The organism is Streptomyces sp. NPDC004647, assembly GCF_040609575.1.
Taxonomy (GTDB): Bacteria; Actinomycetota; Actinomycetes; order Streptomycetales; family Streptomycetaceae; genus Streptomyces.
This window is the reverse complement of the sequence record NZ_JBEXKU010000036.1, coordinates 1-57,671: the sequence shown is the minus strand read 5'-3', so window position 1 is coordinate 57,671 and position 57,671 is coordinate 1. Positions and strand designations below refer to the sequence as shown.

40 protein-coding genes and 6 pseudogenes (1 of these 46 running past the window's edge) are annotated in these 57,671 nt (G+C 69.9%); 27 read left to right on the top strand and 19 right to left on the bottom strand.

The window, feature by feature from the left end:
* The 12 genes from ABZW18_RS17940 to ABZW18_RS17885 form a co-directional block, all read left to right on the top strand.
* A protein-coding gene (locus ABZW18_RS17940) for a DUF3068 domain-containing protein (protein WP_356188391.1) crosses the window boundary here: on the top strand, positions 1 to 75 show its final stretch. It extends 870 nt beyond the left edge of the window; the window shows 75 of its 945 coding nt (coding positions 871-945); its start codon lies off the left edge, out of view; the stop codon is at positions 73 to 75.
* Between the two features lie 373 nt (positions 76 to 448).
* Positions 449 to 1,807 (top strand): glycosyltransferase family 4 protein, encoded by a 1,359-nt coding sequence (locus ABZW18_RS17935; RefSeq protein ID WP_356188346.1) that lies wholly within the window; start codon positions 449 to 451, stop codon positions 1,805 to 1,807.
* Positions 1,808 to 1,813: 6 nt separating this feature from the next.
* Entirely contained in the window at positions 1,814 to 2,554 is a 741-nt protein-coding gene (locus ABZW18_RS17930; RefSeq protein ID WP_356188344.1) for a class I SAM-dependent methyltransferase, read from the top strand.
* A 136-nt stretch (positions 2,555 to 2,690) separates the two neighbouring features.
* Entirely contained in the window at positions 2,691 to 7,184 is a 4,494-nt protein-coding gene (locus ABZW18_RS17925) for an alpha-(1->3)-arabinofuranosyltransferase family protein (protein WP_356188342.1), read from the top strand.
* Positions 7,181 to 8,698: a condensation protein gene (locus ABZW18_RS17920; protein ID WP_356188340.1), complete on the top strand. Its 1,518-nt coding sequence runs from the start codon at positions 7,181 to 7,183 to the stop codon at positions 8,696 to 8,698. The genes ABZW18_RS17925 and ABZW18_RS17920 overlap by 4 nt, the downstream gene beginning before the upstream one ends.
* A gap of 245 nt (positions 8,699 to 8,943) precedes the next feature.
* Positions 8,944 to 9,654, top strand: coding sequence for a class I SAM-dependent methyltransferase (locus ABZW18_RS17915; RefSeq protein WP_356188389.1), 711 nt, complete (start codon positions 8,944 to 8,946; stop codon positions 9,652 to 9,654).
* A 4-nt stretch (positions 9,655 to 9,658) separates the two neighbouring features.
* A complete protein-coding gene (locus ABZW18_RS17910; RefSeq protein WP_356188338.1) occupies positions 9,659 to 10,717 on the top strand; it encodes a hypothetical protein in 1,059 nt (352 codons plus the stop codon).
* Complete coding sequence (locus ABZW18_RS17905) at positions 10,714 to 10,959, top strand: Trm112 family protein (RefSeq protein WP_356188336.1); 246 nt, start codon at positions 10,714 to 10,716, stop codon at positions 10,957 to 10,959. Before ABZW18_RS17910 ends, ABZW18_RS17905 begins: the two co-directional genes overlap by 4 nt.
* Complete coding sequence (locus tag ABZW18_RS17900; protein WP_356188334.1) at positions 10,956 to 11,753, top strand: FkbM family methyltransferase; 798 nt, start codon at positions 10,956 to 10,958, stop codon at positions 11,751 to 11,753. Before ABZW18_RS17905 ends, ABZW18_RS17900 begins: the two co-directional genes overlap by 4 nt.
* A 279-nt stretch (positions 11,754 to 12,032) precedes the next feature.
* Positions 12,033 to 12,632: a hypothetical protein gene (locus tag ABZW18_RS17895; protein WP_356188387.1), complete on the top strand. Its 600-nt coding sequence runs from the start codon at positions 12,033 to 12,035 to the stop codon at positions 12,630 to 12,632.
* A 331-nt stretch (positions 12,633 to 12,963) separates the two neighbouring features.
* Positions 12,964 to 13,884: an ATP-binding cassette domain-containing protein gene (locus ABZW18_RS17890; RefSeq protein ID WP_356188385.1), complete on the top strand. Its 921-nt coding sequence runs from the start codon at positions 12,964 to 12,966 to the stop codon at positions 13,882 to 13,884.
* 193 nt (positions 13,885 to 14,077) lie between these two features.
* The gene (locus ABZW18_RS17885; protein WP_356188332.1) at positions 14,078 to 14,893 is read left to right on the top strand and encodes a hypothetical protein; all 816 of its coding nucleotides are present in this window, start codon (positions 14,078 to 14,080) and stop codon (positions 14,891 to 14,893) included.
* Positions 14,894 to 14,929: 36 nt separating this feature from the next.
* Here ABZW18_RS17885 and ABZW18_RS17880 read toward each other — a convergent pair whose 3' ends face one another.
* Both ABZW18_RS17880 and ABZW18_RS17875 read right to left on the bottom strand, forming a co-directional pair.
* Positions 14,930 to 15,586 (bottom strand): response regulator transcription factor, encoded by a 657-nt coding sequence (locus ABZW18_RS17880; protein ID WP_356188330.1) that lies wholly within the window; start codon positions 15,584 to 15,586, stop codon positions 14,930 to 14,932.
* Positions 15,583 to 16,911: a histidine kinase gene (locus ABZW18_RS17875; RefSeq protein ID WP_356188328.1), complete on the bottom strand. Its 1,329-nt coding sequence runs from the start codon at positions 16,909 to 16,911 to the stop codon at positions 15,583 to 15,585. The genes ABZW18_RS17880 and ABZW18_RS17875 overlap by 4 nt, the downstream gene beginning before the upstream one ends.
* 541 nt (positions 16,912 to 17,452) lie before the next feature.
* Between ABZW18_RS17875 and ABZW18_RS17870 the strand changes: the two genes are divergently transcribed.
* Entirely contained in the window at positions 17,453 to 18,994 is a 1,542-nt protein-coding gene (locus ABZW18_RS17870; protein WP_356188326.1) for a substrate-binding domain-containing protein, read from the top strand.
* A gap of 174 nt (positions 18,995 to 19,168) precedes the next feature.
* Here the strand turns inward: ABZW18_RS17870 and ABZW18_RS17865 are convergent, their stop codons facing one another.
* Together ABZW18_RS17865 and ABZW18_RS17860 are read right to left on the bottom strand one after the other, a co-directional pair.
* Positions 19,169 to 20,977 (bottom strand): fatty acyl-AMP ligase, encoded by a 1,809-nt coding sequence (locus ABZW18_RS17865; protein ID WP_356188324.1) that lies wholly within the window; start codon positions 20,975 to 20,977, stop codon positions 19,169 to 19,171.
* A gap of 74 nt (positions 20,978 to 21,051) precedes the next feature.
* Complete coding sequence (locus ABZW18_RS17860; protein WP_356188322.1) at positions 21,052 to 22,848, bottom strand: fatty acyl-AMP ligase; 1,797 nt, start codon at positions 22,846 to 22,848, stop codon at positions 21,052 to 21,054.
* A gap of 373 nt (positions 22,849 to 23,221) precedes the next feature.
* On the opposite strand from ABZW18_RS17860, the gene ABZW18_RS17855 reads away from it, so the two are divergent.
* Positions 23,222 to 24,517 carry a beta-ketoacyl-[acyl-carrier-protein] synthase family protein gene (locus tag ABZW18_RS17855; protein ID WP_356188320.1) on the top strand — a complete coding sequence of 432 codons (1,296 nt, stop codon included), beginning with the start codon at positions 23,222 to 23,224 and terminating at the stop codon, positions 24,515 to 24,517.
* Here ABZW18_RS17855 and ABZW18_RS17850 read toward each other — a convergent pair.
* A complete protein-coding gene (locus tag ABZW18_RS17850; RefSeq protein WP_356188318.1) occupies positions 24,481 to 25,248 on the bottom strand; it encodes a response regulator transcription factor in 768 nt (255 codons plus the stop codon). The two genes, ABZW18_RS17855 and ABZW18_RS17850, sit on opposite strands and share 37 nt — an antisense overlap.
* A 405-nt stretch (positions 25,249 to 25,653) precedes the next feature.
* Between ABZW18_RS17850 and ABZW18_RS17845 the strand changes: the two genes are divergently transcribed.
* The 4 genes from ABZW18_RS17845 to ABZW18_RS17830 all read left to right on the top strand — a co-directional run bounded on the left by ABZW18_RS17845 (position 25,654) and on the right by ABZW18_RS17830 (position 29,666).
* Entirely contained in the window at positions 25,654 to 26,691 is a 1,038-nt protein-coding gene (locus tag ABZW18_RS17845; RefSeq protein ID WP_356188316.1) for an AraC family transcriptional regulator, read from the top strand.
* Between the two features lie 168 nt (positions 26,692 to 26,859).
* Positions 26,860 to 27,945, top strand: coding sequence for a BTAD domain-containing putative transcriptional regulator (locus tag ABZW18_RS17840; protein WP_356188314.1), 1,086 nt, complete (start codon positions 26,860 to 26,862; stop codon positions 27,943 to 27,945).
* Positions 27,932 to 28,537: a hypothetical protein gene (locus ABZW18_RS17835; protein ID WP_356188312.1), complete on the top strand. Its 606-nt coding sequence runs from the start codon at positions 27,932 to 27,934 to the stop codon at positions 28,535 to 28,537. The genes ABZW18_RS17840 and ABZW18_RS17835 overlap by 14 nt, the downstream gene beginning before the upstream one ends.
* Before the next feature lie 283 nt (positions 28,538 to 28,820).
* Complete coding sequence (locus ABZW18_RS17830; RefSeq protein ID WP_356188310.1) at positions 28,821 to 29,666, top strand: DUF4394 domain-containing protein; 846 nt, start codon at positions 28,821 to 28,823, stop codon at positions 29,664 to 29,666.
* Between the two features lie 481 nt (positions 29,667 to 30,147).
* On the opposite strand, the pseudogene ABZW18_RS17825 reads toward ABZW18_RS17830, so the two are convergent.
* The 6 genes and pseudogenes from ABZW18_RS17825 to ABZW18_RS17800 form a co-directional block, all read right to left on the bottom strand.
* Positions 30,148 to 30,234 (bottom strand): annotated as a pseudogene (locus ABZW18_RS17825) (VapC toxin family PIN domain ribonuclease); the annotation flags it as partial.
* A gap of 560 nt (positions 30,235 to 30,794) precedes the next feature.
* Entirely contained in the window at positions 30,795 to 32,243 is a 1,449-nt protein-coding gene (locus ABZW18_RS17820; RefSeq protein WP_356188309.1) for an alkaline phosphatase PhoX, read from the bottom strand.
* 169 nt (positions 32,244 to 32,412) lie between these two features.
* Positions 32,413 to 33,096 carry a response regulator transcription factor gene (locus ABZW18_RS17815; protein WP_356188308.1) on the bottom strand — a complete coding sequence of 228 codons (684 nt, stop codon included), beginning with the start codon at positions 33,094 to 33,096 and terminating at the stop codon, positions 32,413 to 32,415.
* A complete protein-coding gene (locus ABZW18_RS17810) occupies positions 32,994 to 34,583 on the bottom strand; it encodes a HAMP domain-containing sensor histidine kinase (protein WP_356188306.1) in 1,590 nt (529 codons plus the stop codon). The genes ABZW18_RS17815 and ABZW18_RS17810 overlap by 103 nt, the downstream gene beginning before the upstream one ends.
* Complete coding sequence (locus ABZW18_RS17805; protein WP_356188304.1) at positions 34,558 to 35,034, bottom strand: hypothetical protein; 477 nt, start codon at positions 35,032 to 35,034, stop codon at positions 34,558 to 34,560. The genes ABZW18_RS17810 and ABZW18_RS17805 overlap by 26 nt, the downstream gene beginning before the upstream one ends.
* Positions 35,031 to 37,361: a bifunctional SulP family inorganic anion transporter/carbonic anhydrase gene (locus tag ABZW18_RS17800; RefSeq protein WP_356188302.1), complete on the bottom strand. Its 2,331-nt coding sequence runs from the start codon at positions 37,359 to 37,361 to the stop codon at positions 35,031 to 35,033. The genes ABZW18_RS17805 and ABZW18_RS17800 overlap by 4 nt, the downstream gene beginning before the upstream one ends.
* Positions 37,362 to 38,293: 932 nt before the next feature.
* On the opposite strand from ABZW18_RS17800, the gene ABZW18_RS17795 reads away from it, so the two are divergent.
* Entirely contained in the window at positions 38,294 to 39,064 is a 771-nt protein-coding gene (locus tag ABZW18_RS17795; RefSeq protein WP_356188300.1) for a hypothetical protein, read from the top strand.
* Between the two features lie 558 nt (positions 39,065 to 39,622).
* Here the strand turns inward: ABZW18_RS17795 and ABZW18_RS17790 are convergent.
* From ABZW18_RS17790 to ABZW18_RS17780, 3 genes are all read right to left on the bottom strand, one after another.
* Positions 39,623 to 40,696, bottom strand: a complete 1,074-nt coding sequence (locus tag ABZW18_RS17790; protein ID WP_356188298.1) for a M14 family metallopeptidase — start codon at positions 40,694 to 40,696, stop codon at positions 39,623 to 39,625.
* 2 nt (positions 40,697 to 40,698) lie between these two features.
* Positions 40,699 to 41,031: a hypothetical protein gene (locus ABZW18_RS17785; protein ID WP_356188296.1), complete on the bottom strand. Its 333-nt coding sequence runs from the start codon at positions 41,029 to 41,031 to the stop codon at positions 40,699 to 40,701.
* Positions 41,032 to 41,224: 193 nt separating this feature from the next.
* Positions 41,225 to 42,763 carry a S8 family serine peptidase gene (locus tag ABZW18_RS17780; RefSeq protein WP_356188294.1) on the bottom strand — a complete coding sequence of 513 codons (1,539 nt, stop codon included), beginning with the start codon at positions 42,761 to 42,763 and terminating at the stop codon, positions 41,225 to 41,227.
* Positions 42,764 to 43,129: 366 nt separating this feature from the next.
* Between ABZW18_RS17780 and ABZW18_RS17775 the strand changes: the two genes are divergently transcribed.
* From ABZW18_RS17775 to ABZW18_RS17745, 7 genes and pseudogenes are all read left to right on the top strand, one after another.
* The gene (locus ABZW18_RS17775) at positions 43,130 to 43,402 is read left to right on the top strand and encodes a hypothetical protein (RefSeq protein ID WP_356188292.1); all 273 of its coding nucleotides are present in this window, start codon (positions 43,130 to 43,132) and stop codon (positions 43,400 to 43,402) included.
* A gap of 141 nt (positions 43,403 to 43,543) precedes the next feature.
* Positions 43,544 to 43,936, top strand: a complete 393-nt coding sequence (locus ABZW18_RS17770) for a hypothetical protein (RefSeq protein ID WP_356188290.1) — start codon at positions 43,544 to 43,546, stop codon at positions 43,934 to 43,936.
* A gap of 101 nt (positions 43,937 to 44,037) precedes the next feature.
* A pseudogene (locus ABZW18_RS17765) lies at positions 44,038 to 44,379 on the top strand (GMC family oxidoreductase N-terminal domain-containing protein); the annotation flags it as partial.
* A 463-nt stretch (positions 44,380 to 44,842) separates the two neighbouring features.
* A complete protein-coding gene (locus tag ABZW18_RS17760; RefSeq protein WP_356188383.1) occupies positions 44,843 to 45,154 on the top strand; it encodes a GMC oxidoreductase in 312 nt (103 codons plus the stop codon).
* A 59-nt stretch (positions 45,155 to 45,213) separates the two neighbouring features.
* Positions 45,214 to 47,067 carry a peroxidase family protein gene (locus ABZW18_RS17755; protein WP_356188381.1) on the top strand — a complete coding sequence of 618 codons (1,854 nt, stop codon included), beginning with the start codon at positions 45,214 to 45,216 and terminating at the stop codon, positions 47,065 to 47,067.
* 1 nt (position 47,068) lies between these two features.
* Positions 47,069 to 49,132 carry a serine protease gene (locus tag ABZW18_RS17750; RefSeq protein WP_356188288.1) on the top strand — a complete coding sequence of 688 codons (2,064 nt, stop codon included), beginning with the start codon at positions 47,069 to 47,071 and terminating at the stop codon, positions 49,130 to 49,132.
* Positions 49,133 to 49,151: 19 nt separating this feature from the next.
* Positions 49,152 to 49,535: pseudogene (locus tag ABZW18_RS17745) on the top strand (hypothetical protein); the annotation flags it as partial.
* 9 nt (positions 49,536 to 49,544) lie between these two features.
* Here ABZW18_RS17745 and ABZW18_RS17740 read toward each other — a convergent pair.
* The 4 genes and pseudogenes from ABZW18_RS17740 to ABZW18_RS17725 form a co-directional block, all read right to left on the bottom strand.
* A pseudogene (locus tag ABZW18_RS17740) lies at positions 49,545 to 49,748 on the bottom strand (transposase); the annotation flags it as partial.
* A gap of 621 nt (positions 49,749 to 50,369) precedes the next feature.
* Positions 50,370 to 51,737, bottom strand: coding sequence for an esterase-like activity of phytase family protein (locus tag ABZW18_RS17735; protein ID WP_356188286.1), 1,368 nt, complete (start codon positions 51,735 to 51,737; stop codon positions 50,370 to 50,372).
* 2,155 nt (positions 51,738 to 53,892) lie between these two features.
* Positions 53,893 to 55,362, bottom strand: a complete 1,470-nt coding sequence (locus tag ABZW18_RS17730; RefSeq protein ID WP_356188284.1) for an FG-GAP repeat protein — start codon at positions 55,360 to 55,362, stop codon at positions 53,893 to 53,895.
* Between the two features lie 547 nt (positions 55,363 to 55,909).
* A pseudogene (locus tag ABZW18_RS17725) lies at positions 55,910 to 56,102 on the bottom strand (SpoIIE family protein phosphatase); the annotation flags it as partial.
* A 339-nt stretch (positions 56,103 to 56,441) separates the two neighbouring features.
* Here ABZW18_RS17725 and ABZW18_RS17720 point away from each other — a divergent pair.
* Positions 56,442 to 56,690, top strand: a complete 249-nt coding sequence (locus ABZW18_RS17720) for a hypothetical protein (protein ID WP_356188282.1) — start codon at positions 56,442 to 56,444, stop codon at positions 56,688 to 56,690.
* Between the two features lie 13 nt (positions 56,691 to 56,703).
* Here ABZW18_RS17720 and ABZW18_RS17715 read toward each other — a convergent pair.
* Positions 56,704 to 57,497: pseudogene (locus ABZW18_RS17715) on the bottom strand (IS256 family transposase); the annotation flags it as partial.
* Positions 57,498 to 57,671: the final 174 nt, after the last annotated feature.

Genomic DNA, 57,671 nt, shown 5'->3' with positions numbered 1-57,671 from the left:
AGCGGAGTCGCGGGGGCGGTCCTCGCGGTCGCCGGCGTGGTGCTGGTGGCGCGCGGGCGGACTCGTACCGCCTGACCTCGCGGGCTCTTCTCCGGGGAACACTCCACAATGTGATGAGGCGTCAGTTACTTGAAAGTCAGAAATTGTCATCCCGGTGAGTAGCCGCATCGAACAGCGGGGCGAAAACTATCCATCCCACGCACTGTCCGACCTCCACGCACGGCCCACCCACGCACCCTCCCCCCCGTGCGACACACCCACGCACCCTCCACCCCCCTCGTGCAACACACCCACGCACCCCACCCCCACCCACACCCCCACCCACAACCCACCCACGCACGACTCACCCACGCGCGATCCGCCGCCCGGGCCCCTCCCCGGAAATATGGCGCACAGGCGGCTCCCCCCCCCACACAGATTCCGCACCCTGAGACGAGTTGGAGCTCAAATGCCCCAGCACGTACCCCCCTTGGCCTTCGGTACGGGGAACCACACGCTCCCCCGGACCGCCCTGGCCACCACCCCCACTGCCGCCCCTGCCGGCACCACCGGCACTACCGGCACTACCGGCACCAGCACCACCGGCACCGTCGTCACCAGCACCACCGGCACCGCCGCCCCGAACGCCATCGCCCCCGGCACCGTGTTCCCGGCCCCGCCGTACTCCCCGGCAAAGTCCCCCGGCTCACCCGGCTCCGCCGCCGACTCCGGCCCGCCCCCGCACCCCCGCCGAATCGTTTTTCTCGCCCGTCGTGACCTCGGCAATCCCGCTGCGGGAGGCTCCGAGCTGCTGATCGACCGGATCGCCGAGGGCCTCACCTCCGACGGTCACCAGGTCACACTGCTGTGCGGCGGCCCCGCCGCGTACCGCGACTACCGCGTGGTGTCCGCCGGCGGCGACGCGGGCCATTTCCTGCGCGCCAAGCGGGCGTTCGCCCGCCAGGTCGGCGACTGCGACCTGCTCGTCGAGGTCTGCAACGGCATGCCCTACCTCGCCCCTCTCTGGCACCGCGGCCCCACCCTGTGCCTGGTCAACCACGTCCATACCGACCTGTGGGGAATGCGTTACCCCGGCCCGGCCGCCCGCCTCGGGCGCAGGCTGGAGCACTGGGCCCTGGCGGGCACCCACCGCGGCAACCTGATGGTCGCGGTGTCCGGCTCCACCGCCTCCGCGTTGACCGGCATCGGTGTCCCCGGCGACCGGATCAGGGTCGTCCACAACGGTGTCGAGGAGCCCGGTCCGCTGCTGCCGAAGTCCCCTGAACCGATGTTCCTGGCCATGGGACGGCTGGTGGAGTACAAGCGGATCGATCTGCTGCTGCGGCTGTGGGAACGGGTCCGCCCGGTCACCGGCGGGCGGCTCGTCATCATCGGTGACGGCCCCGAGCGGCAGCGGCTCGAGACGATGGCCGGCCCGGACGTCGTGTTCACCGGCCGGATCCCTGAGGCGGAGAAACACCGGCTGCTGTGCGAGGCGTGGCTGCTGCTGCACCCGTCCGCCGTGGAGGGCTGGGGCCTGGTGGTCACCGAGGCCGCGGCCCGCGCCACCCCCGCCATCGGCTTCGACATCCCCGGCCTGCGGGACTCCGTCGAGGACGGCGTCACCGGCCTGCTCGCCCGCGGCGAGAGTTCGTTCGCCGCGGCCTGGTGCACTCTCGCGCTCAGCGCGGAGCGGCGCGAGGCGCTGGGGAGGGCGGCCGCTCGACGGGCCGCGCGATTCCGCTGGAGCAGTACGGTCCGCCGGTTCCGGGACGTGGCCGCCGAGGCGTATCTGGCAGGTCGCGGAGCTTCGCAGCCCGGGAGGTGAGCGACCGTGCGGGAGTTCGCCCTCAAGGACCCGTCCCTCCGCAGATCCGTCACGCTCTTCCGGGCCTTCCTGAGAGAGCAGCACGACCCCGAGCACTGCTACTCCCTGCTCGCCCGTGACGCCGCCGAGCAGCTGGAGCAGTACGTACCGCTGAAGGGGAAGGTGGTCGTCGACGTCGGCGGCGGTGGCGGCCACTTCACCGAGGAGTTCCGCCGCCGGGGCGCGTACAGCTATCTCTTCGAGCCCTCCGTGCGCGAACTCGCCGCGCGCGGACGGCTTCCGGAGGGGGCGGTGGTCGCCGACGGCTACCTGCTGCCGCTCGCCGACGGGGTGGCCGATGTCTGTTTCTCCTCCAACGTCCTGGAGCATGTCGCCGACCCGCAGACCTTTCTCAGCGAGCTGGCGCGGGTGACCCGCCCGGGCGGGCTGATCTATGTCTCATTCACCAACTGGCTCTCCCCCTGGGGCGGCCATGAGACCGCGCCGTGGCACTACCTGGGCGCGGACCGGGCCCGGGAGCGCTACCGGCGGCGTACCGGACACAGCGCCAAGCACACCCTCGGCGAGAACCTCTTCACCATCCACATCGGCCCCACCCTCCGGCATGTGCGAAGCCGCCAGGACGTGAGCGTGGTCTCCGCGCGCTCCCGCTACTGGCCGTTCCTCGCGGACGCGGTCACCCGTGTCCCGGGGCTGCGCGAAATCGCCACGTGGAACCTCCTCCTCATCCTCCGGCGGTCCCCATGAGCAGTGCTGTCCCCATGAGCGGTGCTGTCCCGATGAGCGGTGCTGTCCGGATGAGCGGTGCTGTCCGCGCTCCTGCCCCTCCGGAGCCGCATACAGCCGTGACCTGGAACCTCCTCCTCATCCTCCGGCGGTCCCCATGAGCAGTGCTGTCCAGGCCCCTCCGCAGGCACCCGCCCCCGCACCGGCACCCTCCCCCGCGGCCGGCCCGCCGCGGGGGAGGCGCTGGCTGCTGGGGTTCTGGGCGGTGGCCTTCGCGGCCTTCCTCGCGCCCTCGCCCGGGAAGATGACCTTCGAGACCAAGCTGGGCGTGGCCCTCGATCCGCTGAAGTTCCTCGGCGACCTCGGCGAACTGTGGCACGACCGGGCGGGCTTCGGCGGGATCGCCGACCAGTACATCGGATACGCCTTCCCCACGCTCCCGTACTACGCGCTGATGGACCTCGCCCACGTACCGGTCTGGCTGGCCGAACGTCTCTGGCTGTCGATCATCGTCAGCACCGCCTTCTGGGGTGCGCTGCGGCTGGCCGAACGGCTCCGTGTGGGCAGACCCGGCACCCGGCTGCTCGGCGCGGTGGCGTACGCCCTGTGGCCGACGTTCACCATCGTCATCGGCTCCACCTCGGCCGCCGTCATGCCCGGCGCGCTGCTGCCGTGGGTACTCCTGCCGCTGACCGCCGCCACCTCGAGCCCCAGGATCGCCGCCGCCCGCTCCGCGCTGCTGATCCCCTTCATGGGCGGTGTGAACGCGGCCTCGACTCTGGCCTCCCTGCTGCCCGTCGGGCTCTATCTGCTCAGCCGCCCCGCCGGGCCGCGCAAGCGCGCGCTGATCGCCTGGTGGGTTCCCGGGGTGGTGCTCGCCACCGCCTGGTGGGTGGTTCCGCTTCTGCTGCTGGGCACCTACGGCGAGAACTTCATGCCGTACATCGAGCAGGCGGACACCACCACCGGCACCATGTCCGCGACCGAGCTGCTGCGCGGGGCGGGCAACTGGGTGGCGTATCTCAACTTCGGCGAGGCATGGCTGCCCGCGGGCTGGACCGTGGCCACAGCGGTCGTCGTGGTGCTCGGCTCCGCGTTCGCCGCCGCGCTCGGACTCGGCGGGCTGGCCCGGCGCGATCTGCCCGAGCGGCGCTGGCTGTTGCTGACCGTGCTGGCGGTCGCCCTCATCGCACTCGCCGGGTACGGCGGCTCGCTCGGCGCCCCGTTCCACGGCACCGTGCAGGACTGGCTGAACGGCGCGATCAGGCCCTTCCGCAACGTCTACAAGTTCCAGCCCGGGCTCGCCCTCGCGCTCGCCCTGGGCCTGGCCCATCTGACGGCCGTGGCAACCGAGGCACGCGGCACCCGCCCGCTGCCCGGCCGCCGGTTCGCGCCCGCCGTCGCGGCCGTGCTCGTACTCCCGGGCCTGGCCTGGCCGTACGTCAACGGCAGCATCCTCCAGCCCGGTGCCTTCGAAAAACTGCCGAGCCACTGGAGCAAGGCCGCCGACTGGATGGAGCAACACGCCCCCGACAACCGCGCCCTCGTCGTGCCCGCCACCGCCCACGGCATCTACACCTGGGGCTCGCCCATCGACCAGCCGCTGGACGTGCTCGCCGAGTCCCGCTGGGCGCAGCGCGACTATGTGCCGTTCGGCACACCCGGGTCGCGCCGCGCCATGGACGCGGTCGAGCAGGCGCTGATGTCGGGTGGTGAAGTGCCGGGCCTGCGCGACTTCCTGGCGCGCGCCGGGCTCCACGACGTGGTCGTGCGCAATGATCTCGATCCCGACCAGATCGGCTACGTACCGCCGCAGACGGTGAAGCGGACACTGGAGTCCTCGGGATTCCGCAAGGTCACCGGCTTCGGCCCGCTGCTCACCAGCGGCCGGATCCCCGCCGACACCCCGCTCCAGGTCCAGGGGCTCTTCCCGCGCGAGCAGGCGGTGGAGATCTACGAGCCGGTGGACGGAGGTGAGCGGCCGGGGCCGGTCGGGCTGAAGCCGGCCGCCGGTACGGCGGTGGTGAGCGGCGGGCCCGAGTCGCTGCTCCAGCTGTCGGCCGACCCGTCGATGCGGGACCGGCCCGCGGTACTCACCGGTGACAACCACCCCGGTGTGGGCGCCCCTTCGGTGCAGGCCGTCGCGGACGGGCTGCGCCGCGCCGACACCCGCTTCGGCCTGGTCAACTCCAACACCTCGTACACGTACACCGCGACCGAGCGGAACCACTCCGGGAGCCTCCAGAACGCGGGCGAGCGGCCGAAGGAGATCCTTCCCACGCGCGGGACCGGGCACCAGACGACGGCCGTGCTGCGCGGCGCGAAATCCGTGACCGCGTCCAGCAGCGGCAACTGGCTCTTCCATCTGCCGCAGTACGACCCGGTGAACGCCTTCGACGGGAACCCGGACACCGCGTGGGCCGAGGGCAGCCCGGGGCGGCCGGTCGGCCAGTGGCTGCGGATCGACTTCTCCTCGCCCACGACTGTGCCGCCCTCGATCCAGCTGTCGCCGCTGCCGGGCGACGGGATGCGGGCCGCGCCGACGCTCGTCCGCGTCCAGACGGACAAGGGCAGCACCGACAGCCCGCTCCAGCCGAACGGCCTCCCGCAGGCGGTCAAGGCGCCTGCGGGCGAGGCGAGTTGGCTGCGGATCCGGATCCTCGCCTCGCAGGAGGCCAAGCCGGGCCTCTCCGGGGCGGGCTTCGCGGAGGTGTCGGTACCGGGGGTCCAGGTCACCCGGCTGCTGGCGCTGCCGCGGGATGCGGAGCGTACGGACACGGCCGCCGAGGTGTACTCGCTGCACCGCGGCAGCGACCCCGGCGGGCTGTCCCCCGCCTCGGCGGAGCGGGGACTGCACCGGCAGTTCACCACCCGGGTGGCGGGCGGGACCAGGGTGAAGGCGAAGGCGCTGGCCGTCCCCGGCGAGGAGCTGGACCGGCTGCTGGACCGGGTCGCGCCCGGGCAGCGCAAGCGGATCACCGCCTCGGCGGACTCCACCAGCCGTACCGGTCTGTCGCTGAGCCCGCGCAATCTGGTGGACGGCGATCTGACGACGGCGTGGATCGCCGGTGACCGGCCCGTCATCCACTTGCGCTGGCCGGGCAAGAAGAGGATCGGCGAGATCGTCTTCGCCGCGGCGGGCGGGGTGTCCACCCGGCCCGAGGAGGTGCTGATCAGCTCCCCGGACGGGGCGGCGACGGCCGGTGTGGACAAGAACGGCCAGACCCGGTTCGAACCGATCACCACCGACCGGCTCGACATCACCGTCAGCCGCACCGCGCCGCTGACCGTCCACAACCCCATCGCGGACTCGCAGTTGCAGCTGCCGGTGGGGCTGAGCGAGGTGTACGTACCGGCGCTGGACGATCTGCGGGTGAAGCGGCCCGATCCGGACGAGAAGTTCTCGGTGCCGTGCGGGGAGGGACCGCCGCTCGCGGTGGACGGCACGCTGCACGCGACGAAGGCCTCAGGGCACGTACGGGATCTGACGGACCGTCGGCCTGTCGACGTCGAGCTGTGCGCGGGCGAGGCCCGCGGCGGCAGCCTCGAACTGGCCGCGGGACGGCACCGCGTGGAGGCCGGCGACGCGGGTCCGCTGGCGCTCACCGATGTCACGCTGTCACGCGGCGAACCGCGGCCGGCCGGTGCGGCGAGCCGCTCCGTCCAGGCCACGGACTGGCGTGGCGACCGCCGCGCGGTGACGGTCGGCGCGGGCGAGGCGGCCTACCTCCAGACGTACGAGAACGCGGGCGAGGGCTGGACGGCCACGCTGGGCGGCAAGGAGCTGACCCCGCTGCGGATCGACGGCTGGCAGCAGGCCTGGCTGATCCCGGCGGGGCAGGGCGGCACGGTGAAGCTGGAGTACGAGCCGGCCCTGCTGTACGAGGCCGGGCTGATCGGCGGGGCGGTGGGCGTCGCGGCGCTGGTGGCACTGGCGCTGATCCGCCGCCGGTCCGCGTCCGGCGCGTACGCGGAAGCCGGCGCGTACGCGGCAGCCGACGCGTACGCCGAAGCGGCCCCGAACGGGCCTGACGGGCCGAACGGGCCGAACGGGCCCCACGGGCCGAATCGGCAGGGCGGGCAGGGCGGGCAGGTCTCTCCGGTTGGGCACGGCGGGCGGAATGGGTTGGGCCGGCAGGTCGGGGCGGACGGGCCGGACGCGCCACTGCCGCCCGCTCCCGCTCCCGCTTCAGCCCCCGCTCCCGCTCCCGGCTGGGTCCTGGGCACCGTGGCACTGACGGCCGTCGTCGCCGCGATCGCCGGCCCGCTGGCCCTCATCGTCCTCGTCCTGGCCGTGGTCGCCCGGTTCCGGCCGGGCGTGCTGGTCCCGGTTGCCGTAGTGGCGATGGCGGGGGCGGGCATCGCTGCGGCGACGGGCGCGGGCGAGCCGATCGCCGTGGACGAGGGGGCCTTCAGCGCTCCCGCGCAGTTCCTGGCCCTGGTGGCGCTGGTGGCGGCGGTAGTGACGGTGAGGCACCCGGATGCGGACGGCTCTCCCGAGCCGAGGGTCCGGGATCAGCAGCCGCACCCGCACCCGCCGTCGCGCTCACCACTCCCCCGGCGGCGGCCCGGCACCGCTTGGTTCACCAGTCGCAGGTCCGGCGGGGGCCGCCGCGCGGGCAGTTCCGCCGCGCAGGAGGAAGGCCGATGACAGCCCTGCATCCCGCGCGGCGGCGCGAGCAGACCTCCCCGCCGCCCGTGGAGCGGATTCCGTTCCCGACCGTGGACGAGGTCTCGCGGCACTGTCTTCAGGAGGAGGAGCCGGAGACCGTGCACATCGAGGTGCACCTCCCCGGGCGGCCCGAACCCGCCCGGCTGCGGGCCGCGTTCGGGGAGGCGCTGCGCCGGCACCCGCGCATTCTGATGCGGGAGGCGCCCGGCCGCTGGTACCGGCGGCGGTACGAGTGGGAGCTCACCCCCGCCCCGGACGTGGACCCGGTGAGCTTCCCGCCACCCGGCCCGGACGCTCTCGCGCACGCGCGCGTGCGGGCTCTCTCCGCGTGCCCTCCGTTGTCGGCCTCCCCGCCACTACGGCTCGAAGTGATCAATACCGACGGGAAGAAGGAGGAGAAGAGGGGGGACGGGAACGGAAGAGACGGGAACGGAAGAAGGGACAGCCGGGGGAACCCGACCGGGGACGGCGGCGGTTGTGTCCTCCTGCTCACCCTCAACCACACCGCACTCGACGGTCCCGCCTGTCTGAGGGTGCTGGCCACGGCGGCGGAACTCTATGGGGGCGCCGACAACTCCCCCGCGCCCCAGCCCGAACGGCCACCCGGATCCGTACGCGCGGGCAGCGGGCCGCACCTGCCCGCCCCTTCCGGTTCCGGCTGGGCACGGCCCGTGCGGGTGGCCGCGGACGCGCAGGGTACGGCCACGGCCACCGGAAACGGCATGCTGATCGCCGAGCTGGCGGTACCGCGCCGCGTCCCTGGAGGCGCCGGAAGCGCCGGAAGCCCTGGAGGCTCAGGCGGTCCGCCCCCGTACACCGTCAACGATCAACTCCTGGTCGCCACCTCTCTGATGGTGGCCCGCTGGAACCGGCTCCACGACCGCCCCACCGGCCCCGTACGGATCACCATGCCGGTGGACGACCGGCCGCGCGGTATCGACATGCCGATCGGCAACGGCACGCGGCTCGTCGAAGTCGGACTCTCCCCGGAGGACCCCGCCGACGAGCGGCTGCTGACCGCCGAACGGCCCGACCCGGCGGCCGTCGCCCGGCTGCTGCGCCGTACCGCGGAGCGCACCCGGGCGCTCAAGGCCGCGCCGCGGCCGCCGCTCGGCCGGGGCGGCGCGCTGCTCACCGCGCCGGTGCTGCCGGTCGGGGTCCGGGCCGCGGTGGCCCGGGGGTTGCGGCGGGCCGTCGCGCCGTGGACGTCGACGACGCTGCTGAGCAACATCGGGCGCGTCCCGTACCCGCTCGACTTCGGCGACGCGGGGCGCGCCCAGGCCGTCTGGTTCTCGGCCCCGGCCCGGATGCCCAGGGGTCTGACGGTGACGACGGCCGGCACGAACGGGCGTCTCCACCTCGCCCTGCGCTGGTCCCGGGCGCTGCTGGACGACGACGCGGCGGGGACTCTGGCCCACCTCTTCGAGGAGTGCCTCGCCGCCACGGCCGCATGCGGCTCCGCGACCGACACCACCACCGGGAGCCCACCGTGAACGCCATCCGCCCCACCTCGGAGCACGCCGGGTCAGCACCGTTACAGGCGCCGCAGCGGCGCGGGACCGAGACCGACCTCGGTACGGAGCCGGCACCTGCGCCTGCCTCGTCCGAGCCCGCGTCATCTGCGCCCGCGCCGTCTGCGTCTGCACCGTCCGCGCCCGGGCCGTCCGCGCCCGCATCATCCGAACCTCCACCTCCCGGCCCCCCGCCACCCGCACCCGCACCCGGCAGCGCCCCCGGCCTGCGGGACTTCTACGAGGACCCGGCCGTCCCCGTCGCCTCCGGCGAGGAGCGGAGTCTGCGTCAGGCACGGATCCTCGCCCGCGCGCTCGGCCCCGTACGGGCCGCCGGACAGGGCTCGACCGTGCTCGACATCGGCTGCGGGGACGGCTCCGCCGCGGCCACCGCCGCCCGCGTGCTCGCCGGGCACCGGATCGTCGGCGTCGACTGGTCACAGGACGCGCTGCGCCGGGCCGCGCCCCGCATCCCGTACGTTGTGCGCGGTGAACTGACCGACGGCGGGCTGCCGTTCGTCACCGGCGGTGCGGACGCCGTGCTGTTCAGCGAAGTGGTCGAGCACCTCGTCGACCCGGACGCCGCGCTCGACGAACTGCACCGCGTGCTGCGCCCCGGCGGCCATCTCATGCTCTCCACCCCCAACCTCGCCGCCTGGTACAACCGCGGACTGCTCCTCGCCGGGGTCCAGCCGGTGTTCTCGGAGGTGAGCCTGCGCCGGATCCACGGCCGCCCGGGCAGCGCCGTCGTCGGCCATCTGCGGCTGTACACCGCCCGCGCCCTGAAGGGCTTCATCGCAGCCTCCGGCTTCGAAGTCGTCGGCATCGCGGGTGCGCCCTTCCACGGCGTACCGCGCCCGCTGCGCACGCTCGACCGGGCCTTCTGCTCCCTCCCCTCCCTCGCGTCGATCCTCCATGTGCACGCAAGGCGGGTGTAGGCCGGTGTGGTGGGGGGTGGGAGCCGCGCTGCTGGCCAATGTCCTCTACAGCACCGGCTTCGTGCTGGAGAAACGGGCGCTGGCCGGCCTGCCGCCGCTGAGCGCCGGGAAGCCCGCGCGGGTCGTACGGCTGCTGATCGGCAGCCCGCTGTGGATCGGCGGCTCGCTCGCGCTCGCACTGGGGTTCGCCGCCCAACTCGCTGTCTACCGCACACTGCCGATCGCCGCCGCCCAGGGCATCTTCGTCTCGGGCCTGGTGCTGCTCCTCCTGCTCTCGTCGGTGGTGCTCGGTGAGCAACCCAGCGGCCGTGAGCGGCGCGGTGTCGTCGTGATCACGCTCGCGCTCGTCATGGTGGTGGCCTCGCTGCACAACAGCGTCGAGCCGGTCAGCCGCAGCGCCCCCGCCGGCACCCTGCTCGCGCTGTGCCTGCCGTCGCTCGCGGCGGGTCTGTGGCTCTACCGGGCGGCGGAGCGGCGGGCAAGGAAGCGGCACAGGCTACCGACCACCGGCGTCGAGTACGGGGTCGCCGTCGGCCTGCTGTACGGGGTGAGCTCGCTCGCCATCAAGGGTGTCTCTGGCCTGCTGCCGCACAGTTCTCCCAGCGCCTCGGCCCTCCGCAGCGCCGCGCTGGACCTGCTCTCCTCGCCGTACCCGTACCTGCTGGTCTTCACCGGAGCCACCGGCCTCGTCCTGTCGCAGACCGCGCTGCAACGCTGCAGGGCCTCCCTGATCGTGCCCGTCTGCACCACCGTCACCTGCGTGTTCACCGTGGCGAGCGGCAGCTTCGCCTTCGGTGAACCGCTGCCGCAGGACCCGTTGCGGCTGGCTCTGCGGCTGGGAGGCACCGCACTCGCCGTATCCGTACTGCTGACGCTGCCACGCCATGAAGCACCACCCCCCACAAAGGAGTTGAGTCATGAAGCCGGGCGATCCACTGCTGAGGACCCTCGCCTGCCGGCTCGGCAGGGCCCCGCTGAGCCTGCTGAACGGGCCGAGTTCGCCGAATGTGCTGAGTTCGCTGAACGTGCTGAGCCTGCCGGAGGACGAGGAGTTGAGCCATGAAGCCCGATGACCCACTGCTCAGGATCCTCGCCTGCCCGCTCGACAAGGGCCCGCTGACCCTGCTCGAGGGCGGGGGCGCGCTGTACAACCCCCGGCTGCGGCGCCGGTATCCGATCGTCGACGGCATCCCGCAACTGCTGCCCGCCTCGGGCGATCCGGTCGCCGACGAGGAACACCAGCAGCTGCTCGTACGGAGCGAGCCGACCGGGCGGACCGGGCGGACCGGGCGGACCGGGCCATGACCCTCGCCGCCCGGATGGCACCGCGGTTACCGCCCCGGCTGGTCACCGCCGCCGCCGCGCTGCTCTATCCACGGTTCGAGCCCGAGCTGCGGCGGCTCGCCGACTTCTGCCCGCCGGGCGGCACGGCCGTGGACGTGGGCGGCTGGTACGGACCGTGGTCTCGGCGGCTGGCCCGCCGGGCGGACCGCGTCGTCGCCGTCGAGCCCGTACCGCATCTGGCGCGGCTGCTCTCCTCGACCTCGCCCGCGAACGTACGGGTCGTCCAGGCCGCGGCGGCGGACCATACGGGAACCGCACCGCTCTGGATGCCGCCGGGCGGGCGCGGCGACCGCGGGGTCTCCTCGCTGGTGCGCCGGGGGCTGCACGGCAGCTCGCTCGAGGTGCCGTGCCTGCCTCTGGACGAGCTGCGGCTGACCGATGTCACCCTGATCAAGATCGACGTGGACGGCGCCGAACTGGCCGTCCTGCACGGCGCGGAGGAGATTCTGCGCCGCGACCGGCCCGCGCTCTTCGTGGAGCTTGAGGTACGCATCCAGCCGCTCGCCCCGGTCCTGTCGCTGCTCGACGGGCACGGCTACGGCGGCTGGGTGCTGCCCGGCCGGGCGTGGGCACCGCTCTCCTCCTTCGACCTGGCCGGCCACCAGCACCGTACGGGCCATGTCGCCGAACACGGCCTGCTCCGCCGTACCCTCGGCCCGCACGAACGCAGCATCCGGTACGTCAACTCGGTCCTCTTCCTGCCCCGCGAGAGCCACCCCGCGCCGGGCGGACCGCGCCGCCTCCAGCCGCACTGACGGGGGCGACCCCGGGGCTGGGCCGGGGCCGGCCGGGGCGGGCAGCACCCCCTCCGCCCCACCCCCGGGTACCGTTCGGCTCATGTCATCGAGTTCCGTGGCGCACCCGACCGGCTGCGGGATGCGGACCCACCGATCGGGCGAGGCGTCCGTGAGCACCCGTTCCGCCGAAACACCGGCTCCGTGGAACCCGAGTCGATGGACAGCGTGGACAGACTGGACAGCGTGGACATCCACGCGCACCCCGCTGGAGTGCGCGAAGAAGGCCGGGAAAGCGCGATGAGCTCCGATTCCGACGCCCGCCGTCCGTCTGCCGTGTCCTTCGGACCGTGGCAGTTCCAGCTCGTGCTGCTACGGCGGATGGCCGACCACCAGCCCGGCCTGGTCGAGGACGCGCTCGCGGAACTCGGCGCAGACCGGGCGGAGATGCGGGAAGCGAACCGACGCTGGCAGGCCATGGTCCGCTCCCCACGCGCGCGTGGTTCCCTCCAGCGCTACCGATCGGTGCTCGGTCCGCCCGAGCAGGTGCTGCGCCGCCGGATCGGCGACCTCGACTGCGAAGTCCTGTGCTGGCCCGTACCGCTGTGGCCGGATCTTCGCTTCGAGGTGCTGGCCGCGCCTGGCGGCCAGGTCTGGAACGAGTGGCTGGTACGCGTTCCGGGCGCCACCGGCCCCAGGCTCCGTACGGTGGAGGACCTGCGCCCGTGGTGCTGCACAGTGGACGAGGTGGCCCGCGCCTTCGCCCCCGCCACCCCGATGGAAGGCACTGCCCCCACGCGGTGGCGGCTCGCCTTCAGTGCCCCCGACAGCCCGGGCGGGGAACCCGGCCACCATGTCGCGGAGTTCACCTGGGGCCTGCTCCAACGCGTGGACCCCTGACGCCTGTCCCGGGCTTCCCCCTTGGCCGCTGCCCCTTGGCCTCTCCCTCCCCCTCGGCCGCTGCCCTTGCCCTTGCCCTTGCCCGCTACGCCTAGCCCCTTGGTCGTTGACTCCGACGGCCTGGCCGGCCCAAAAGCCTGGTCGCGGCCGCATCCAACGAACGGTGTACGGGGCCTCCCCCGATCGACCTACGGTCCGGGCCGGAACTCGGGACGTCGGTGGTGAAGGGTCCGTGCTTTCGGGCGACTCGCCGGGCGGGGCCCGGTTCCTACGGTGATCAGGACCGGCAACACCGCCGGAGATCTGCCGAAGGAGCAAGCGCGTGGGCGCGGTGACATTGGAGGCCAAGGGCCTGACCAAGAGCTACGGCAAGAGGCCGGCCGTGGACGATCTGTCGTTCACGGTGCAGGCCGGCCGGGTGACCGGATTCCTGGGGCCCAACGGAGCGGGCAAGTCCACGACGATGCGGATGTTCCTCGGCCTCGACCGGCCGGGGTCGGGCAGCGCGCTGGTACATGGCAGGCCCTTCCACGAACTGCGCCATCCGCTGTGCGAGGTCGGGGCCGTACTGGAGGCCAAGGCCGTACATCCCGGCCGCACCGCGTACGGCCATCTGCTGGCGCTGGCGAGCAGCAACCGGATCGGGCGCCGGCGGGTGACGGAGGTCCTGGAGATCACGGGCCTCGCGGGCGTGGCCCGGAAGCGTGTCGGTGGCTTCTCGCTCGGGATGGGGCAGCGGCTGGGCATCGCTGCCGCACTTCTGGGTGATCCCGGGGTGCTGCTCTTCGACGAGCCGGTCAACGGTCTCGACCCCGAGGGCGTCCGCTGGATTCGCCGACTGATGAAGGGGCTCGCCGCCGAAGGCCGCACGGTCTTCGTCTCCAGCCATCTGATGAGTGAGATGGAGGTGACGGCGGACCACGTGGTGGTGATCGGCCGCGGCAGGCTCATCGCCGATACCGACGTCCGCGCATTCATCGCGAGCAGCTCGCACAACGCGGTCAGGGTGAGCTCCCCGCAGGCCATCCAGCTGGGCGTACGGCTACGGAAGAACGGCGCGGAGATCACCGCCGACGCCGAGGGGACGCTTCTCGTCAGCGGGATCGACTCCGCGCGGATCGCCGCGATCGCCACCGAGTGCGGGGCCGTGCTCCATGAGCTCACCCCGCAGCGCGCGTCGCTGGAGACGGCGTTCATGGAACGCACCGGTCACAGCGTGGAGTACCGCGCGGACCCGCCCGGACAGGACTGACGTAACACGCAAGTCCGCGCCCAGCACATACATCCGCGCCAACGCTCCGCGCCGATGCCCGCGCCCTGCGCGGAACGACACACAGCGCAACGACACCCAGCGCACGCCACACCACGACCACAACCACGACCACGACCACGACCACGACCACGATGACGACCACACCACGACCACAGATCGGTATCGCCTCGCCATGTCCGTCACCGTTCCCGCAGCCGCGCGCCCGCCGTCCGTCTCCTCCGAACTCCCGGCGCCCGGATTCACCGACCTGCTCCGGTCGGAGTGGACCAAGATCCGCACCGTCCGCACCACACTGTTGTGTCTGCTCAGCCTCATCACCCCGGTCCTCGGGGTGGCGACTCTGATCGCCCTGGACAAGGAACCGCCCGGCCCTCATCCGATCGCCTGGGTGGTCAATGTCAGCCACTTCGGCCTCCTGGTGGGCCAGCTCGCCGTGGTGGTCTTCGCCGTGACGGCCATCGGCAGCGAGTACGGCACGGGGCTGATCCGCACGTCGTTGGCGGCCGTGCCGTGGCGTGGGCGGTGGCTCGTGGCCAAAGCACTCGTCGTGGCGGTGCTCACGCTCGTCGCGGGCGGGCTGCTGAGCGTCGCGGCCTTCGCCGTCGTGCACTCCACCACGCCGGATGTGGCCGGCTCCGTCCTCGAGCCGGGAGTGATCCGCGCCGTTCTGGGCTCCGGCCTCTACCTGAGCGGGCTGGCCGTGCTCTCGCTCGCGGTGGGAGCACTCGTACGGAACACCGCGGGCGGCATCGCCGCGATGTTCGCGTTGATCTTCGTCGTACCGGTCATCGTGGCCGCCTCACCGCTGATCCGTCTGGGGCGGTTCCTGCCCGTCGGCAGCGGACCCCCCAGCTCCGGCTGGGCGATCACGCAGCTCGGGCCGATGCTGGGCGGACTCACTCCGTGGGCCGGCTTCGCCGTGCTGTGCGCGTGGGCAGGGCTCGCGATGGCCGGTGCGGTGCACCTACTGCGCGTACGGGACGCCTGACCGGCGGCGCGCCCGACCCCGACCGCAGCTACGCAGCTACACCTCGAGCAGTCCCGCGTCGTGGGCGAGGATCGCGGCCTGGACGCGGTTGGCGCACCCGAGCTTGGCGAGAAGCCGGCTGACGTGAGTCTTCACGGTGGATTCGCTCATATGCAGACGAGCCCCGATCTCCCCATTGGCCAGGCCTTCGCCGACCAGGCGGAGCACCTCACCTTCGCGTGGCGTCAGGCACGCCGTACGGCTGCGGGCCTCTGCCGTCCTCGAGTTGTCGCGCGCGGAGAAGTCCGAGATCAGCCGCCGGGTCACCGACGGGGCGAGCATGGCGTCGCCGTCGTTGACAGTCCTGACCGCGCGGGTGAGGTCGCGTGGCGGGGTGTTCTTGAGCAGAAACCCCATGGCTCCGGCTTGCAGCGCGGCGTGCACGTACTCGTCCAGATCGAAGGTGGTGAGCACCACCACCTTCGGCGGATCGGGCAGCCGGCCGATCTCCACGGTGGCGGCCAGCCCGTCCATGACGGGCATACGGATGTCCATGAGCACCAGATCCGGCCGGTGGGCGCGGGCCAGGTGCACAGCCTCTGCGCCGTTGCCCGCCTCGGCGACCACACTGATGTCGGGATCCGCCTGCAAGATCATGCTCAGGCCGGAACGGACCAGTTCCTCGTCGTCGGCGAGCAGCACGCGCACGCTCATGGAGCCTCTTCCTTCACCGGCACTACGGCCTTCACAGGTACAACAGCCGAAACCCGGAATCCGCCGTCCGGGCGCGGTCCGGCCTCGAACGCCCCGCCCAGTACGGTGACGCGTTCGCGCAGTCCCACCAGACCGTTGCCCCCGCTGGGCAGCGGGGCGGACGCGGTCGGGTTCGCGGTGGGCAGCTCATTGTCCACCGTGAGATGGAGAGCATCGGCCTCGTACCGAAGAGCGACCCGGGTAGCGGCGTTGCCCGCATGCTTGTGGACATTGGTCAGAGCCTCCTGGACCAGCCGGAACACCGTGCGCTCCGCGGCCCTGTCCAGCGGCGGGCGGGTGCCGGACTGCGTCAGCTCGACCTTCATGCCGGTGGCGCGCGACTGCTCGACCAGTACGGACAGATCGTCCACGGTCGGCTGCGGGGTACGCGGCGCGGACTCCTCGCTCTCCTCCAGCCGCAGCACACCGAGCACCTGGCGCAGCTCGTCGAGGGCCTGTCTGCCGATCTCACCGATGAGCTGCGAGGTCCGGGCGGTCTCGGGGCTGCTCGTCGGGCCGACCTCCAGGGCCCCGGAATGGATCACCATGAGGCTCACCCGGTGGGCGACCACGTCGTGCATCTCGCGCGCGATCCGGGTCCGTTCTTCCATCCGGGTCTGACGGCGGAGAAGCAGCTGCTCACGCTCCAGTCGTTCGGCCTTGTCCCGCAGGTTCGCCACCACCATCAGGCGCGCTCTCGCGTAGAGGCCCAGCAGCACGGGCCCGGCCACGCTCACGACCATGGCGGGGATGGTGAACAGGCCCTCCCTCGAGAAAATCTGGGTGCCGACCATCACGAGCCCCGCGGCCACGGTCACGGCGACCAGAATGCGGCGGCTGCGACCGTACTTGGCCAGCGAGTACAGATACACGGGAAGCGGGGAGGCGGTGAGCAGGACGGGAGTGGCCAGGACGGCGGCCACACAGAGCGCCGCGGGCCGGCGGCGCCGCCAGATCATCGCGAATGCCATCAGGAGGGCCACCGCGTAGAAGGCCGGTGCCGGCACCCCGAACGGATGGTCCCCGGCTCCGGACAGCAGCATGGCACCCGCCGCCATGAACCCCAGGGCGACCAGGACGTCGAACAGCATGCTCCGGCGGCTCTCCCACCAGAACGGCTGCGCCGGAATCCGCTCCGACAGGCGCAGCAGACCGACCGGCCCCGGACGGGGGCCCTCCGCTGAGGAGCCCGGACCGGGCCGCTCCGCGGATGACGAGGACGAGGACGTCGCCGACGAGGGCCCGGAAACGTCCGGCTCCGCCGGTGCGGCGGGGCGAAGGCCCATGGTTCTTCCTTTCCATCCCTACAGCCGCACGTGCCCGGGCAGCGCTCAGCCGATACGGACATGTCCGGCCATTGACAGACCAGCAGTCGCGGTCCGGCCGTCGGACGGCCTTCGCAGGACGGCCGTCGCAGGCCAGCAGGGAGCCGCCCACGACGCAGCCCAGCAGTGGCAGTACCAGTCATGGCAGGTCCGTGACAGGTCAGGGGCCTCAGCCGTTGCGGATCGGCCGCCAGCTTTCCAGCAATCCGGCGATCGGTACACCGCCCGGCCGGCGGACGGTCCACCAGCTCACCGGTCCACCCGGTGACCCACGGGTCCACCGGCCCACCGCTCCACCCACCGGCCCACCGCTCCCCCGCTCCACCAGCCCCCGTCCCGCTACCGCCTCGGCTCCTCATCCGCGACGGGCCGGACGGACGGACACCACGGCTCAACGGACGGTGAACACCTGCCGAATGCTGGCCGCTGTACGACCCCGCGTGCCTACGCGCTCGTATGTTTTTCCACCTCATCCTTGTTCTGCTGCTCAGCGGAGGCGGTCATGGACAATTTTCCGTGGGAAGTCACACTCGCGGTCCTCGGTGTCGTCGTCCCGATCATCGCCGCGCTGTACGAGTTCGTCGTCAACGGCCGCAAGCGACTCGGCTACCGCGTGCAGATGGACACCACCGCCACCGACGCGGTCCACTCCCAGTACGCGGGAGCCCTGCAGCAGTTACAGCAGCAGGAGGAAGGTACGCCGCTGGTCGACCCGTCGTTCGTCCTGCTGCGCATCGAGAACAACGGCGCGACCCATATCGACACCAGCGACTACGCCGTCCTCGACGACGACAAGGTCGGCATCCGCGTCAGATTTCCCGGGCGCAGGGTGGCCGGGATGGTCGTGACGGAACTCAGCGACAACTTCCTGCGCCACTCCTTCGGCGAGGCCTCGGGGCTGAGAGTGCTGAACGGCGTCATCGAACTCCCCAAGGTGCCGTTGAACCGCTCCGCGCACTACAAGGTCCTGGCAGCACTCGAACGCGCCCCCGAACCCGCGGACGGCCCTCGGGAGGAGTTCGAGGAGCCGGAGATCGTCGGTGGCATCAAGGGCGGAGTCGGGAACGGGGAGATACAGGAGACCAAGAGCCGTACGGGAACGCCACGGCAGGCCATCGCGCTGGTCTGCTTCCTCGTCCTGGTCATCCTCGCCCAACTCACCGTCTCCCTCAGCAGGGGCGACGCGATGGCACCCCTGGACTGCGCCACGGGAAAGCTCACCCTGACCGGCTCCACGGCCTTCAAGCCCGTCCTGGAGGAGGCCGCCGACGCGTACGCGAAGACCTGTCCGGGCTCGGGCTTCACCATCGACACCCAGGGCAGCTCCCAGGGCCTGAACAGGCTGAAGAAGGCAGGGCAGGATACGGGCTCCGGAAGTCCCGGTCTGCTGGCGTTCTCCGACGGAGCCAAGGGAAGCCGATACCCGCAGCTCCTGCCGCGCCCCATAGCCTTCTCCCTCTTCACCCTCGTCATCAACAAGGAGGCGGGCGTCCAGGACCTCTCGCTCCAACAGATCAGAGAGCTCTACGCGGGGCGCATCGCCAACTGGAACGAGCTGGACGGTAACGACAAGCCGGTGCGCCTCGTCAGCCGGGAATCCGACTCCGGCACCCGGAAGACCTTCCAGAAGCAGATCCTCGCGGGCAGGTGGGAGCCCGGCGAGAACTCCGATGACTGCCGGGAGCCAAATTCCGGCAGTGGCGTCGTACGTTGCCGACGAGACGCCACCAACGAGGTGCTGGACTCCGTCGCAAGCACCCCGGGCGCCCTCGGCTACAGCGAGGCCGGGGCTGCCTCCAGGCGCCAGGACCTGCTGGTCGTACGCATCGACGGTCACCCGGCCACCCTGGAGATGGCCGACCACAAGGCCTACCCCTTCTGGGAGACGGAGTACGCCTACACCTACGGGGAGCCCCGGGCCGGCTCCCTGGCCGCCAGCTTCCTGCGCTATCTGACGAACGAGGTCGGCAAGGACATCGTGCGCTCCCGCGGCCACCGCCCCTGCGCCGAACTGCAGAACCCGATGCTGTGCCGCCCCTCGTGACATCCCCGTCTCCGCGGGTCAGCGGAGCATCATCCATCGTCCCTTGCTCAGCCTCACGAGTCCTGCCGTGCCCCGGTGCTGTCCAGCTCCGCCGGCAGGCCCACTCACACCGGCATGAACGACGACTGCCCTGGGCTCCTCACCAGGAGGCCGCGCGACTCGAACCGCGCATCCTCATTCGATGAGGGCGGCCTCGAAGGAACCCCCCAGGTACTGGTCCCGGCTGTCGCGCCGTTGCAGCTTGCCGGTCGTCGTGAGCGGCAGCGTGCCCGGCTTGAGAAGGACGACATCGTGTACCTGGACGCGGTGTCCTGCATGGACGGCGCGCCTGATCACCCGCTTGATCTCCTGGGCAGTCACCGGCTCATCGGTCTCGCCGCCGGCTGCCGCCGTCGTCTCGGCGAGCACGATGAGCCGTTCGTGTGCGCCGTCGTCGACCGACACGGCGCAAGCACCGAACTCGCGGACTGCCGGGTGGCTGGCCTCAACAGTGGCCTCGATGTCCTGCGGGTAGTGGTTGGCACCGGCGATGATGATGACATCCTTTGCCCGACCGGTGATGAACAGTTGTCCGTTGTGCAGAAATCCGAGGTCACCGGTACGGAGAAAGCGCTCGCCCGGCTGGTCGGGAAGGGTCCCCATGAAGGTCGCGGCACTCTCCTGGGGAGCGTTCAGGTAGCCCGTTGCGACGCTCGGGTCGGACACGAAGATCTCACCCACCTCGTCCTCCCCGCTGGGCTTTCCTGTCGCCGGATCGACGGCGACAACCGTGCTCAACGGATGTGTCCGGCCGCAGCCGACCAACTCGCGGCTGTCCTGCGTCGACGCGGCTGTGCGCACCTTCCCGGCGGCGAGCGCCGCGGAGTCCAGCCGCAGGATTTCCGGGCCCTGGCCGACCGGACCGGCCGTGACCATCACTGTCGCCTCAGCGAGGCCGTACCCGGGGCACAGTGCGTCGCGCCGGAAGCCGGCCTCGGCGAATGCCGCGCTGAAGCGGTCGAGCGTATCGGGGCGGACGGGTTCACCTCCGACCAGAGCCATCTCCCAACGGCTGAGGTCGAGTTCTCGGCGCTGAGCTTCGGTCACCCGGCGTGCGCACAGGTCGTAGGCGAAGTTCGGCGCGCAGCTGTCCGCGCGTCCGAGCTGGGAGATCGCCCGCAGCCACGTGAGCGGACGCTGTACGAATGTCATCGTAGGCAGCAGTGTGACGTCCCGGCCGCAGAAAAGAGGGTCGAGGACATTGCAGATGAGGCCCATGTTGTGCTGCGGCGGCAGCCACGACACCGACGATGGGCGGGGCAGCCCGGCGTCGTCGGCAGGCCGACGCGTGCTGTCGTATATCAACGACAGATTGTGCAGCACATTGCGGTGAGTGATCGCGACGCCTTTCGGCAGGCCGGTCGATCCCGAGGAGTACTGCAGGTAGGCGACCATCTCAGCGGTGACCACCGGCGGGGTCCACTGCTGGGCCAGGTCCAGGCATACCTCATCGGTCGCCACCCGATTGAGCCGGGCGAGCCCGTCGGTGTCGGTGAGGACGGGGTCCGCGGCGGCAAGCATAGGGCCGGTGGACAGGAACAGCGAGGGCTCGGAACTCGCGGCAATCGACTGCACCCGGGTCCATTTGGCATTGCCCCGCGTGCCGTCGAGCGGAGCTACCGGCACCGGGATCAGACCCGCATAGACGCAGCCCAGGAAGGCGGCGTGGAAATCCAGTCCAGGCGGGTAACTCAGCAGCGCGCGTGCGCGCGCGGTAGAAACCCGCTTTCGCAGCGTCACCGCGATCGCCCGCGCATAGCAGTCGAGTTCGGCCAGGGTCAGTGAGTCGGATTCCTCGACACCATCGCCCAGAAACACAAAATTCTTCCGGTCGGGCTCGGCTGCCGCACGAGTGCGGCACAGGTCGATCAACGTCGACAGTGCGCCGTGCTCGCCTGCCACCCCCTCGGGCAGTCGGACACCGTGCTGATGAACGGTTCGCATGAGACCACTCCAAACGGAGGAAGGAGGAAGAAGGCGGCGGGCAGTTCGCGCGCCCTCCCTGCAGGGAGCGAGGTTCAGACCATCTCGAATACCCGCGCCCGGTACCTGGACCGGCACTGTGCGCGCTGCAGCTTGCCGCTGGTGGTGAACGGCAGTGCACCGGCCTTGACCAGGAGGACGTCGTCGACCAGGAGGCCGTGCCCAGCAAAGACGGCCTCTCGGACGGCTTCTTCAACTTCACCCGCCCCGACCTTCACGCGGGCCCCTGACGGCGTGTCCGGGGCGGAGTCGGCCACCACGGAGTACCGGCTGTTGATCTCGGCCAGGACGACGAGGCGCGCGCGTTGGCCGTCCTCGACGGTGAAGGCGCAGCAGCGGCCTTCCCGTATGGCGGCGTGGCTTTCCTCTGCGGTCGCCTCGATGTCGTACGGGTAGTGCTGCATACCGTCCACCACGATGAGGTCGGCCACCCGGCAGGTGACGAAGAGCTGACCACCGTCCAGAAAGCCGAGGCTGCCGGTCCGCAGGAACCGGTGGCCGTCGTGGCCCCGCACAGTGGCGTTCAACGTACGCGCCGTCTCCTCAGGGGCGTTCCAGTACGAGGTACCGATACTCGGTCCGGAGGCCAGGATCTCCCCCGTCTCGTCCGGGGCGCACGGTTCGCCGGTGTCCGGATGCACCACTGCGATGGTCATGGAGGGGTGCAACTGGCCCAGCCCGACCAGTCGGCGGGCCTCGTCCTCGGACCCGGCTCGCTGCACCTTGCCTTTCGCCAGCGCCACCGCATCGAATCGGCGGATCACCGGTTCGGGCTCCACCGGCCCGCCGCTGAGCATGACGGTGGACTCGGCCATGCCGTAACTCGGGAAGAACGCCTCGCGGCGGAAGCCGAACGGGGCGAGCATGGCACTGAACTGGTCAATCATCTCTGCCCGCACCGGCTCGTTTGCGACCACCGCGATCCGCCAGCCGCTGAGATCGAGGGAACGCAGCTGCTCCTCGGAGACGCGCCGCAGGCACAGCTCGTACCCGAAACTGGGTGCCGAACTGATGCCCGCCCCGCGGTCCGATATCGCGCGCAGCCAGTTGACCGGATGCTGGGCGAACGCCGTCGGCGGCATCAGTGCGGCGTCGTACCCGACATAGATCGGCTGCAGAACCCCGGTGATGAGTCCCATGTCGTGGAACACGGGCAGCCAGGACACAACGGGCGGCAGCCGGTCGACGTCGTCCGTGGCCCGGGAACCGTTGGCCAGGATCAGCGAGAGGTTGTGCAGGACGTTGCCATGGGTGAGCTCCACACCCCGGGGCGGACCGGTCGTGCCGGAGGTGTACTGCAGGTACGCCACCGTGTCCGGGCCGATGCGGGGGGCATTCCAGCCGTACGCGTCCGTCTCGCTGATCTCGTCAGTCGCCACAGAGGTCGGCCGGCGTGGTGTGGAGATGCCCTTCAGCAACGCTTCGACACGGTTCTGCCTGGACCCGTTCGACAGCAGCAGATCCGGTCGGCAGCTGTTGATGATGGCCTGGAAGCGCGTATACCGGTCGTCGACGCCGACGCGCAGCACCGGAGGAGCCGGCACCGCGATCAGGCCGGCATACAGGCAGCCGAAGAAGGCGGACACGAAGTCCAGGCCCGGCGGGTAACTGAGCACGGCGCGGGCGCCCGGCGGGGCATGCCTGCTCAGATGCACAGCGATCGCCCGTGCGCGGGCGTCGAGTTGGGCGAGGGTGAGCGAGTCGGACTCTTCGACTCCGTTCTCCAGGAAGGCGAACATCCGTCGATCGGGCTCCCTGGACGCGCGGTACCTGCAGAGCTCGACCAAGGTCGTCGGCTCGAGCCGCGATTCTATGAGGGCATCCTCTGACATTGCGGTCCTCCTGTTCGGCTTGGACATTTCCATTTCCCTCGCGATTTCCCACTTTCCCCGCCAGGACTTGGCCATTTACCCAGCCATTGCCGTACGCCTGCGCCATGGCCGTTCCACTCAGAAGATGTTAACGAGGCCGAGAAATCTCGGATATCCGCCGCCGGATGGCGTCCACCCCCTACCGGAGGCGAGTGATGAGTAACCCGCAAGACGGATGACAACTCACCTTCCGGTCGCCCTCACGGTTCCGTCCGCCGGCCGTTACGGAAAGCGCCCCGTACTGGCTACCGTCATGACGACGGCCAGAGGACGACGCAGGGCCCGTGTTCAAGGGAGAGCATTTTCCCCGGAACGCTTCAGAAAGGGATCCGTAATGTCCTACGAAGCATCTGACTACTTCTTGGGCTATCCGAAGCTCCCCGATCTCCCCGATCTCGCGGACGGGGAAGTCCTCGGTACGACCGGCGTTGGGGTCACCGGCTTGGGAATGACCACGCCGCTGGGAGCCGACGTCCGCTCCACCTGGACGGCGCTGCTCGCCGGCTCATCCCCGATCACCGTGCTCGACGAACCGTGGGCCCGCGACCTGCCCGTACGGCTGGTAGGCCGACTGAGTCAGGAACCGACCAAGGTGCTGGACCGGGTCGAGGCCCGACGAATGGACCGCTGCCAGCAGATTGCGATGGTGGCGGCCCGGCAAGCATGGGCCGACGCCGGCGCGCCCGAGGTCGCGCCGGAGCGGCTGGCCGTGGTGATCGGCACCGGCCTCGGCGGAGGGAGGACGCTGGTCGACCAGCACGAGGCGTCCCTGGCGAAGGGTCCGGGCCGCGTGTCGCCGTTCGCGGTGACGATGCTGATGCCCAACGGTTCCGCCGCCGCCGTCAGTCTGGCTCTCGACGCCCGCGCCGGTGCCCACGCGCCCACCAGCGCCTGCGCCTCCGGAGCGGAGGCAATCGCCATGGGGCTCGCCATACTGCGCGCCGGACGGGCCGATGTCGTTGTCGCCGGCGGCACCGAGGCATGCATCAGCCGGCTGTCCATGGCTGCCTTCGCCCGCATGGGGGCCCTGTCCAGCCGTCACGAGGAACCTCAGAGCGCATCGCGGCCGTTCGACAGCGCCCGTGACGGATTCGTCATGGCCGAGGGCGCCGGCGCCGTCGTACTGGAACGAACCGAAGCCGCAAGGGCTCGTGGCGCGCGGATGTATGCCACGCTCGCCGGTACAGGGATGAGCTCCGACGCGCACGCCATGACAGCTCCTTCAGCGGACGGTCAGATCAGCGCGATCCGCCAGGCCTTGCGCTCCGGCGGCCTCTGCCCGCAGGACATCGTTCACGTCAACGCTCACGCTCCCGGCACGCCCGTCGGTGACCGTATCGAGGCGTCGGCAGTACTGGAATCGCTCGGTCCGCATGCTCTCGTGACGGCGACCAAGTCGATCACGGGCCATCTCATAGGCGGGGCCGGCGCGATCGAGGCCATCTTCACGGTCCTGAGCATCTTCAACGACGTGATCCCCGCGACCAGGAACCTCGACGACAAGGACCCCGAGGTGAAGGTGGAGGTCGTCACGGGAAACCCTCGGCGCACCAAGGTCACCGCGGCTATCTCGAACTCCTTCGGTTTCGGTGGTCACAACGTGGTCCTCGCTTTCACCAAGCCCGCCTGACCACGGGCGCGGGACGGGGCCGGAGGGGAGGAAGCTTGAGGGGCCGGGGGGCCTGCGGAGGCCTGCGGAAGCTGGGACGAGTGCACCAGACCGCTCCGCTGGGCCATCAGCGCCGCGTGCATCCGGTTCGGCAACTCGAGCTTGGCGAGGATGCGCGAGACGTGGGACTTCACGGTGGCGGCCGTCACATGCAGCTCGTGGGCGATCTCTTGATTCGACCTCCCCATGGCTATACCGGCCAGGACTTGGGTCTCCCGGCCGCTCAGGGCGGCCAGGGCGACCGCGTGGCTGCGCTCCTGTGGCGGGGGAAGGATCTCGAACCGATCGATCAGCCGTCGGGTCATCGTGGGGCAAAGGAAAGCCGCGCCGACGGCGACGGCACGGACAGCTGAGGTCAGCTCCTCCTGGCTGGCGCTCTTGAGCAGAAAACCACTTGCGCCCGCCTTCAGCGACCCGAACAGATGGCTGTCAAGGCCGATGCTGGTCAGGACAATGATTCCGGGGGCTGCCGCCTCCGAAGGCTGGGCGAGTTTCCGGATGAATTCGTATTCGGCATCGACGAGTACGACCTGTGGTCGCCGCAGCTCGACCAGGCGCAATGCCTCATCGCCGACTCTCGCATCGGCGACCACGGTGAGGTCCGGTGCCTCCCCGAGGGCCTGCCGGAAACCGCGGCGCACAAGATCCTCATTGTCGACCAGCATTACTTCCAACGTGCTGAAGTCGTCCATCACTCACTCCGCCTGTGCGATTCGGAAGTGTGGTCCCATCCAACTTCGTGGTCTCCTGACCGTTGTAGTTCCAGCCCCTCAGGTGCTCCTTCCGCAGGACCCACGCAGTGCCACCCCATTCACCCGTTGCCGGCAACCAGTACTGTGCGTTTCATGGGGTCCTACTCGAGAACGCTTCGGGTACAGCGGTTGCACACGCGATGGCTGTGGGATGCGCTGAGCCCTACGGGTGACCGTGGCTGATACCGCGTATGCCCCCTGGCTCGCACGCGCTTCCCGGTTAGGCTGAACGGCAGCCTGCGGCGGAATACGCCGCATCGATCCCTTCCGATGCTAGGGGAATTGGCAGTGCTGGTTTCAGGCAATGGCGGCCATGCTGTTGGCCGTTCCGGACACAGGACGGCGGTGGACGAAGCCTCCACAGCTCCGCGGCTGTTCCAGCGAGGCATTGCCGGCGTGCGCGCGATGGTGGATGTCGGGGTCGAGCGCGGAGTACCCGTACAGGCGTGCCTCGGCGGCAGCGGTGTGGACCGGAGCGTTCTTGCCGACGATGCCGCACACGTCCGAGCCTGGCAGGAGCTCATGGTGGCGCAGAACCTGGTCCGCGCCACAGGCGATGCTCCCGGCCTGGGGCTGGAGGCCGGTAGCCGGATTCCGCTGCGCACGTACAGCGTGTGGGGCTTCGCACTGCTCGCCAGCCCGACGCTGCGCGAAGCGGCGGCTGTGGGACTGCGTTACCTGGAGCTCACCTTCGCTATGGTCGGGATCTGCCTTCAGGAGGACGGAAACGAGGTCCACCTCGTCCTGGATGACGGGTTTGTGCCCCAGCCCGTTCGACGGTTCTTCGTCGAACGGGAATTGGCCAACATCCGCACCATCCTGGACACCATCCTGGGCCGGCCCTTCATACCCCTCCGGTTGGATCTGCGCTTCCCACGGCCTCAAAAGTCGGCACCGTACGAGGCGTTGGCCAACGCGCCGATCGCCTTCGGGGCGCCGCGCAACGCGATCGTCACCTCCGCAGCGGTACTGGAGCAGTCGCTGCCGCAGGCGGACCGGCGCACCATGCAGGTGTGCGAACGCGAGTGCAGCCTCCTGTTGGCCCGGCGCGCCGACGGCGGATTCGCGGCACGGGTACGGGAACTGCTCATGCAGTTGCCGGACGGATTCCCCGACATGGGCATTGCCGCAGCCGCGCTGCACGTCTCCACCCGCACACTGCACCGGCGCCTGGCCCTGGAGGGCACTTCCTACCGGCGTCTCGTCGACGGAGCACGACACGCTCGCGCAGTCGAGATGCTGTCCACCCTCGGACTCGGAGTCGACCAGATCGCCGTACGGCTCGGGTACGCCGACGCGGCGGCATTCATCCGCGCGTTCCGCCGGTGGACCGGTGCGACCCCCGGCGCCTACCGCACCAGCGTGCCCTCCCGGCCTTACTGATCGCTGCAGGACAACGTTCGGAGCCAAAGTACTGGACAGGCACTGAACGGCTGGCTGGCTGGCTGGCTGGTGGCAGCTGTGGGCGGCACTGGGCCGGAATGGGCCTTCCGGATATGCCGCTGATGAGAGAAGGGTGAGGGAGATGTGAGACGGCGATGCGGGGGGCTCATGCGCATTCAGGTACTGGGGCCGGTCTGTGTCTGGCGGGACGGCACACGCCTCGACCTCGGCTCGCCCCAGCGCCGTGCGATTCTCGCCCTGCTGGCCGTGTCCCGTGGGCAGCAGCTGCCGTTCTCCGGGCTCGCGGACGCCCTGTGGGGCGAGCGGCATCCGGCGAGCGCGTCGAACGTCATCCAGACCTGCATCAAGCACCTGCGCCGCCTGTTGGAGCCGGGGCGGCGGCCGCGCGCCCCCAGCGCGGTGCTGCCCCGGCTCGGCGACGGCTACGCGCTGCGCGTTCCGTACGACGTCATCGATCTGCTCCGCTTCCGGGACCTGGTCGCCGCGGCGGAGGTCGCACGGCGGGACGGCGGCCAGGAGCGGGCCGCGGCGCTGCTGGCCGACGCGCTCGGGCTGTGGCAGCAGCCGCCCCTCGCCGACCTGCCGTTCCTCGCTGCCCACCCGATGGCCGTCGCGCTGGCCGGGGAGCGTTGTGGCGTGGTGGCCCAGTACGGCGAAGCCATGATCGCGGCGGGAAGGAGCCCCAGCGTGCTGCCCGTCCTGGAGGAGGCCGCAGCGGCGCAACCACTGGACGAGGGCGCCCAGGCCCTGCTCATCCGGGCGTACCAGGCCGTCGGGCGACGCGACCAGGCGGTCGCCGTCTACCGGCGAAGCCGCCGCCTGCTGGTCGATGAACTCGGCGTCGACCCCGGCCAAGAGCTGTCCGAGGCCTATGAGTCCGTGCTGCGCCGCCGCACCCGGCCTCCTGCTCCCGGCCACGGGCATGTCCCCGACCAGGACGCGGGCACCGGCCCGGTACCGGTGAGCGTCGCCGGCGCGCTCCCCGCGCAGTTGCCCGCGGATGTGCCCGACTTCACCGGCCGGGCCACGGAGTTGTCGGCCCTCGACCGGCTGCTGACCGGAGCGAAGGGAAGCCCGACGGCGGTGGCCGTCTCGGTGATCTCCGGCACGGCCGGGGTGGGGAAGACAGCGCTGGCCGTCCACTGGGCGCACCGGACGCGGCACCGGTTTCCCGATGGCCAGCTCTACGTCAACCTGCGGCTACGATCCGGACCGCCCCATGCCGCCCGGTGACGCCCTCACCCGGTTTCTCAGCGTCCTCGGGGTCCCCGGTGACGTGAGCCCGCTCGACGTCGACGACCGCGCCGGCTGGTACCGGACCGAGATCGCCGACCGGAGGATGCTGGTGGTCCTGGACAACGCCCTGTCCGAGGAGCAGGTCCGCCCGCTGCTTCCTGGCTCGCCGTCCTGCACCGTCGTGGTCACAAGCCGGGACGGCCTGGCCGGCCTGGTGGCCCGGGACGGCGCCCGCCGCATCGGGCTGGGCCCGCTCCCGCTGCCCGACGCGGTCGCCCTGCTGCGGACGCTCATCGGCGCGCGGGTCGAAACCGAGCCGGGGCCGGCCGCCGCCCTGGCCGAACAGTGTGTACGGCTCCCGCTGGCGCTCCGGGTCGCGGCCGAGCTCGCCGTCGTCCACCCGTCGCTGCAGCTGGCGGACCTGGTGACGGAGCTGGCCGACCAGCAGCGGCGACGGGATCTTCTGGACGCGGGCGGCTACCGGCGTGCGGCGGGTGGAGGCGGTGTTCTCCTGGTCGTACCAGCGTCTGCCCGCCCCCGTCGCCCGCACCTTCCGCCTGCTGAGCCTGCACCCCGGGCCGGAGGCTGACGCCCATGCCGTCGCCGCCCTGATGGGCGCCGTGCGGGGCGAGGAGCATCGCGTTGCCCCCGTCGATTCGTGAGGGTGTGTTCCCAACTGCCGCCCGCCTCGCGTGCCCGCAAGACGCCGAGGTGAGTAGTTCAATCACCATCCAGTGGATGTGTCCAGTCCTGCGAAATAGCTTGTGGTCGCCGGCTGATGGTTCAACCAAGCGGACCATGCCGCACTGCCTTTACCACGCCACACGCTCACCGGGAGGGAAGAACCGATGCGAGCAGGGATCAAAAAGAGAATGGCTGCGGCGGTCGCGGTCGCATCCGCCGTGGCGGCACTCGTTGTGGGAGCCCCGAGCAACGGCTGGGCCCAGGCCCAGGCCGACAGCCTTCGGGCGTTCGGGATCTCGAGTGACGGCACGTTAATGGCCACGTTCACCACCGACAGACCCCAGGTGCTCGACTGGGTCAGAGCCGTCACCGGGCTCAGTGGCGACACCGCGCTGATCGGGATCGACTTCCGCGTGCAGAACGGCCTCATGTACGGCGTCGGCAACCAAGGCGGCATCTACACGATCAAGACCCCGCCAGTGACCACGGACGTGGTGGTCACCAAGGTTTCCCAGCTCCGCGTTCCGCTGTACGGCACGAACTTCGGGGTCGACTTCAATCCCGCGGCCGACCGGCTGCGGGTGATCAGCGACAACGGCCAGAACCTGCGTCACAACCTCGCCGACGGCACCACGACCGAGGACACCACACTGACCACCCCGCCGGCGACCGGGCCGACCAGGGGCGTCACCGCCGCTGCCTACACGAACAACGACGTGAACGCGGAGACCGCGACCACGCTGTTCGACATCAACACGGCCACGGACCAGGCCGTCATCCAGTCTCCGGCCAACAACGGGACGCTGGCCCCGACCGGCGCGCTCGGCGTGGACGCCGGCCTCAATGCGGGCTTTGACATCTTCAGCGACCTGACCAACGGCAAGACGACCTCCGTGTCGGCCTTCGCCACTCTCGCTTCGGCGAGTGGCTCGGCGACGCTCTACAGCGTCAACCTGTTCACCGGGGCCACGGCCGGCGTGGGGCAGTTCCCGCTGGCCATCACCGACATAGCCATCGCACTCGACACGAACTGACACACTTCCGGTCCACCGACCGGTCATGGTGAGCCCGCCCCAACACACCCCCGGGCGGGCTCACCACCGTTGGCTACCACCCGTATCAGCAGTGCTCGGCAGCGTCGGGGACTCGGCTCAGCCAGGCCGCGTGCGCCTCCTGCGCCACACCGAGCAGCCGGTCACGTGGCGCCTCTCGTGTCGTCCTTTACGTTTTCACCGCAGTGCAGTTCGGACACAGGGCGATCATCTGCTCAGGGGCGTCCCGGCCGCCCCTTGGCGATGTCGTGGATGTGGTCACCCTCCAGGATTGGCCGCCCGGGGTCCTTCACGTCGCTTGGCGCACGCTCGCATCCCGGGTTTCCACAGGCGCCGTCACAGCGCGTCAGCACGGCGTCCCGCGCCTTGGCGCGGCGGACCGAAGCGGTGACCGTAAGTGCGGCCCGTACCCCATGTGTGTCGCCGGCCGGGCGGGATGAAGGGGCCGGGACGACATCGGCGGTCAGTCGAGAACGTCCCGCTGCTGGACTTCCTTGAGGACCGCGGCCACGGTGGCGAAGTCGTCGTCCACGTGGAGCACGGTCTGACCAGCGCGTGGTCTCGGCTGCCCGGTCGAGGGCAGCACACCGACGGCCTCGGTTCGGCGTCTTCCGCGTGGACGGCGGCAGGGCGGTCCGGGTGGCTGACCGCTGCCAGGACACCATGGGCTTCACCGTCACCGGTCTGTCCGCCTCCCTGGCCAGCGGCCGCCTCTCCCCGACCGGCCCCGACGCCCGCTCACCCCATCTGGCCTGATCCGCAGCACGGATTGCGCCACTTCGGGAAAGGGCCTCGAACCCACCCGCAGCGGATTCCCTTTCCGACGCGCAGAGGCTGCGCCCCGGCACTCGGGGGCGGAGCCTCATGGCCGTTTCCGCAGGTCAGCACAGTAACAGGGACATCCCCCCGTCGGCGTTCACAACAGCGTCCGGGTCCGCCTCCGGCCGGAGAGTGTGATCGCTCGCGCGTCGCGCCGGTCCGGTCGGCTCGGCCAGGGCGGGACCCCCGCCCCGCAAACGCCTCCTTGTGGATGCCCAAGTCACGGGCGAGGTGCGACGCGACCGGAGGTCTGGGCTTCCCGGACCGCATGCTCCGCAACTCGTCGGGGACCTAGTCGTCATCACCGTCGTCATCGCCGTCCCACGGACCGGTGATGGCGACGAGGATGCCGGGGTCCTGGATGTTGGCGAACAGCGTCTTGCCGTCGGGAGAGAAGGTGACGCCAGCGAACTCGCTGTACTCGGGCGCCTCAGCGGTGCCGACGTTGAGCTCGTTGCGGGCGATCGGGTAGGTGGTGCCGTCGAGCGTGGCGCCGAAAAGGTGCGACACGCCGTCGCCGTCCTCGGCGATCACCAGGCCGCCGAACGGCGAGACGGTGATGTTGTCCGGGCCGTCGTAGGCACCGTCCTTGGACGTGTCCGGGTTGACGGCCAGCAGCACCTTGAGCGTGATGGTGGCGCTGCGCGGGTCGTAGAACCACACCTGGCCGTCGTGCGCGGTGCCCGGGCTCTCGGAACGGGCGTAGCTGGACACGAAGTACGCGCCGCCGTCACCCCACCACATGCCCTCCAGCTTGCGGGAGCGGGTGATCTCACCGGCCAGGAACTGCTTGCGGACAGAGGTGGTGCGGGCGTCGCGGTCCGGCACCTTCACCCACTGCACGCTGTGCACGGTGCCGATCTGCGTCGCGCGGGAGAGGTCGTCGACGTACTGGCCCGCGGAGTCGAAGCACTTGAACGCCTCCAGCACGCCCGCGTTGTCGGCCAGGGCCCGCAGCTTGCCGGGGCCGTGTGCGAAGCCGGCCGGCGGGGTCCAGCGGTAGAGCAAGCCGTTGGGCTTGGAGGCGTCCTCAGTCAGGTACAGGTGGCCGCCGCTCTTGTCGACCACCACCGCCTCGTGCGCATAGCGGCCCAGGGCCTTGATGGGCTTGGGGTCGAGGTTGGCCACGCTGCCCCGCGCGGGGTCCACCTCGAAAACGTAACCGTGGTCCTTGGTCATGCCGTCGACGCCGGCCAGGGCCTCGGTCTCCTCGCAGGTCAGCCAGGTGCCCCATGGGGTGACTCCACCGGCGCAGTTGGTGGAGGTGCCGGCGATGCCGACCCACTCGCGCACCGAACCCTCGGACACCTCGACCACGGTGCAGCCGCCGGCCGCCGTCGGGTCGTACACCAGGCCGTCCACGTGCGGCACGGGGTAGGCGGCCGCGCTCAGCGGGTCGTCGATCTCGTGGTTGTTCACCAGCAGGGTGACGTCGTCGTCATCGTCATCGCCGCCGCCCGCGAAGGCGCCAGTGCCGTCGTGACGGTTCGGGGTGGTCTGGCCGGACTCCAGGGTGGTGACACCGGTGCGGGTGAGGATCCGGTAGGAGAAGCCCTCCGGCAGGGAGAGCACACCCTTCGGGTCCGTGACCAGCGGGCCGTAGCCGACGGCACTGCCCGCCTCGGCGGTGTCGGCGACGGCACCGGGCGCCGCGAACAGCGCCTCCACACTGCCGACCAGCATGACTCCGGCGCCCGCCATCGCGGACCGATTGAGAAATTCCCTGCGGTTGAGCGGCATTTCATCTCCCCTACGAATGGACATCGGCCGACGCGTACGGCGTCGGCGCGGCGCCCATCCTGGCCACGGCAGGAGAATGCGAGAGAAAGCCGAGGAGAAGCGGAGAGTTCACTTTTACCTCACCGTTCTCATCTTTCTCATCTTTGTCTCCCTCGGTCAGCCAGGCCGGTCAGGTCGCGTCCGGCAGATCCAGCCGGTAGCCGCGGCCGCGGACGGTGGTGATGAGGGCGGTGCCGAGTTTGCGCCGGAGGTAGCGGACGTACACATCGACGATGTTGGAGGCTTCGTCGGCGTCGTATCCCCACACCGTGGAGAGCAACTGCTCGCGGAGCAGCACGCGTCCGGCGTTGCGCATCATGACCTCCAGGAGCGCGAACTCCCGCGGACTGAGGTCGACAATCCGACCGTCCACGCGGGCTTGACGCGTGCGGCCGTCGAGAACCAATCCGGCGCGGTACAGCGCCGAGTTGTCGCCGTCCTGCAGACGCAGGCGGACTCGCGCGAGCAGTTCATCGAAGCGGAACGGTTTCGACATGTAGTCGTTCGCACCCTCTTCGAGGCCCTTCACCGTGTCGACGACACCGCTCCGAGCGGTGAGGATGATCACCGGGAGCGGGCAGTCCACCGCGCGGAGATGGGACAGGACCGTGAACCCGTCCTCGTCCGGCAGGCCCAGATCGAGGATCAGGAGGTCGAAGTTCCCGGACAGGGCCCGGTGCCGGGCAGCCGCGCCGTTGGTGACGACGGTGGTCAGGAAGCCGTGGGAGCGGAGCCCCTTCCCCACAAAGGACGCGATTTCGGCTTCGTCTTCGGCGATGAGAATGTGGGCGGAAGCGTTCTCTGCTGGTCGCATGGCACCTTGTGAAGAGGGATCTTGAGGGTGAAGGTGGCCCCGTGACCGGGACGGTTGTCCAACGTGACCTTGCCGTAGTGCGCTTCGGCGATGGCCTTGACGATCGCCAGACCCAGGCCCGCGCCGCCGGATCCGCGAGCCCGGCCGCCGCGCGCGAACCGCTCGAAGATGCGGTCCTGCTCGGCCGGGGCCACGCCGGGGCCGCTGTCGCGGACCCAGAGTTCGGCGACACCGTCGTGTGCTCGGCCGCCGATCCAGATGCGCTCGTGATCCTTCGTATGCTGGGCCGCGTTCTGCGCGAGCTGGATCAGCGCCTGGGTCAGGAGCTGGCGGTCGCCGTGCAGCACCCAGGGGGGCGTGTCGTCGGCGAGTTCGAGCAGCCACCGGCGTGGGGCCAGCGCCGACGCCTTGACGTACACCTCCTCGATCAGCTCCGGCAGGACGATGTCCCCGGGGTGCAGCGCGTCGGGGCGACGCGCCTGGGCGAGCATCAGCAGCTCCTCCACGATGCGGTTCATCCTGTGCAACTCGTCGATGGCCACGTCGACGGTTCTTCGGCGGGCAACCGGGTCGTCGTCGAGCAGCTCCAGATGGCCGAGGATGATCGTGATCGGGGTGCGCAGCTCGTGACCGGCGTCGTCCATGAACTGCCGCTTCGTGGCGAACGACTCCTCGATCCGGTCCAGCATGGCGTTGAAGGTCGTCGCCAACTGCGATATCTCGTCCTCGTCGCGGACCGGGATACGCGCGGTGAGGTCGGTCTCGCTGATCGATCGGGCGGTGTCCCGGAGCAGCACGAGCGGGGCGATGAGGCGTCCGGCGAAGACCCAGCCCACGCCGGCGGCCAGGAACAGCGCGCTGAGGCCGAGGAGCATTTCCATCCGGATGGTGTGGCTGATTTCGGCACGCTCGTTTTCGGTGAACGTGGCGATGACGAGGACGCCGTGAGCGGGATCCCCCTCGACCGTGACGGGTACGGTCACGTACCGGATGTGTCCGGCCGCAGTGGGGGCGTCGCCGTAGGCGGGCCGGGCCGCGGCCGCGAACTCGGCCACCAGGGCGGGGTCGATGTCCAGCCGGGCCGGCGGTTCGACGGCGGTACGCCGGAAGGGGGCCCCGTCGACGAGGGTCAGCAGTGTCTGGTGCCGATCGGGAACCTGGTTCTGCAGAACGGATACGAACAGTTCGCGGACGCCGGACCGCGGTTGGTCCGCGCTCGGGCGGTGGCCCTTCACGAAGTTCCGGAACTCGCCGATCTCGTGGGCGAGTTCCGCGTCGACGTGCTCATTGAGGCGCGCCGAGAGGATGAAGCTCTCGACGACGGTGATGAGGCCGATGGTCAGACCGACGAGCAGCAGCATGCGCAAGAGCAGCCGCAGCCGGATCGAGCGGAACCCACGGCGCCGGAAAAGGCTCGGTCCCGCCCCCACCTGCTGCGGCTGCTCTTGCGGTTGTGGCTCGTCAGTCGTCGCCACCGCCGCCGTCATCTCCGTCACTGTCGTCGTCGCCGTCTCCAGTGGTGGAGTTGGGGGTCACGGCCGGTGTCGGGGTTCCTGTACCCCCGCTGCTGGCAGGGGGCGGGGATACAGGCAGCACCGGTTCCGCCTCGGAGGAGGGACGGCTCTCCGACGTGGTCGGCGGCCCGGTCGGGGTCGGCTCGGACACGTCCACGACGTCTTCCTCCGACGGGCCGGTGCCGGTCGGCTGCCCGGTCTGCTGGGGCGAGCCGGCCGACGGGGAGGACGTCTCCAGCCGCCCGCCGTCCTCGTACGGTCCCCCCGACGGTCTCACGGCCGACGATCGGGGCGCGCGCTCGACCACCACCGGGTCACCGAGCCGGGGGGCCGGGGCATGCTGTGCACTGATCACCGGCGCCGCGGTGAGGAGTGACAGGGTGAGCGCGGCGACGACCGTACGAATGCGGCGGGCTCTGGTCATGCGGGCACATGCTCCCGGGAGTGGTCGCTGTGAGCCCCGGCCTCTGATCCGGCGGGGACTTCCCTGGCGCCGACGGGGGCGAAGGTGCCTGTAGCCGGGTCCAGCAGGTGCATCTCCGCCGATGAGATGTCAAAGAACATGCCCGTCAGGTGCAGAGTCCCGGCTTCGACCCGCTCGCTGACACCCGGGTGGGCGAGCAGGTTGTCCAACTGCTGGAGGACGTTGAGCCGCCCCAGCCGATCCTGCGCCGAGCCAGGCACCTCCTCGGCCTCCTCCGTCGCGGAGTCGACACGGTACCGGGCCACGGTGTGGGCACCGTGTGCCAGCCACGCGTCAATCGGACGGTCGCCGTCCCCGGCGCCGTCGAGCAGCGCGCCCATGGCTCCGCAGCCGGAGTGGCCGCACACGGTGATCGTGCTCACCCCGAGAACCTCGGTGGCGTACTCGATCGCGGCAGCCACGGACATGTCGATATCACCTGAGGCGCCGCCCTCAACGGGACGCGGAACGAGATTTCCCACATTGCGCACGGTGAACAGGTCACCGGGGCCGCTCGCCGTCATCAGATGCGGGACGAGACGGGAGTCGGAACAGGTGATGAACAGTTGGGAAGGCGACTGGCCCAGCTCCGCGAGCTCGGCGAGGACGGGCCGTACCAGGGGCGCGGTGAGTCGCTGGAATTCGCTGACTCCGTGCAGCAGATGGGTCTTCGGGGCAGCCTCGGGTCGCCGGTGCGTCCAGGGGAAGAACCACGGAGCCACCGTCGTGGGAGACTTCCGGCCGGCCGGCGTGCCGGACACCGCGTTCTCGTACCAGCTTTCGTGCACCTCGTCGATGTCCACCCGGCCGCCGAGCCGCTCATGCGTGACGCGCCAGTTGTGGAGAGCCTCGAACGCGGCGTGGTCCAGGTAGTCCACCTCGAGGTCGACATCCACGCGCGCACCCGACGGCACCTGCGCCAGTGCCCGGTTCAGCCGGGGGACGGCGGCGAAGGTCAAAGAGCCCTCCACCACCACGTGCCAGAAGGCGCCCCTGTGCTCGGTACGGATCTTGGTGTGGGTCAGCCGGTAGAGCGCCTGCAGCACGGCGACGCCGATGCCCAGCGCCACGCCCTCCAGCAGGTTCAGCTCCACGACGGCGAACGCGGTGACGAGGTATATCGCCAGTTCCCGGTGACGCCGGAGCTCGCGTATCTCCTCGGGCTTGACCATCCGTACGCCCAACACGACCAGGAGCGCGGCCAGCGCGGCGAGCGGGATCTGCTCGATCAGCCCGGCGGCCAGCACGACGAAGACGATGACCCATACGCCGTGGAGGATGGTCGAAGCGCGGGATTTGGCACCGGCCGCGACGTTGGTGGAGCTGCGCACGATCACGCCGGTGACGGGCAGACCGCCCAGTAGGCCGGATGCCGAGTTCGCCAGGCCCTGGCCCACCAGCTCACGGTTGAGGTTGGCGCGCGGGCCGTCGTGCATACGGTCCACCGCGACCGCGGACAGCAGGGACTCGACACTCGCGATCACCGCCATGGTCAGAGCGGCCAGGGCGATGGCGCTCCAGCTGCCGTGAGGCATCTCCGGGGCCAGGCCCAGGTCGAGGACGTTCGCGGGCAGGTCCACCCGTACGGCGTCCAGGCCCAGTGTGGATGCTGCCACGGTGGCCAGCACGATCGCCACCAGAGCGGCGGGCACCGCGCGGACCTTCGGCAGCTTCGGCCACACCAGCAGTACGGCGATCACGATCGCGCCGGCCATGGCGGCCACAGGGTTCGCGTGCAGCACCTGACCGGGGAGGGCGACCAGGTTCTCGGTGGCGGAGCTGCTCGACTTTCCGCCGAGCACGACATGGATCTGGGCCAGGGTGATCGTGATTCCGATACCGGCCAGCATGCCGTGCACGATGGCGGGCGAGATGGCCAGCGCCGCGCGAGCCACGCCGAGGCAGCCGAGCGCGATCTGGACGAGACCGGCCGCCACGGTGATGGCGCAGGTCGCCGCCCATCCGTACTCGTGCACGAAGCCCGCGACGACCACGGTCAGACCGGCCGCCGGTCCGCTGGCCTGGAGCGCGGAACCGCCGGCGGCCCCGACGACGATGCCGCCGACCGCTGCGGCGATCAGGCCCGCGGTGATCGGGGCGCCGGAGGCCAGAGCGATCCCGAGCGACAGCGGGATCGCGACCAGGAAGACGACAATGGAGGCGGGCAGGTCGTGACGGAGATTGCGAAGACCGCCCCACTTCGGTGGTCGGGGATGTCGGGGACGGTGCAGGCTCTGGTCGTCCGGATGGGTCTCAGGGACAGTGGCACGTGAGCTGTGCGACGGCATGGGTGCGTCCTCCACTCAGGCATGCGGGATGCGGACAACACCCAGGGAACAGGAGCGTGCTGAACCGGCCTGGCCGAAGATCGGACTGCGGACTTGCCATCCTTTTACCTACGCATGAAGTTCTCATGAGGGATCTCTCATGGACGTCGGCCACGGACGGCACGGGCACGACACCGGTTGTGCTCCACCAGTCGCCCCAAGCCTGCCTCCGCAGACATCCCACGTGGCCTTGCGGATGATCCTCGGCATAGCCCCCAGCTCCGTGCAGCTGGACCGTGCACCCTGCCCGCTGTGCCAAGGCCCCCATGGTCGGCCCGTCGTGCACCCGTCGCAGCGACTTCTCCAACGACTGCACCCGGCCGAGATGTGTGCCCCTCCCACGGGCGCAGCGCCCCCGGCGTACGGAAGAGATGCCATAGAGCGGAGGTGTCGAGGAGATACGTGACCGGGGGAAAGCGAGGGCGAGTCCTTTGAGAATCGTCCGTGATCTTGCTGATCCGGCCTGATGCTTCCCGTTTCCGCAGGTCAGGAGGCTACACACTATTGCCCCTTGGTGAGGGCTTCCTGGTCCTTCCTGATCCTTCCGTCCACTACATGTCCACTACGGGTCCACGCGCGCCCTTCCCCGAGTCCCACGGGGATCTCCCCAAGGACATCGGTGCAGGCTGTGCCGCGGAGCGTCGAGGGATTTGAACAGGTGAGCAGCGGAGTGCCTTACCGACGAAGGGCCCCGCCCTCTTCGCCCGAGGGTGGAGCCGCGCGGCTTCTTCGCAAGTCAGCCACCTGATCACAGCGCAGCGCGCCGCTACCCCGCACCGTCGCCACGTGCCAGTCGCACATGCCTCGCATGGCGCAATCGCCCGACTCCCCGGATGCGCTGCGGCGCTGGGTCGTGTCAGCTGGTGACCGGTTGCATCGACTTGAGGAGCAACATGGGCCCCCTGCGTTTGAAGAACGGCAACACGACCATCGACCCGCGACTCGACCGCGTCCCGGAGTTCGACAAGCGCAGCAAGGAGTATCCCATTCGGATGCTGGTGACTGAGCGAGCGCCGTTGCGCTCGGCCGGGTGGGCCTGTCCGGGCTGGCTCGACCAGGGTCGCGAGGGCGCATGCGTCGGCTTTGCCTGGTCCCATGAGCTGATCGCCACCCCGGTGCAAGTGCCTGGCGTGAACGACAGCTTCGCCCGCGGGGTGTACCAGGAGGCGCAGCGGCTCGACGAGTGGCCCGGGGAGAACTACAGCGGTACCTCCGTGCTGGCAGGCGCCAAGGCGGTCGTCGCCCGCGGGTACATGGAGGAGTACCGCTGGGCATTCGGTGTCGATGATGTGCTGCGCACGCTGGGGTACTTCGGACCCGTCGTGATCGGTGTCAAGTGGTACGAGTCGATGTTCGATCCGGCCCCCAACGGACTGCTCGAGGTCTCTCCAGGCGGGTTCGGAGGCCATGCGATCCTCGTTCGCGGCGTCTCGCTCAAGGCGCGTCTCGACGGACAAAGGGGCACGATGCCCGTCGTACGGCTGCGCAACTCGTGGGGGCGTGACTGGGGCGTCGACGGTGACTGCTATCTCCGGATCGAGGACCTGGAGAAGCTCTTGAAGGACAAAGGAGAGGCATGCGTCCCCGTCACGCGTAAGTCGGGCCCGCTTAGTGCGCCGGAAGCCGACTCCGACCTCCTCCGTGAGACCGGTGAGATCGTGTGACCTCTCTGCCGGTCGAGCAGGACGCTGCCAGCTCGCCGCCCTGTTGGTGAGCCTGCAGTCGGCCAGACCTCAGGGCCAGAGTTCAAAAAACACCTCCCGAGACGGTGAGCGTTGTCCGCCGGGACGCCTTCGACATCCTGGGTGATGTCGAACATGCCCCGTTCACCGGGGATCAGCGGACCCGAGCCGCCGTCATGGACGGCTGACAGTCAGTCCTATCAGGACGTCAAACCGCTGCGCCCGGCCCCGCTCCGCAGCGGCTGACGGCGCCAGCACGCCCTGTCCCCAGGCCAGCCCTTGGCCTGACATCGCCTCGCTGAAGGGATCCTTTCTCGTGGTGCCAAGAAGAAGTCAGCGTCCAAGGCCTCAGCCCCCACGCAGGACGACCTTGTTGCTTCCCTCAGACGGTTCATTCCCGAAGCGGCGGCCAGGGGAACTGGCGCGCTGACTGGTCGGTTATCGGCCGCACCGTGCCGGAGATCCGCAACCCGCGCAGATCTCCGGCACGGTGCATCAGCGATGGTGCTGCCAGCCGCTCCGCCGCCCGCTGGGCCGCGCTCACTCGATCTCGTATGCGCCGAGGCCGAATGCCACCAGCCCGGAAGAGACCTCTCGGATGACATGTTCGGCTTCGCCGAAGGGCGGTTGGAACGACGAACCGCACTCAACCGTGAATCCGAACACCTTAGTTGCGGCGGGATTGACGAAGTGCCGACTGAACACATAGTCGTCGCTCGCTCCTGAGGTGGGATAGAGGCCGTACGCCGGCTCCACGCCGTAGCTCACCGAGCGGACTGCGAATATAGCGTCGTTCATCCGTTGCGCCAGCTCGACAGCGATGTCGAGGTCGCGCGCGGAGATGTACTCGCCAATGCCGTCGTCGGGCCGACCGCGTACCGCGTTGAGCGCGGCGTTGGCGAAATTATGGGTGGCGGTGGCGCTCTGGTTCTGGTCGGAACCCCAGTTGTGCAGGATGACCGGGACCGCGCTGTGCACGTCGACATGCCACCGGATCCGCGGGAAGCCGTCGAGCGCCCACACGACGTTCTGCGTCTCGGGTTCCGAGCAGGCCGAGGGCCCTCGGTACACGCTCGGGTCGCACGGGTCGGCCGAGGTCCGGACACCCGAATCAGTGGCGAACTTCGCTGCGTGGTCCCAAAGGAAGTCGAAGTTCCGGTTCAGATCCACGCCTGTACACGATGGGCCGCTGTGACCAGAAGGTGCGGGCCGTCGGTTCTTCCGCCAGTTTCCCGACACTGTCTGGCTGTGGGCCCGTCCATCAGGATTGACACAGGGGAAGAAGAACAGATTGAGGCTGTCCATCAACCGCGATATCTGCGCCGCCGAGAACGACGACCCCCCATAGCCGAGTCCAGTCCCGCTCGTGTGTGCCTCGAGCAGGTCGGCAGCCAGCGAGATCAACGCGTCGGGCGGAATCCACTCACGGGCATGCACGCCGCCGAGAACCAGAATCCCGTCCACCGAGTCGGCGGGTCGGGATCCGACGCGCAACAACGGCGTCGTGCGGCCCTCGTGCGTGGTGCTGGGAGGGACGATGACCTGAGTCGTCGCCGGGTAAGCGGCGTGCAGGTTGGTGACTGCCGATTCGATCTCGGCCACATTGAGATACACGCTCACTCCTTTCGCCCCAGACCGCGCGGGACCGCCCCTCGGGCGGCGAAGCGGTTACCGCCACCGACTTCCTCCTTCCGAGCGAGCCAGTTCTCCGTGGTGTTCTCGACGCTCGTGATTGTCACCGACGAAGCCGACCTGGCCGTTCGGGCCAGGTCGAGCTGACTCTGATGAAGGTAGAGGTCGATTCCGACGCCCTCCCCCGAGTCCCGTGCGACGGCCCGGCAGCCGGTGTCGGGCCGCACCTCGTCGATGAATGCTCGGAGGGCATCGGTGGTCTGGGCCACCACACGGCATCGGAAGACCGGTTCGTTCTCTGTGGGCTCGTCGCTCATGGCCCTTTCCCTGTTCACTCGGCAACATGATCGGCGGATGCGGCCGCCCGTGACGTGGCGGCGAGCACGTGCGGCATCGACCAGACCACCACCGGCGGCATTCACCACACTTCAGTCCTTGGGGGCGCTCTTCGTCAGACTCCGGGTTCTCGTGCGGTCGCAGAACGTGGACTGCGTCGCCGGTGGCCGTTTCTCACGGGTGTCCGGCAGCGACAGCCACAGCTTCGAACGCGTTCACGCGGCCGAAGCCGTAGTCGTCGTTGTGGCCCGCCGCGTCGTAGACCACTCCGCCGATCCGATCAGCCGAATTGCGCATCACATCGCGCAGTTTGTCGCGAGTGAGCGCGGGGTTCATCGACAGTGCTAGCGCGGCGCAGCCTGCGGCACACGGTGCGGCGAAGCTGGTGCCGGTGCTGGTGCCGTAGACATCGCCGGACCTGGTGCTCAACACATCGACCCCGGGAGCGATCAGTTCGACCTCTGGGCCACGGGCGGCATTATCCTCGAGATCATGTCGGGTGGATCGCACTACGGCGATCACATCTGGGTGCGAAACGACCTCGTCCTTGGTGACGCTGACATTGTGGCCATTACTCGCCGCCCAGAAGATCGCCAGCCCTCGCCCCTGACGGCCGTTCGCGGCAGCGTCTTCTATGGCAAGCTCAAGCGTGGAGGTCAGATCCCAATCTGCGTCGTTCGGGCCCAGGCTGCATACCAAGATGTCCGCCCCATCCGCTGGGTCCGCCCCGGGCACTTCTGTCGCGGGGTTCGCGGCGTACGCCACCCCACGGGCAAGCGTGGTCTGGGTGCCGACCGTGTCCCCCAGGCATGCCACGAGCATGAGCTCGCAATCGGGGGCTGCACCGACGCCGCCGACTCCGTTGTCGCGCCGAGCCCCGACCATGCCGGCACAAAAGGTGCCGTGGTTGCTGTCGGGCATTCCCACGATGCTCTGGGTGAAGGTCGTGCCCACCACGCCGTCGCTGTAGAAGCCCGACGTCGACCCCACTCCGGCAGCGAGGTCTTGGTGCTGAGCGTCGAAGCCATTGTCAATGACCGCGACCTGGATGCCGGTTCCGGTGGTTCGGTCCCATGCTCGCTCGATATCGACGTCAGCTCCGGCCGTACCGCCCCCGGCACCCGTGTTGTTCCACTGCCACTGGTCGGGGTATCTGGGGTCGGTCGGAGCGGACCGCTGAGGAACATGCTCGATGAATGACGGTTCAGCGAAGACGAAGCTGCGATTTTCGTGCAGATCCTCCGAAGCCGCGAGGGCATCTTCGGCTCCCGCAGCGCGAACCTCATACAGATTCTTCGCGAAGTTGAGTCTTGTCACTACATCCAGTCCGGCTGCTTCCAGCTCTCGCTCCGCTTCCGCTTGCGAGAGCGACGGATCCAGTTGGACGTTCAATAGGTCGGTCGCGATACCTATTCTGCCGTTGGACCGCCGGATCACCTTGCCGACCGATTCCGTTCCGGCGGGCTGCTCGCCAGCGGCGACGGTCTCACGAGTCTGCTGACTCGGCTTGACGAACACCCAGTGTGCTCGCGCGAAGGCGTCGGCGGCCTCGTCGTCGATATCGGCCTCACGCAGCGCCGCTCGGGCGCTCGTCCCCAAGACCGACCCTCTGGTGACTGCTTCCCCCCGGTCGTCCACTCCGACCTTGACTGCGACGACATCGTCCAGTTGCTCTACCTCCACGAGACGGTCGCGGTGGTAATAGTGACGCATCAAGCCCACCTCTCCTCACCGATGGTCGAGAAGATCTAGCAAGGGGAGAAAGAGAAACAAGCCCTTGTTTCAAATGTGCTCGCATCCGTGACCCCGGGCAACTCGTAGACACGGCAAGAGAGACAGGTAGCAGTGCGGCGCACAGACCGTGGCCGCTCCTCACAGTCCGTGCCAGGCGCCGGGGGTTGACTCCGCGCAGCATATGACCCGGCGACCGTCAACCTGGCCGAGGCTCTCAAGGACCTGGCGGACCGGCTGGTCGACGTCGGGCGGTTCGAGGACGCCGAAAACTGCGCCCATGACGCCCTACGGCGCCTGAAGCCGCTGTTCCAGCGCAACCCCACCCGCAGGCACGCCTTCGGTCTGGTGAAGGCCCTGTGCGCCCTGGCCACGGCAGCCCACCGCATCGGGCGCCAGCGCGAGGATCTGCAGGCGGCGACCGAGGCATGTGAACTGATCGAGCAGTTGCCGGAGGCACGCGACGGCGACGCCGAGCACGAGCCGGACGAGATCCAGGGCATGAAGGCGTTCGCGTTGCGCGGCCTCGCCTGGCAGCTCGGCGCGAGCGGACGCGTCGACCAGCCGAAGCCCCGCCTCCGGAGCCGTCAGGGCACGCATGCGGGTCGGAGACACCGGTGATCCCAGGGCTCGAGGTGCAGGGGAGCAGTGGTACCCATAATGTGTTGATTGGAGTGTTTCCAGGGTGTTCTTCTCCCCCGTCGGGGGGTTTCGGCGGTAGTTCCCGTCACCGCAAGAATCACCGCACCGTCAGGAGACATGATGGCCACCCGGAAAACCCCCCCGCGCGCCGTCTCGGTCTACGTCGCCGGAATCCGGCTCTTCAGCCGGGCCACCGGACTGCTCGCACCCGACCTGCTCATCCGGCGCCTCGACCCCCATCGTGAGCCGCCCAGTCCGGCGGCCGTGTACGCCTTCCGGCTCTTCGGGATCCGTACGATCCTGCTCGGCCTCGATCTGCTGACCAACCGCGGCGAGCGGCTGCGGGAGGACCTGCGCGACGGCGTCCACGGCATTGACACCGCGACGGCGGCCACGCTGGGCCTGAGCGGCCGGCTTCCACCGCGTAGCGCGGCGCTGACTACGCTCATCTCCGCCAACACGGTCCTGGCCGACACCTCGCTCGCCAACTCGGCGAAGGGGAAGCGGAAGTGACGGCGGGGCCCGGTGCCGCTTGCCCGGCCGAGACGGGTTTCGACTACGTCGGCGCCGGGGCGGGAGGCGGACCGTTGGCGTCCAACCTCGCCGCCGCGGGCATGCGCACCCTGCTGCTCGACGCGGGCGGTGCCCCGGACAACGACAACTATCTGGTGGTCCGTACGAACGCCCTGCCGGCCCGGGGCGTGCTGGACGGGAACGGAGCCGCGGCCGGCGTCGACTATCTGGACGAGGTGCACACCTACCCGGCCGACCCCGCAAGCCGGCCGGACGCCGGGCCACCGGTCCTGCGCAGGGTCCTCGCCTCCCGTGAGGTGATCCTGGCCGCGGGGGCCTTCAACACGCCCCAGCTGCTGATGCTTTCGGGCATCGGACCGCGTGAGGAGCTGCAGCGGCACGGCATCCCCGTACGGGTCGACCTCCAGGGCGTGGGCGCCCATCTGCAGAACCGGTACGAGGTCGGCGTGGTCAGCCGGATGGACCGCGAGTTCCCGGTCCTCAAGGACTGCGACTTCCACGCGCCGCGGCCCGGGACCGAACCGGACCGCTGTTACCGGGCCTGGCGGCGCGGCGAAGGCCCGTACACGACCAACGGTGCCGTCGTCGGTGTCACCCGCAAGTCCCGTCCGGAGCTGGACGCTCCCGACCTGTTCATCTTCGGCGGCCCCTTCGACTTCCGGGGCTGCTACCCCGGCTACTCGCTCGACCTGACACGCCATCGGGACCGCTTCACCTGGGCGATCCTCAAGAGCCGCACCCACAACACCGGGGGCCGGGTGCAGTTGCGCTCCACCGACCCCCGTGACACCCCGCTGGTGAACTTCCAGCACTTCGCCGAGGGCACGGACAAGGACGACGTGGATCTCGAAGCTATGGCCGGTGCCGTCGAGTTCGTGTCGCGGGATGAACGGCAGGGCCGGCTCCGCAATCCTCCAGGAGCTGTGGCCCGGCGAGGAGGTCGACGGCCGCGACGACGTCCGCCGTTTCGTGCAGGGCGAGGCCTGGGGCCACCACGCGTCCCGCACCTGCAGGACGGGACGGACGACCCCCTCGGCCGTCGTCGACAGCAGGTTCCGGGTGCGCGGAGTGGACCGCCTGCGGATCGTCGACGCCTCGGTCCTCCCCCGCATTCCCGGATTCTTCGTCGCCGCCCCCACCTACATGATCAGCGAGAAGGCGAGCGACGTGATCCTCGCCGATACGGCCCGCGCCTGAACCGGCACGGCCTCGCCGTCGCCGGCGCAACGACCGGGAGCTACCCAAGGAGCACCGCGATGAACAAGCAACGACGCGCCGCACGACGTTCCGCAGCCGGATACCGTACGTCACTGCCCTGGCGGATCGTCACCGCCGGCGCCGAATTCGTGGACCGGCGCATCGGCTGGGACAGACTGCCCGTCATTCCGGGCCTGCTGACGCTCCTCGGACTGCGCGTCAAGCTCCGGCAGAAGAACCTCCACGACACCGGCCGGCTGCCCTCGGTCAATCTGCCCGATCCCGCACCCCCCTCCGAGACCCACAAGGTCAACCGGACCCCCGACGGCAGCCACAACGACCTCGACGAGCCTCGGATGGGCATGGCGGGCACCCGCTTCGGGCGGAACATCCCGCTGGACCGGATCGCCCCGGCCACACCCGAGGACGTACTGTCCACGCCGAACCCGCGCGAGGTCAGCCGCGCCCTGCTCACCCGCGACGAGCTCACCCCGGCCGAATCGGTCAACTCCCTGGTCGCCGCCTGGCTTCAGTTCATGGTCCGCGACTGGTTCAGCCACGGGACCAGCCCCACGGAACGGCCCTGGGAAGTACCCCTCACGGACGACGACCCGTGGCCGGAACACCCCATGCAGATCATGCGGACACCGGACGACCCGACCCTCGACCCGCAGGCACCCGCCGGGACGCCCGACACCCGCGTCAACGTGTCCTCCCACTGGTGGGACGCGTCGCAGATCTACGGGACGAACGAGACCGAGCAGCGCCTGATGCGCGCCGGCGAGCTGGGCAAGCTGCATCTGTGGGACGACGAGCAGTCCCCGTTCCCCTCGGACCCCTCCCGGGACCCCTCGCACATCCCCGGCTTCTGGCTGGGCCTCGCCATGATGCACGACCTGTTCGCCCGTGAGCACAACGCGATCTGCGACCACCTGCACGGCGCGTACCCGTCCTGGAACGACGAGGAACTCTTCCAGCGCGCCCGGCTCGTCAACGCCGCGCTCCTCGCCAAGATCCACACCGTGGAGTGGACACCGGCCGTGATCAGCCACCCCACCACCGTCAAGGCACTGCGCGCCAACTGGTGGGGCATCGCGGGCGAGCGCGTCCACAACCTCTTCGGCCGGATCAGCGACAGCGAGGTCGTCAGCGGCATCCCCGGCGGCGAAACGGACCACTACGGCGTCCCGTACTCCCTCACCGAGGAATTCGTGGCCGTCTACCGCATGCACCCGCTCATCCGCGACGAGTGGCATCTGCGCTCCGCCGCCGACGACACGAGCCTGCGCCACTGCACCCTCCGCGACATCTCGGGCCCCGGGGCGCTGAAGGTCCTGGAGACCACCGAGATGGCCGATCTGCTCTACAGCTTCGGCACGCTCCACCCCGGGCTGGTCACCCTGCACAACTTCCCCAGGTTCCTCCAGGAGTTCGAGCGCCCCAACGGGCAACTGCAGGACCTCGCCGCCACCGACATCCTGCGCTCCCGGGAGCTGGGCGTCCCCCGCTACAACGAGTTCCGGCGGCTGCTGCGGCTGAAGCCCGCGGCGAACTTCCTGGAGCTGACGGAGAACCGGGCGTGGGCCGAGCAGATCCAGTGGCTCTACGACGGCGACATCGAGAAGGTCGACCTCATGGTCGGGCTGTACGCGGAGAAGCTGCCGGCCGGATTCGCCTTCAGCGACACGGCGTTCCGCATCTTCATCCTGATGGCGTCACGCCGGCTGAACAGCGACCGCTTCTTCACCGAGTACTACACCCCGGAGGTGTACTCCAAGGCCGGTATGGCCTGGATCGACGACAACAGCATGATCACGGTGCTGCTGCGCCACCACCCGGAGCTGCGTACGGCTCTCGCGGGGCTGACGAACGCCTTCGTGCCGTGGCACACCGCCGGAAGGACGGTGACCTGACATGGCAGCGACGGACAGGTCCCGCGAGGAACGGGAGCGCCAGGTCGCGGCGGCCGCCGCGCGGTACGGAGAGACCGGCGAGGAGCGGCGGGCGGTCGAGCAGCGGCAGGACGCCGGGGTCACCTTCCCGGATTCGGAGGAGGCACTCGCGGCGCGCGCGGCCCGACTGCTCGACCGGCAGGCGGTGCCCGCCGCCATGGTGGTGGAGGCCGTCCGGGCGGAACCGCTGGCCGCGACCGCCGCGTACGAACGCATCCTCGGGGTGTCCAAGGAACTGCAGGCATGGAGCTTCCTGCCGCGCGGCGCCCGGGTGGCACGCACCGTCGCCCGGATCTCGGCGCGGGAGAACGGCCGTGAGCTGCCGATCGGCACCGGCTTCCTGGTGTCGCCGAGCCTGCTGATGACCAACCATCACGTGCTCACCGACGCGGAGGCCGCCCGGCAGTGCTTCGTGGAGTTCGACGCCCAGGTCACCGTCGACAACACACCCCAGCCGCCGACGCGGCTGGAGCTCGCCCCCGACGGGTTCTTCGCGGCGGACCAACGCCTCGACTTCGCCCTGGTGCCGGTCGCCCCCGGCCCGGATCTGCGGCCCCCGGGGGAGACGTTCGGCTGGAACCGGCTCAGCACCCAGATGGGAAAGCTGGTGATTGGCGAGCCGGTCAACGTCATCGGCCATCCGATGGGGCGCCTGAAGGAGATCGCCGTACGCGACAACATGCTCCAGGTGCGCCTCGACGACTTCCTCCACTACAAGACGGACACCGAGCCGGGAAACTCGGGCTCTCCCGTCTTCAACGACCAGTGGGAGGTCGTCGCCCTCCACCACAGCGGTGTGCCCAGGACCGACGAACAGGGCCGCGTCCTGCGCAGCGACGGACAGGTCTGGCAGCCCGGTGACGGCGACGACGCCATCGACTGGGTGTCCAACGAGGGCGTACGCATCAGCTCCATCCTGAATCACCTCGCCACCCTGCCGTTCACCTCCCGGCAGCAGGCGCTGCTGGCCGAGATGGGCCCGGAGTCGGGGCTGCGCCTCGCGGGGGCCGCCGTCGGTCCCGTGGCGGCTCCGGCTCCCACCGTGGCCGCTCCCGCAGTCGCCGCTCCCGCCGTCGCAGCGTCGCGCCCGGCCGCCGAGAAGGCCACCGCGCGTGCGGGCCTGCGCGCCCGGGACGGCGCGTTCGGCGGCAAACGGCATCTGGTCTTCCTGCACGGTCGCTCCCAGGAGGGCAAGGACCCCGAGAGACTGCGCCGCGAATGGGCGGCCGGACTCAACCAGGGGCTCGTCCGCGCCGGGCTCCCTCCGGTCGACCCGGCGGACGTCTGGTTCCCCTACTACGGCGACAGACTGGTGCAGGCCCTGACCGCGCACGAGGCCGTCCCCCACATCACCGAGGCGCCGACCGCCAAGGCGGCGGAGGTGGTCGCACCCGCCACCCCCACCGCCCGCGCGGTGTACGAGGAGATCGTCGGCGAGGCGGCCACGAAGTGGGACATGCCGCACGAGAGCCGGCTGGCCACCGAACGGATCGGCCTGGGCGACGTAATCGGGGCCCTGCAGAAGCGGCTGAGCTGGCTGGCCGCCAGGGGCGACCTCGACGCTTGGGCCATCGCCCTGGTCTTCCGTGACGTGGCCGCGTACCTCGACGACCGGCGCATCCGCGACGAGGTCCTGGGCTGCGTACTCGAGACGATGCCGGACGCGGGGGAAGTGGTGCTCGTCAGTCACAGCCTCGGCACGGTCGTCGGCCTGGATCTCACCACACGGTTGTCCCCCGGAGTGAACCTCGTCCATCTGACCACGGCGGGAAGTCCCCTCGGAATGGACAGCGTGTACAGCAGGCTGCTCGTCGGCGGGCCGAAGCGTCCGGACATCGTGGCGGACTGGCTCAACGCATGGTGCCCGACCGACGCGGTGGCCATCGGATGCCCGCTGGGCGACGACTGGGCGGACGGACTGTCCGACCTCGCCGTCGTCAACGCCCGCGACCGGGCGCACAGCATCGTCGAGTACCTCGCCCACGCCGAGGTCGCCCGGTCGATCGGCAGCCACCTCGGCGGCTGAGCCCGCCGTTCCGTCACCGATGCCGGCCGGTGTCGTTGGTGATGACGTTGGCTCTCATTCGGCTGGGACGGATGGTGATGCCGAACTGGCGGTGGCCGAGCGGGAATGGAAGGAGTGGGCCATCGCCCGCTCGCGTGTCGGCGAGGTGCTGGCCCCGGTGGACGAGAGCGAAGCGCACGCCCTGACCGAGCGGACAGTGCCGACCGAGGGACAGGCTGAGGAGACATCGGCAGCGCCGAGGGCCGCGAAGCCGAGGTCGCAGGTGCCCATGTGGCGTGAGGGGCTGGCCTGGTCGGTGCTGTCGGTGGACTACCAGCGCATCCTGCAGGTGCTCATGGACCGGCACTGCCTCGGTCAAAGCCCCTTGACCTGCCAGGAGATGGCCGTCTTGTTCGGCCTGGACGCGGCGCCGCCAGCGGCGGAAGAACGCGTACACCCGGTCCCATGGCGGGAAGTCGACCGGCATACCGCGCCACTTGATGCCGTTGTCCACCAGGTAGCGGATCGCGTCCAGCATCGCCCGGTGGCAGTACGCCTCCGGCTGCCCGCCCCGGCCACGCAGCCAGCCGGGCACCGGCAGCAGCGGCCGGACCACCGCCCACTCCGCGTCCGTCATGTCCGAGGGATACCGCCGAACACGTTCCGGGTGATCGGCCGCATTCCCGAACCGGTGAGCGACACAATCACACGTCGGTGCAGCCGAGTTGGACTCCACCGGCGCGAGCACGTACAACTGCGGCAACAGGGTCTCCTGGATCTCGGTTGGCTTCGCAACCCCGAGCTACCAAGAGGCCCTGTTCTCATGCCCGCGGCCAGCTACGATCACCCGATCGAGACTCCCGTTCGACGCGCACCCCTCAAGATCGGAACCGCAACAGCTACTTACGTCCCCATGAGGACCGTCGGCCCCGGGCGGGGTGTGCCAGGGCGCGCGACGAGCAGGATCGGGGCGCCTTGACTGGTGCGCGGAGAAGGGCCCTGACCGTGGCTCACCGGCCGTTCCGGTGCGCATCCGGTGCAGCACTGCCTGGCCGACGGCTGGGTGCGACCCCTTCGTCTCGAAGTCCCGGCTGGACGGCCGCTGAGCTCATGTGCCCAGACCACCCGCCAGGCTGCCTCACCCGGTCGGGAGGGAGGCTCGCCGAGGGCGAGGTGAACCACCTGCTGGGCGAGCAGGATTCCCAAGTGTGCTCTCACCCGGCCTTCGGAGCACTTCCCCGAGGCCGCCGCGGGTGGGTCAGCGTCCCAGTGGCTTCGGCAGTCTGACGTAGGTGATCGTGCTCTCGACGCCGCTGTCCACCAGTCGGCCTTGCTCGTCGAAGGCCTGGGTGCCGTCCGTCATGCCGAAGTCGTTGTCGTTGATCAGGGCCAGCGTGCGCCGGCCCGCAAGCGCGATGCCCTCGATCTTGCCGGGGACGCCCTTGATCCTGCCGAGGTCGACCACGAGCTCCTTGCGCAGCACCGGCACCCCGGAGGCGGCGGGGTCCGCGAGCTGCTCCAGCGAGGGCGAGGTCGCCTGGTCGTCCCAGGGACTGCCCAGGATGCTGTTGCCCGGCCGCAGTTCGACGGCTTGGAGCCGCGCCGCGCGGTCGGTGCGCTCCTCGATCAGCACCCGGTCGCGGCCCACCGCGACCACCGAGGAGATCTTCAGCTCCGACGGGTCGTTCTCACCCGGGTCGACGACATCCACCGGGTCGAAGCGGTAGGCGTACTCCGCCGTCACTGCCTGCTTCTTCGGTGAGAAGCGCAGCAGCCGGGCGGTCAGCGAGGACTCCCCTGCCTCCGTGTCGGGCACCGACAGTGGGCTCTGCACAGCGAGTACCAGATCGCCGCCGGGGAGCAGCGCGAGTCCCTCGAAACCGCGGTTGACCTTGCGCTGCCGCAGAATGCCGGGCAGCGCCTCGATGACCGGGTAGTCCGCACCGGTCAGGTTCAGGCCCTCGGGCACGTAGCGGGCCAGTACGCGCCCGGTACCGGAGGTGTGCACCAGCGAGGGTCCGTACTCGTCGACCAGCCAGAAGCTCCCGTCGGCGGCCCGCACGATTCCCTCGGTGTCGAGGCCGTTGGGGTTGTAGGGCAGCGGTGTCCGCGCGTCGTAGGTGTACGGGGCCTCGTCTCGTGCCTGCTGGTTCGGCAGCCCGGTGACCTGGTCGCCGGAGGAGGTGGTGATCGGGAGGGCGTCGACGACGTCCAGGGTGCCCTTGGACGCGCGCACTTTCACGATGGCCGGGTCGAAGCCGGGCACCGGGAAGGTACGGCGCTTCTTGCCGTCCACCGTGATCTGGCCGTTGGGCCCGCGGTCGGTCACCGTCCAGAACTCGCCCTCGCGTGTGGCGGGGTAGAGGTCACTTCCGATGCCGCCGAGGTCCACGCCGCGGTCGTCCGCAACGGTGCCCGGCAGCAGGGCGTTGCTGAATGCGCCGAGCGGGATGTCCGGGAGGGTGGCGGTGCCGGTGATCCGGGGGCCGGTCGTGGGGGCGCCGTTGCTCCCGGCGGTGTCGGTGCTCCCGGGCGCGCCGGTGGCGGTGCCGGCCACCGCGATGGCGGCGAGCAGGGCGAGGGGCAGTCCGACGGAGACGGAGCGACGGACAACGCGGGGGGACATCGGGCCTCCAGGCGGGGCGGAATGTGCGCTGTGCAACACCTGGACGACGTACAAGACCTCCAGAAGTGGAGCGCCCCCAAGGCTGGGCCCTCATCCCCAACGCCGGACGACATCCTGATGAAGATCTGCCCACACTCCGGGTGAACGCCTACCCCGACTCGCGGCGGCATTGCTCGTGTTCTTTGCTGCCCGTACGACGTGCTGCGCGTCGGAGCGCCCTGATGACTTCGTGTGCGGTCGTGACGAGTACGGGGTCGGCTTCTCCTCGTGAGGATGCGCCGCACGGATGGAGCACACCGGCGTTACGGGCTCTCCTGCCGCGTCATTTCGTCACGCGCGCTCGGGCCGCATGCCCCGGCCGGAGGAACCTCTGTCTTCGCTTGCTCGTGTGAAATGCCGTTGTCCGGGTCGACCTGGCTGATTGGGCCGTGCTGCTTTTCCCCAATGTTCGAAAGGTCGGCGCCGTGACCGCTGCTCTCGCCTGCGGCCGGAGGGCATCCTTCCTTGCCGTGTCCCCGTCGGCGCGAGCAGACGTCGGTGTGCGATGGCAGCGGAGCCATCAGTTGACGCACGCAACTCCCAGCAGGCACACACCCGTCGGTGATGTCGGCTCGGCCGTCGGTGGTGTCGGCGCGGGGCGCACAGGTGATGTGCCTGCGTCGGAGCTTCCGGTGGAAGCGGGCGCGGTCGTCTCTGGTGCTGCGTTGTCGGCGTGCGTCCTCTTGGCCACCGTAGGGGCGGTGTGCGGTGTCGCGCTGGAGGGCGCGGCAGGTTGGGCCGTGGCGGTGGAGTTCGGCTGCCGGCTCGTCGCGACAGGGGGAGGCGTGGCGACGGTGGTGTTCTGCTGCCCGCCAGGTGTCGTTCCTGGGCGAGAGCCGGGATGCCGCGAAGCCCGGGTGTCCGGCTGCTCGGATGACGGGGCGGCGGTCGCCGTCCTGGGCGGGGTCACGCTCTCCGGCTCCGGCGCCGAGGCCTCGTGTGTGTGGCTGGTGGAAGGCTTGTTCTGCAGCACCGTGGCAGTCACTCCACCGCCGACCAGGGCAACGGCCGTTGCGACCACGGCCCGACGCCGTTGCTTCTTCCAACGTGCCAGCTGCCGACGCCGAGCCGCCCGTCCCCGCCCGGCAGGGGCTGCGCCTTCGGAGCCGCTGGACGAACCGGCGCCCGACGCATCCGCCGTCGTGTCCTCGGATGCTCCACTGCCGATCGACGCTGCACCGGCGTGGTGAGCGCCGTGGTGGGACCCCGAAGCGGGGCCTTCCGCTGCACGCCATGCCTCCGACGTCGTGGTAGCCGCCGTCGTGCTGTGGTGGTGGGCAGGCGGGGCTATGTCCGGAGCGTAATCCCCGCACCCTGGACACACGAGTGCCCCATTGAGGTTCCGGCGGCACGACAAGCAGTAGTCCATCTGGATCTTTCTGTGCTGACTGCGCCGCCAGGGACGCCGACGACCTGTTCACGTTCGCACGCGGGATCGAGCGGGCAGCAACGGTAACGGCACCGGCCGAAGGTGACGCGTAGACCTTGTGATGCTTTTGTGCAGACTCCTTGGCGGCGGCTCTGGCATTCCGGATACGCCGTCGCAAATGACGGGAGTCGCGTCACCTGAGCCCTGGGTCTGGAGCGGGCGGGCGGGCGAGGTCTCGTACGTCCACGACGCGCTGCGCGCGGTTGCCTCCGGCTACTTCTCAAGGATTCAGCCGGAGGAACTCCTCGCCGGCAGCCGGGGCGTGGCCTCGGGGGACGGAATGCTCGCTCCCACCGTCACCCGCCGCCTGATCGACGCCTTTGCGCACACCGCACCCGCGCCGGACGTCGGCCTCCTTGAGGCGCTCACCCGGGGTGATCACGGGGTCCTCTCCTCATCGCGGCGGGACTCACCAACGCAGAGATGGCCGACGCCCTCGACGTCGACGTGCCGCCAGGGACTGTGTAGTCCCATGTCATCGCTCTGCTCGGCAAGTTGGGACTGTCTGAGCAAGCCCTGGCCCTCACCGTCTTGCGGGCCGTCCGCGCCGCCATCCGAGTCGCAAACCCGTGCCCCGCGCCCGCGAGCAGGGGGAGATGGCACAGGACCGCGATCGGATGGCGTACGCGCACAGTGGATTCCCGTGGTGCGAGGCGTGCACGAAGAGGTGCACGCCTCGCCGTACGGTCAGCCGCCCAGAACCGAGCCGAACTCGCTGTTCTGGTAGGTGAATCCGAAGGACTTCTCGCTGTACGAGGTGGCGTTGGCCGCCGTCAGACCGGACGCCGAGCCGCGCAGCACCCAGTCGGAACCGTCGCGTGTCGACCCGGAGAAGACGTCCTCACCCTTCGCGGCGATCGCGACGTCCTCCGTGCCGTTGCCGTCGACGTCCGCGATCCGCACGTCGGAGCCGAACCAGTCGTACGCCTCCGAAGCGCCGGGCACACCACTGGTGGCCTGGTGGAATGCCTGGGCGCCGGTGCCGGTGAGGCCGGTGGCCGTGCCCTTGAGCAGGACCGCTTCGCCGGTCTGCGTCACGCCGCTGGCGGTCTCGCCCGGCACGCCGACCGCGACGTCCGCGTATCCGTCGCCCGTGACATCGCCGACCGCGACCGACGCGCCGAAGTTGTCCCCGGACTCGTTCGCACCCGGGACGCCGGAGGTGTCCTGGTCGAGCGTGGCGGTGCGGTGGGCGCCGAGGCCGTCCGCGCTGCCGAAGCGGACATGGACGGAGCCCGCGGCGTCCGAGTACTCGCCTGCCGCGCTCGACGACGCCGGGATGTGGCCGGTGACCAGGTCGGTGTACCCGTCGTGGTCGATGTCCCCGGCGGCGGCCGAGACGGTGGGCGCCTCGTTCTCACCGGCGGAGCCGGTGCCCGGGTCGGCGACGGTGACCCAGTCGAGTCGCTCGGTGCCCCAGCTGTAGACGGCGGTGTGCTGGCAGTCCGTGGTGCCGTCGCAGCTCTTGGGGCCCGTGATGGCGAGCTGGGCGCGCCCGGCGCCGGTGAAGTCGCCCGCGGTCAGGGTGCGGGGTTCGATGTAGGCGTTGAAGTACTCGGAGTACTTCGGGCCGTCCGGGGCGGTGCGGCCCGTGAGGTCGTCGTACACCCACAGCTTGTTGCGGCTGAGGGCGGCGAGCTGCGGGGTGCCGTCGCCGTCCAGGTCGGCAATCTCGATCTTCTTGCCGAAGTCCTTCTCGGCCTCCCAGGCGCTGTCGGCGAGCGGGCTGGCGATCTGGATGCCGCCGTTGGTCAGGCCGTTCGCGCCGCCCCACAGGACGGTGAGGGCGCCGAAGGAACCGCCGGAGCCAACCTGATCGCCGGGCGCGCCGACGACGAGGTCGGTGTAGCCGTCGGCGTCGAGGTCGCCGGTGGCGTAGGTGCTGCCGAAGCGGTCGCCGGTTTCGGCGGCGTCGGGGACGCCAGACGAGCCCTGGGTGAGGGTCGCCGAACGGGCGGGGGACACCCCGCCGGTCGAGCCGTAGAGGACGGTGACCGAGCCGGCGTCCGTGTATCCGCCGACGGGGGCTCCGGGGGTGGCCACGACGAGGTCGGCGACCCCATCGCCGTTGAAGTCATCGGCCGTGGCGGTGACGGCACTCGCCTTGGGGGCGAGGGTCAGGGACAGGCCCGCGGACGCCGCGGCGGCGACTGTCACGGCAAGGGCCAAAGTACGTACGCGCAAAACTGCTCCAGTCTCAGGGGACGGAAGTGGAGCGTGAGGCTCCGCCCATACGACACCGTGGGCGCGCGAATGGTTGTACGTGGGCGGTCAAGTATTCGATCTCTCGCCCTCGGAGTCGGCTGCCCGCGCGAACTTCACGGCGGGTCTCCGGCGAGATCGCCGTAGGGTCGCGCCTTCCGCGTGTCCCATCTCGTGGGAGCAAAGGGCGCTACGCGGTGCCCAGTCAGCGCGGTCGGTCCAGGGAACAACAAAGCCCCGGGCCTCTGGCCTGGGGCTTCCACGTGGAACGGGTGACGCCGGGTGATCGAAGGCGCTCCTCACCGGATTCCCCGCCTCACCCGACCCGGCCCGCACAGCACCGAGTTCGTTCTGCATTGAGCCGCCGACGACAACGCCAAGCCCGCCACAGCGACTACGAACGCCGAGGCCACAGCCCATAGAACTGCGGCCTCATCGAAGTACGCGATGCCGAGTCCGCCGCCGAAATCCACTGTTTCCAACGCGAAGCCGGGCTGTCAGGGGTGGTCGGGCTCTCCAGGTGCCGGAGAACCTGATGGTTGCGAATCAGCAGCGATGCGGGGTGGCCCGCGTCGACCCACTGCAGGTGGCCCGTTGCGATGTTCAGCGCGCATCATCCACGAAGTGTTCCGGTCCGAACTGCTCGGCGATGGCCGATCCATGAACGCGTAGATCTCGGACAGGCCGATGCCGGCGCTCGGTGTCGGGGACGCCGGGTCCGCGGTCGGCCACGCGGACCTCGACGCGTTCGCTGAGCGCGCTGGCGGCGACCAGCACCGGCCTGACCGACGAACGTCGTCATCTGTTCCTCCAACTCCGCGAACACCCGGACCGAACCGACATGGTGCACGCGGGCCTGCTCGTACAGCTGCGCTGCGGGAGCCGCCCGGGCCTGCGGATGATGACGCAGCACGTGGCCACCCTTGAGGCGAAGAGCATGCTCCAGGAGGCACTGTGTGCCTTCGAGACGGTTGTGCCTGGTGGCAAGGCAGCCCGTGACGTGATGGAGCACTTCGACGAATACGCACTGGGCCGTGGATCTCCAGCAGCCTCATATCAAGCAGCGGCACCTGAGGCCGCCGGATGATTTCCTTGCCGAGCAGTACCGGCACAACTTCCGCTGGGAGAAGGCGGACAGAACCCGTCGGCCGATCTTTGTCGTCGGACCGTACTCGGTCGACTTGATCGCCGCCGAGGACGCTGTCTTCCGGCTCCACTGCTACGCGTACGAGGCGCTACGGGGTCACGTCCGCTGGAGTGGTGTATCGACGGCCACTCGGTGATCCATTTTTGAGGCTATGCGGTGAGTTCGGTCGAGAGGACGGGATCTTCGGTTTCTGACTCGATCGGGTGGAGGCGGGCCTTGGCGAGGAGTTCGCGGCCCATGTAGCGGCGGGCTTCGGTCCATTCGTCGTTCTGCTCGGCCGGCACCGCGCCGACCAGGCGGATCACGGCGGCGCCGTCGGGGAAGATCCCGACGACGTCGGTGCGGCGGCGGATCTCCTTGTTCAGCCGTTCTTGCGGGTTGTTCGACCAGATCTGCCGCCAGATCTCGCGTGGGAAGGCGGTGAACGCCAGCAAGTCCGCCCGAGCGGCGTCCAAGTGGGCTGCGGCCTTGGGGAACTTGGCCTCCAAGGCGTCCATCACGTGCGTCATCTGGGCGTGGACCGCGTCGGTGTCGGGCTGTTCGAAGACTGTCCTGAGCAGGGTCGCGACCCAGGGCTGGGCGGACTTGGGGACCTGGCTCAGCAGATTTCGGGCGTAGTGGGTGCGGCATCTCTGCCACGAGGCGCCCGGCAAGGTGGCGCCGATCGCGGCCACCAGGCCGGTGTGCGCATCGGAGACCACCAGCTGGACGCCGCTAAGCCCGCGGGCGATCAGGGAGCGCAGGAAGGCGAGCCAGCCGGCGCCGTCCTCGGCGGTGGCCACGTCGAGGCCGAGGATCTCGCGTGGCCGTCGGCGTTGACGCCGACTGCGATCAGCGCGTGGACGTTGATGATGCGGCCGGCCTCGCGGACCTTCTGGGTCAGCGCGTCGACCCAGACGAACGCATACGGACCGGCGTCCAGCGGCCGGTTGCGGAGAGCCTGTTGTCAGCCTCACCGCCCCCGAGCCGACCCGCTACCCAAAGGGCCACCAAACACCACCGCCGGGACAAAAAGCTCTTTTAAAGAGCGTTTTGTCCCGGCTGGAGTATTTGGTGATGCTCCATGGGGTGGGTCGGTCTGGGATCGCTGGTACAGATGCGCTTGACGCCGTCTCAT

Excerpts from the sequence above, each read along its gene's own strand:
- ABZW18_RS17835 (WP_356188312.1), top strand. The coding sequence starts at position 27,932 with ATGCCGCCCGGTGACGCCCTCACCCGGTTTCTCAGCGTCCTCGGGGTC.
- ABZW18_RS17770 (WP_356188290.1), top strand. The coding sequence starts at position 43,544 with ATGGCCACCCGGAAAACCCCCCCGCGCGCCGTCTCGGTCTACGTCGCC.
- ABZW18_RS17860 (WP_356188322.1), bottom strand. The coding sequence starts at position 22,848 with ATGTCAGAGGATGCCCTCATAGAATCGCGGCTCGAGCCGACGACCTTG.
- ABZW18_RS17885 (WP_356188332.1), top strand. The coding sequence starts at position 14,078 with ATGTCCGTCACCGTTCCCGCAGCCGCGCGCCCGCCGTCCGTCTCCTCC.
- ABZW18_RS17780 (WP_356188294.1), bottom strand. The coding sequence starts at position 42,763 with ATGCGTCACTATTACCACCGCGACCGTCTCGTGGAGGTAGAGCAACTG.
- ABZW18_RS17810 (WP_356188306.1), bottom strand. The coding sequence starts at position 34,583 with ATGACGGCGGCGGTGGCGACGACTGACGAGCCACAACCGCAAGAGCAG.
- ABZW18_RS17935 (WP_356188346.1), top strand. The coding sequence starts at position 449 with ATGCCCCAGCACGTACCCCCCTTGGCCTTCGGTACGGGGAACCACACG.
- ABZW18_RS17920 (WP_356188340.1), top strand. The coding sequence starts at position 7,181 with ATGACAGCCCTGCATCCCGCGCGGCGGCGCGAGCAGACCTCCCCGCCG.
- ABZW18_RS17755 (WP_356188381.1), top strand. The coding sequence starts at position 45,214 with ATGAACAAGCAACGACGCGCCGCACGACGTTCCGCAGCCGGATACCGT.
- ABZW18_RS17870 (WP_356188326.1), top strand. The coding sequence starts at position 17,453 with ATGGACAATTTTCCGTGGGAAGTCACACTCGCGGTCCTCGGTGTCGTC.
- ABZW18_RS17795 (WP_356188300.1), top strand. The coding sequence starts at position 38,294 with ATGGGCCCCCTGCGTTTGAAGAACGGCAACACGACCATCGACCCGCGA.
- ABZW18_RS17785 (WP_356188296.1), bottom strand. The coding sequence starts at position 41,031 with ATGAGCGACGAGCCCACAGAGAACGAACCGGTCTTCCGATGCCGTGTG.
- ABZW18_RS17805 (WP_356188304.1), bottom strand. The coding sequence starts at position 35,034 with ATGACCAGAGCCCGCCGCATTCGTACGGTCGTCGCCGCGCTCACCCTG.
- ABZW18_RS17855 (WP_356188320.1), top strand. The coding sequence starts at position 23,222 with ATGTCCTACGAAGCATCTGACTACTTCTTGGGCTATCCGAAGCTCCCC.
- ABZW18_RS17875 (WP_356188328.1), bottom strand. The coding sequence starts at position 16,911 with ATGGGCCTTCGCCCCGCCGCACCGGCGGAGCCGGACGTTTCCGGGCCC.
- ABZW18_RS17905 (WP_356188336.1), top strand. The coding sequence starts at position 10,714 with ATGAAGCCCGATGACCCACTGCTCAGGATCCTCGCCTGCCCGCTCGAC.
- ABZW18_RS17865 (WP_356188324.1), bottom strand. The coding sequence starts at position 20,977 with ATGCGAACCGTTCATCAGCACGGTGTCCGACTGCCCGAGGGGGTGGCA.
- ABZW18_RS17850 (WP_356188318.1), bottom strand. The coding sequence starts at position 25,248 with ATGGACGACTTCAGCACGTTGGAAGTAATGCTGGTCGACAATGAGGAT.
- ABZW18_RS17925 (WP_356188342.1), top strand. The coding sequence starts at position 2,691 with ATGAGCAGTGCTGTCCAGGCCCCTCCGCAGGCACCCGCCCCCGCACCG.
- ABZW18_RS17760 (WP_356188383.1), top strand. The coding sequence starts at position 44,843 with ATGAACGGCAGGGCCGGCTCCGCAATCCTCCAGGAGCTGTGGCCCGGC.
- ABZW18_RS17735 (WP_356188286.1), bottom strand. The coding sequence starts at position 51,737 with ATGTCCCCCCGCGTTGTCCGTCGCTCCGTCTCCGTCGGACTGCCCCTC.
- ABZW18_RS17880 (WP_356188330.1), bottom strand. The coding sequence starts at position 15,586 with ATGAGCGTGCGCGTGCTGCTCGCCGACGACGAGGAACTGGTCCGTTCC.
- ABZW18_RS17830 (WP_356188310.1), top strand. The coding sequence starts at position 28,821 with ATGGCTGCGGCGGTCGCGGTCGCATCCGCCGTGGCGGCACTCGTTGTG.
- ABZW18_RS17800 (WP_356188302.1), bottom strand. The coding sequence starts at position 37,361 with ATGCCGTCGCACAGCTCACGTGCCACTGTCCCTGAGACCCATCCGGAC.
- ABZW18_RS17895 (WP_356188387.1), top strand. The coding sequence starts at position 12,033 with ATGAGCTCCGATTCCGACGCCCGCCGTCCGTCTGCCGTGTCCTTCGGA.
- ABZW18_RS17840 (WP_356188314.1), top strand. The coding sequence starts at position 26,860 with ATGCGCATTCAGGTACTGGGGCCGGTCTGTGTCTGGCGGGACGGCACA.
- ABZW18_RS17820 (WP_356188309.1), bottom strand. The coding sequence starts at position 32,243 with ATGCCGCTCAACCGCAGGGAATTTCTCAATCGGTCCGCGATGGCGGGC.
- ABZW18_RS17900 (WP_356188334.1), top strand. The coding sequence starts at position 10,956 with ATGACCCTCGCCGCCCGGATGGCACCGCGGTTACCGCCCCGGCTGGTC.
- ABZW18_RS17815 (WP_356188308.1), bottom strand. The coding sequence starts at position 33,096 with ATGCGACCAGCAGAGAACGCTTCCGCCCACATTCTCATCGCCGAAGAC.
- ABZW18_RS17750 (WP_356188288.1), top strand. The coding sequence starts at position 47,069 with ATGGCAGCGACGGACAGGTCCCGCGAGGAACGGGAGCGCCAGGTCGCG.